Genomic DNA, 57,671 nt, shown 5'->3' on the forward strand with positions numbered 1-57,671 from the left:
CTCTCCCTACGAGGCCACCGTCGGCGACGGCGAGGCCACCGGCAAGTGCGCGACCTCCTTCTCCAGCGGGGGCGTCACGCTCAACTACGGCGCCTCGGCGAAGCACGGCGACTACGCCTGCACCTCCTCGCAGTCCGGGATCTCCTGCTGGAGCCAGGTGACCGGCAAGGGCTTCACGCTCTCGCGCGAGAGTGTCCAGAGCACCTCGAAGAACTGAGCCCGCGCGGCGCCGCCGGGGCTCGCGAGGCGCGCCCGCGTCTACCATCCACGCATGCCGTCCTACCGTCGAATCCTGCGCGAGCCCGGCGCCCTGCGCTTCTCCAGCGCCGCGCTCATCGCCCGGTTCCCCATGTCGATGCTGGGGGTCTCCCTCATCCTCACCGTCCAGGCGGTTTACGGCTCCTACTCGGCGGCCGGCGCGGTCAGCGCGGCCTTCGTCGTCGCCTCGGCGATCGGCTCGCCGGTCCTGGCGCGCCAGGTCGACGCCCGGGGCCAGGGCGCCGTCATGCGCCCGGCGCTGGCGGTCTCCGCGAGCGCGCTGGCGGCGCTCATCGCCTGCCTGTCGATGCGCGCCCCACTGCCCGTGGTCCTCGCCCTGGCGGCGGTGGCGGGCGCCTTCACCGGGTCGATGGGCTCACTGGCCCGCTCGAGGTGGACTGTCGTGCTGTCAACCCCGCAGGACCTCCACGCGGCCTTCTCCCTCGAGGCGGCACTCGATGAGGTCGCCTTCGTCATCGGCCCGCCGCTGGCCACTGCCCTGAGCACCGCACCGGCACTGCCCACCGCCTCGGGCGTCATCGTCTGCACCCTGCTGCAGACCGGTGGTGGGGCCTGGTTGCTGTCCCAGAGGGCCACGGAGCCCCCGGCGCATCCCCGCCCCCGGCGCGGGCCGGGCAAGGACCGCGAGAGCGGCGCAGCCCCATCGAGCGCGGGCGCCTCCCGGGCCCCGGTGTTGCGGCACGGGGCGGTCCTCGCGGTGATCGCCGTGTTCATGCTCACAGGCGGGCTGTTCGGGGCGAATGACGTCGCCGCCGTCGCCGTCGCCGAGGAACTCGGGCACCCCTCCGCGGCGGGCCTCGTGCTCGCCGCCTGGTCGGTGGGCTCTCTCAGCGCGGCGCTCGTCTTCGGGGCGCGCACCTGGGGGTGGCCGCTGTGGAAGCAGCTCCTGGCCGGCGTCACCGGGCTGGCCGTCGGATGCTCGGCCCTGCCGATGATGCCGGGCCTGGTGTCGATCGCCGTCGTCATGGCGCTCACCGGAATGGCGATCGCCCCCACGGTGACGATCGGCAACAACATCGTTCAGGTGACGGTGGCCCCCTCGCGACTCACCGAGGGCCTGGCCTGGATCGGCACCGCGCTCAACATGGGGGTCTCCCTGGGCTCGCTCGTGGCGGGCTACGCGATCGACCGCACCGGCTCCCATGGCGGGTATCTCCTCGTGGCGGGCTTCGCCTGGATGGGAGTCCTCGCTACCATCGTCGCCCTGCCGACGCTGCGATCAGCCAAGGTGAGAACCGATTTGGAGAAGCCCGCATGACATCAGCCCCTGACAGCGCCCCGACACGGCGAACCGCGCACGAGCGCGCGCTGGAGACCGCCCTCGGCTCACCCGCCCTCCTCATCCTGGGCTGCGCGGGCCTACTGCTCACCCCCGTCCACCAGCTGTGGGACAACCTGGTGCCCTCCTTCAAGCTCGACGCGTGGATCTACTACCACGCCGTGGCGCAGTGGCATGCCGGAGGCTCCCTCTACGACTGGTACGCGAACCCCGGGCAGAGGGCATGGCCCTTCACCTACCCGCCCTTCGCGGCCTGGGTCTTCACGCCCCTGCTGCTCATCACTGATCGTTCCGCGCAGATCCTGCTCACAGCGCTCACGCCCTGGGCGGCGGCTGTCACCGGCTGGGCGAGCCTGCGCTGCCTGGGAGCGCGCGGGAGGGCGGCCCTCACCGGCGGGGTGTGGCTCGCGCTGGCAGGCTGCCTGGTGGCCGAACCACTGGACAAAACCATGGAGTACGGGCAGATCAACGCGATCCTCATGATGCTCGTCGCGCTCGATCTGCTCGTGATGCCCGCCGGCTCGCGCTGGCGAGGGGTGGGCAGCGCCGTGGCCGCGGCCATCAAGCTCACCCCCGCGATCGCGATCCTCGTCTTCCTCGTGCGCCGCGAGTGGCGGGCGGCGACGACGATGGTCGCCACTGCCGCCGGGCTGACTGCGGCGGCGTGGGTGGCCTCGCCCCGGGAGTCGGCGCGCTTCTTCGGCCAGGCGATGCTCGACCCCTCGCGAGCGGGGCTCCCCGACTACTCGGGCAATCAGAGCCTGCGCGGGCTCGTGGCCCGGACCCTGCCGGAGGGGATGTGGGGCCCGGCGTGGGCGGGGCTCGCGCTCCTGGTGGTGATCGGCGCCGTGCTCCTGACCAGGATCCTGGGACGGGGCGCCTCCGCCTCGGACGGCCTGATCCTGCTGCTCCAGGCCGACGTGGCGATGACCTGCGGGCTGCTCATCTCCCCCATCAGCTGGTCGCACCACTGGGTGTGGTGCCTGCCGCTGCTCATGGGACTCGGCGTCGCCTCCTGGCGCTGGTGCTCGCCCGCCCTCATGACGGTGGCGGCGTCCGGCGGGCTCGTCTTCGCCCTGGCCATGCAGTGGTGGTTCCCCGAGCAGAACCATGCGGAGCAGGACTGGCCGTGGTGGGCGGGACCGCTGGGGTCCTCCTACACGCTGTGGGCGCTCGCCGCTGGGGCTGCGCTGTGGGTCTGCGCCCCGACCGGCGCCGGGACCGACCGGCATCGCCTATACGCGGCCTGACGACGTCGCCGTCGTCCCGCTCGCGACTCTCGGTGCGTGAGCGCGCGCCGGGGTGGCGGCACCCGTAAAATCAGCGGGTGCCGCTCTTCGATATCGCCCGTGCCGTGGAGGACCAGTTCCACCACGACGTCATCCCCGTGCTCAAGCGCCGCGGCTGGCGCCCACGCGTGGTCGCCTACGACGGTTACGGGACCAGCGCCGGCGAACCCGACGGCGCCGATATGGCGCGCGTGCTGGCTCGGATGGTGCTGCGGCCCGTGGACGCCCCGACCGAGGGGCCGTTGTTCCGCTCCCTGCCGGAGCGGCGCCCGGTCTCGGCGGCGGAGGTGATCGACAACGCCCGCATCTCTCTGGCGGACGCGCAGCGGGGCTGGCGCCTGTTCATCGACGCGCCGGTGCCCTTCCTCCCGGTGACGATCACGGTGGGCCGCACCCGGATCCGCACACGGGCGGATCGTGAGGGGTACATCGACGTCGTCGTGCGCGGGCACGGGCTGAGCCCGGGATGGCATGACGCGGTGATCGACGCCGCCGGCGCGGGACGATCCAGCGCGCGCGTGCTCGTGGTGGGCCCGGAGCCGACCCTGGGGATCATCTCCGACATCGATGACACGGCGATGATCTCCCACGTGCCGCGCGTCCTCGTGGCGGCGTGGAACCAGTTGGTCAAGTACTCCTCGGCGCGCGAGCCGGTGCCCGGGATGGCTCGGCTGTACCGGCGCGTTCAACGGGCCCATGAGGGGGCGCCGGTATTCTACGTGTCCACGGGCGCGTGGAATGTCATGCCGACGCTGCGCGCCTTCTTCGCCCGCCACGGCTTCCCCGAGGGGCCCGCGCTCATGACCGACTGGGGACCGACGAACACCGGATGGTTCCGCAGTGGCATCGAGCACAAGCGCACCGAGCTGCGCCGACTCATGATCGATCTTCCCCAGGTGCGCTGGCTGCTCGTGGGCGACGACGGCCAGCACGACCCCCTCATCTACGGCGAGGTGGCCCGTGAGCACGCGGATCGCGTGGCCGCGGTGGCGATTCGCCGACTGAGCACCACCGAGCAGGTGCTCGCCGGGGGCATCGCCGCTCGTCCCATGGGCATCGGGTCAGCGGCCCGCATGCTCGCGGAGGCGGATGTCCCGGTGGTCACGGGAACCAATGGCTTTGAACTGGCCTCCCGACTGCCCACTGCGATCGGTGGCGAAGGACGCTGAAGAGCGAGGACGACCGGCCTGGTGCACCCAAAGTGATGACCAACGTCACGCTGGGACCGAGGATTGAGGTCCCAGCGCCGGGCCTGCGATCCGCCCCCGAGAGGAAGCTCGGCCGCGCCTCGCCCAGGAGTCGTCGGACGGCTAGGCTGGGCATCGCGGTCCCGGCACGACGGGCCCGCCGCACGCATCTAGGAGGCACGCATGAGCAAGCTCCCCTTCGTCCTCGGCCTCGGCGCCGGGTACGTCCTGGGCACACGGGCGGGCCGCGCCCAGTACGAGCGCATCAAGGCGACCGCCCGGGGCGTCGCCGAGCAGCCCTTCGTCCGCACGAGGGTCGACGCCGCCCAGACGCGGGTCGCCCAGGCCGTGCGCCAGCAGGGCGAGGCCGTCACCGACAAGGTCGCTGACGCCGTCAAGGAGCGCCTCTTCGGCGCCCCCGCCTCCCCGGCCCCGGCGAGGGGCTCGGAGCCGGCCGCGGTTGCCGTCGAGGACGCCACGATCCGCCCCATCGAGTAGCGCCGCGCGGCACCCCCTTCTCGGCCCGGCTCCGGTGAGAGCCCCGGCCCTTAGAGGTCCTCGGGGGCGAGGGGCTTGCGGCCGCGCCGTCCTCGGGAGGACCCGCCGTCGCCCGCGCTCGCCCGCCGGGCGCCATCGCCCCTGACGCGCAGGCCCATGAGCCCGCGGCGCCATCCGATCGCGGAGCCGCTCGGGAGCGTCCACTTCGGAGGCCTCTCCCCCCGGGCGCGCCGCCGCATCTCGCGGTCCCCCACCACGGGCAACTGCCAGGAGCGCCAGTAGGCGAGCAGGCACATGCCCGCCCCCACGAGCGTGGCCGCGAGAATGCCCCAGCTCTCGTGGAAGCCGACGCGCACCATCACCACATCGGTCAGCGCCGCCAGGAGCGCCGGGATCGCGTAGAGCTTGTTGCCGCCGAAGACCGCCGGCGTCTCCCCCACCGACACGTCGCGGATCATGGAGCCGCCCACCGCCGTCAGGCAGCCCAGGAGCAGCGCCGGCATGACGCCCAGTCCGTTCGCCAGGGCCTTGGTAGCGCCCGTGGCCGCCCACACCCCCAGGACGACGGCGTCGGCCACCACGAGGAAGCGGCGGGCCGGGCGGGAGGTGAAGGGGACAAGCCAGGCGATCATCGCACCGGCGCAGGCGGCGTAGAGGTAGTAGGGGTCCGTCAGGGCGAAGGGCGGGCCGTTCTGGATCATGACGTCGCGCAGGATGCCGCCGGCGGTCGCCGTGAGGATCGCCAGGACCACGAAGCCCACGAGGTCGAAGTTCTTGCGGCGGGCAATGAGCGCCCCCAGGATCCCATTGAGCAGCACGCCGGACAGGTCGATGGCGCGGAAGGTGACGGGCAGGGCGCCGAGGGCCGTGATCTGCGCGGGATGAAGCGCGATGGGGAGGCAGACCGCTGACAGCACGGCCACACGATAGAGGATGCGCGGCGGCGCAGGCCCGCACGCGGCGAGGACTCACCGGGCAGGCGGCGAGGTCGAGCCGCGCCCGCCCGCTCCGCCCCGCGTCCAGCAGTGCCGCCCACCGCCTCAGGCTCACCGAAATCACCACTGGCGGGCGCAACCGGCCCGGGGGAAGATCGGGCACGTGCCATCACACCCCTCCCCGCCCTCCCGGTCCTCGCCGTCGGCGCCGCGGCGCTCGGCCGCGGGCTCGCGCTACGCCCCGCCCCAAGACCTGTCCAAGTACGCGTGGCTGTCCATCGGGGCGGCCCTGGCCACTATCGCCCTGAAATCGTGGGCGGCATGGGTGACCGGCTCGGCCGGGCTCCTCTCGGACGCGGCGGAGTCGCTCATCAACCTGGTGGCGGCGGTGATGGCCCTGTGGGTCCTCAAGGTCTCGATCCGCCCAGCGGACGAGGACCACCAGTTCGGCCATTCCAAGGCGGAGTACTTCTCCGCGGTGGTCGAGGGCGTCATGATCTTCGTCGCGGCGGCCCTCATCATCGTCACGGCGACCGAGCGGATCATCCACCCGGTCATGCCCGAGAAGCTGGGACTGGGCCTGGCGGTCTCCGTGATCGCCTCGCTCATCAACGGCGGGGTCGCCTGGATCATGTACCGGACGGGGCGCGCCAAACACTCGGCCACGCTCATCGCCGACGCCAAGCACCTGTCCACCGATGTCATCACCTCCGCGGCCGTGCTCATCGGCGTGGGGGTCGTGGCGCTCACCGGCTTGCCAGTGCTCGACGCCCTCGTGGCCCTGGGGGCGGGCCTCAGCATCATGTGGACGGGCTTCACGCTCATCAACGAGTCGGTGGGCGGGCTCATGGACGCCGCCCCTGCCGCCGAGGCGATCGCCCGGGTGGAGGAGGTGCTGGGCGCCCGCCGTGAGCCCGGCCGCATCGACTTCCACGCCATGCGCATCCGCGAGGCGGGCAACCGCCGCTTCATGGATCTCCACGTGCTCGTGCCCGACACCTGGACGGTCAAACAGGGGCACGACTACACCGAGGACCTCATCGACGACCTCGTCCGCTCCGATCCGGGCCTGCGGGTCTCCGCCCACCTCGAGCCGATCGGCGATCCGAAGAGCTACGAGGACCTCGACGATATCTGACCTCCCCGGACGCGCGGCCCCGAGGGCCCGGCAGGGGCGCCGATGCGGGCGGGATGGGGTGCGACCGGCCGGGCCCGGCCCTGCCCCGCCGTCGAGCCCCGTTACAGGACACCGCCCTGCGTGACAGACTCATCCCCATGAGCCCAGCAGTTCTGTCCGCGACCGCTCCGTCCCTGCGCCATCACACCGCGCCGCACCCCGCCCCCTGGCGCGACCTCGACCATATCGGGGTCGAGATCTGCCTGGAGAACGTGGCCAGCGTGCGGCTCGCGGTCCGCGCGGGAGCGGACCGCGCCGAACTGTGCGACAACCTCACCGTCGGCGGCACCACACCCTCGATCGGCGCCGTCGAGGCCGCCATCCTGGCCGCCTCCGAGGAGGTCGAGGCCAAGCGCCAGCGCATCGGCGCGCACTGGGCCTCCTCCAAGGACGGCGCCCCCTTCGGCCTGCGCATCATGATCCGCCCCCGCGGCGGCGGCTTCGTCTACGACGGCGACGGCAGGCGCGCGATGATCGCGGACGTCCGCAGGATCGCCGCTCTGTCACGCGAAATGAGCGAGTACACCCGACCGGTGCCCACATCCAACCCGGCCCGGCCGCTGCCCCCGGCCGTGGACCTGGGGATCGTCGTCGGCGGCCTGACGGACGACGGCGCCGTCGACCGCGGTCTCATCCGCCTCCTCAAGGACCTCGCCGACGGCGCCCCCCTGACCTACCACAGGGCCATCGATGCCAGCCGAGATCCCCTGGAGGCCTACCGCGACCTGCGCCGGCTCGGCGTCGACTACGTGCTCACCAGCGGGGCGGCGGACACCGCCCTCGACGGGGCGCGGACGATCGCCGCGATGGTGGCCGAGGAGGGACCGAGGGTCATCGCCACCGGCACGGTGCGCGGCCACAACGCCGCCGAGGTCATCGAGGCCACGGGCGCCGGGGAGATCCACCTGCGCTGCTCCTTCCCGGACCTGCCCCCGCACCTGCCCCAGAACACCGATGAAGAGCAGGTGCGCGAGATCGTCGAGGCGGCGCGTGCCCTGCCGGTCCCGGGCCGGCCGGGCCGCTCAGAGGGCTGAGGGACCCGGGCCGGCGCAGACCGTTCCAGCGCTCAGTCCTCCAAGCCGTCCCGCACGCGCGCCGCAGCGGCCACGAGGTTCCCCAACGAACTCGTGGTCTCCGCATAACCGCGGGTCTTGAGCCCGCAGTCGGGGTTGACCCAGACGCTGCCGGCGCCCAGGGCGTCGACGGCGCGACCGATGAGCTCGGCGCACTCCTCGGTACTGGGCACGCGCGGGGAGTGGATGTCCCACACGCCCGGGCCGAGCTGACGGGTGAAGCCGCGCGCGGCGACGGCCGGAAGGATGTCCATCCTGGAGCGGGAGGCCTCGATCGAGGTGACATCGGCATCCAAGTGATCGACGGCGTCGATGACCACGTCGAACTCCGAGTAGCACAGGTGCGTGTGGATCTGGGTAGCGCTCACCGCCCCGCCGGTGGCGAGGCGGAAGGACCCGACGGACCACTCCAGGTAGGCGGGCTGATCGGCGCGGCGCAACGGCAGGGTCTCGCGGATGGCCGGCTCATCGACCTGGATGACGCCGATGCCAGCGGCCTCCAGGTCGGCCACCTCGGCGCGCAGGGCCAGCCCCAGCTGGTCGGCCACCTCGGCGCGCGGCAGGTCGTCGCGGACGAAGGACCAGGCCATGATCGTCACGGGGCCGGTGAGCATGCCCTTGAGGGGCTTGTCGGTGAGCGACTGGGCGTAGGAGGACCAGGCGACCGTCATCGGGGCGGACCGGGCGACGTCGCCCCACAGGATCGAGGGGCGGGTGCAGCGCGAGCCGTAGGACTGGACCCAGCCGTGCTCGGTGGTGGCGAAGCCATCGAGCAGCTCGGCGAAGTACTGGACCATGTCATTGCGCTCGGCCTCGCCGTGGACGAGCACATCCAGGCCGATCTCCTCCTGGAGGCGCACCACGCGCTCGATCTCGGCCCTCATCTGGGCCTCGTAGCCGGCTGCGTCGAGCTCGCCCCTGCGGTGGGCGGCGCGGGCGTCGCGGATCTGCGGGGTCTGGGGGAAGGAGCCGATGGTCGTGGTGGGCAGGAGCGGCAGACCCAGGCGAGCGTCCTGGAGCGGCTTGCGCTCGGCGTAGGGCGGGCGCTGCCGGTCGGCAGGGGTGATGGCGCCGACGGCGTCGCGCACCTCGGCGCGCCGCACCCCGGGGTGGGTGGCCCGCTGGGCGCGCAGGCTCGCGTCACGGGCGAGCTCATCGGCGATGGCGTCCCTGCCCCCGGCCAGTCCGCGCGCGAGGGTGAGGACCTCCCCCACCTTCTGGTCGGCGAAAGCCAACCAGGAGCGGATGACAGGGTCGAGGGAGGCCTCGCGCTCGACATCGTGCGGGACGTGCTGCAGGGATGTGGAGGTGCCCACGGTCAGGGGCGTTCCCGCGGGCAGGGCGTTCCGCAGGCGCTCGAGGGCGGCCAGAGCCGCCTCGAGGTCCGTGCGCCAGATGTTGCGGCCGGAGACCACCCCGGCGACGACGCTCTTGCCGCCCAGAGCCGCCAGTTCCTCGGCCCGCGGCAGCGCCCCGGCCACGAGGTCCAGGCCCACGGCCTCGATCCCGGTCGCCCCCAGCACGGGCAGGGCGTCGCCGAGCGAGCCGTAGGCGCCGGTGACGAGGACCTGCGGACGCTCGACGATGGCGGCGATCCAGGTGCAGGCCCGGTGGACGGCGGCCAGGATCTCCTCGCGGGGCACGGCCCAGGTGTCGGCGACGAGGGCGGGCTCGTCGATCTGGACCCACTGCGCCCCGGCGGCCCACAGGTCGGCCAGGAGGTGACCATAGGCACCCAGGAGGTCGTCGAGGCGATCGATCGGCCGGAATCCGGGGGCCGCGCCGTCGGCGGGCTTGGAGGCGAGCAGGTAGGTGACCGGGCCGACGATGACCGGCCGGGGATCCGGCTCACCCGCGGCGAGGGCCTCCAGGACCTGGGCGGCGGGCCCGTCCGTGGGGTCGATGGCGCCGAATCCGGGGACGTAGTCGAGGGGGGTGGAGTCGTCGATCTCGGGGACGAGGTAGTGGTAGTTCGAGTCCATCCACTTCGTCATCTCCTGCGCCGCGAGGTCCCCCTGGCCGCGCGCCACGGTGAAATGACCCTCGAGACCCAGGCCGGGGTGCCCATGCCCGGCCCCGCCGCGCAGGTGGGCGAAGCGGGGCGGCACGGCGCCCAGGGCGCTCGTGACTTGGAGGACCTGGTCGTAGTAGGCGAAGTCGGCGGGAACGGCGGCCGGCCCCGCCAGTCCCAGGCCGCGCAGGCGCTCACGGGTGGCGCGGCGCAGCCCGGCGGCGGCGGCGCGCAGCTCATCGGCGCTGGTGGCTCCCTTCCAGTAGGACTCGACGGCGCGCTTGAGCTCGCGGTCGGGCCCGATGCGCGGATAGCCGAGGATGGTGGCGGCGGGCAGAGGCGTGGAGGGGGCGGGCGTGGTCGGCGTGGTCATGGTCGTCGCTTTCGTCGTCGAGGTTCAGGGGCGCGCGGGACCGGCGTGAGCCGGCTCGGGCATTCGACGATCACCACCGGGCGTGGCGTTGAGGTAGGCGCGACGCACGTCGCGCTGCATGGATGTCGAGACGCGCTCGCCGCCGAGGATGCCGCCCAGACGCAGCTGGCTGACGACGTCGAGGGCGGGGCGGGTGCGGTTGAAGGTGTAGAGGTGGATGCCGGGGGCACCGCCGTCGAGGACCTCGGTGGCCAGCCTGAGGGTGGCGTCGATGCCTCGCGTGACGGTCTGAGCTCCCCGGGCGGGCCCGAGGCTGGCGGCGAGCCCCTCGGGGATGGGCACGCCGGTGAGGTCGGCCAGGCGGGAGAGCCGGGCGAGGTCGGTCATCGGCAGGATGCCCGGCAGCAGGGGCATGGAGACACCGCAGTAGGTGGCGGCGCGGGCCAGCGAGAGGTAGTCCTCGGGATCGTAGAAGACCTGGGTGATGGCCAGGTCCGCGCCGGCAGCCTGCTTGGCGGCGAGGATCTCAACACCGCGCCCGTGGTCGAGCACCGCCGGATAGGCGGCGACGGCGATCGTGAGGTGGCGCTCGCCGTCGTCGAAGTAGTCGGCCTCGACCTCCCGGATGACGCGCACGAGGTCCTCGGCGTGGGCGAGCTCGCCGGGCAACTCGTCGGCGTCGTGCCCGCGGGGAGGGTCGCCGCGCAGGGCCAGGAAGCGGCGCACGCCCAGGGCCAGGAAGAGGCGGACGATCTCCACGACGTCGCGCTTGCGGTAGCCGATGCAGGTCAGGTGCGCCATGAGCGGGGTGCAGGAGCGCGCCAGCACGTGGGTGACGACGTCCTCGGCGGGGTTGTGCTCGCGGATGACCCGCACGGCGGGCTCGGCGGGGCGGGTTCCCAGGACGAAGGTCGGCCGGTAGGTGACGGAGACGAAGTCCGGGGCGGTGGCCAGCAGTCGGTCCAGGGCACTCCAGGTCTGTGAGGCTGCGGCGCCGGCGCGGGGCGGGAAGAGCTCGAGGGAGAGCGTGGGCGGCCCGTGCGGGGCGGGCGCCGAATCGTCTGGGGTGCTCGACATGTCTTCTCCATCGGTCCTGGCGGAAGCACCCTCAGGGGTTGCTGCGACGTCGTTGAGCCAGGTCTCTCGATCGCTCTGGATGGGTGCCCATATCCTGCCAGGGCCGCGCGCGGGCCGACCCTCCGGGTCCGTTCTCTGAGACGCGGTGTCACGCCGTGGGAGTCCGCGCGCGCCGCGCTGCGGCGGCAGTCACGCTTCGAGCGCAATCGGCTGATCTCCCCCTGTGGGGGGATGGTCGGGGCGACGGCGCTGCCCTACCTTGTGCTCATGGCTCATCAGCGCATCGAGGCGCGTATCGACACCGCCCGGGGCATCGGCCTCGCGGTAGAACTCGTACTACCCGCCGGCGTCCCTGACCTCGACCCTGACGATGGACGACAAGTGGCGGACACCGGCGGCGCGATGCCCGAGCGCCCCGAGGCCATCGTCATCCTCGCCCATGACTTCCTCGCCGACCGCCACGGGCCCGGCCACAGCCTCGACCGGATCGCCGCCACTTACAGGGAGGCGGGTCTGGCGACCCTCCAGTTCGACTTCTCGGGCCTGGGCGCCTCCGACGACGACATCATCACCCTTGCTGGCGAGGTCGCCGATCTCCAAGCGGTGTGCGGATGGCTCACCCACCTGGGCTACGCGCGCCAGGGGATCCATGGGCACGGCCTGGGGGCCACGGCGGCGCTCATCGCCAGGCCGGAGCAGGTGCGCACGGTGGTGGCCGTCGGCGCGATCGTCGGGCCGCAGTCGATCCTGTGGGAGGAGGTCTTCTCCTCCATCCAGCTCGACGAGCTCGCCAAGCACGGCATGACCCGCCTGCCGGATGACAACCCCAATGACCGTGCCTGGGATGTCCTGACCAAGGAGACCCTGGCGGACGTGTCGATGCAGCGCTCCGACGGCGTCATGGAGGGCCTGCCCTGGCCGATCCTCATGGTGCACGGCGCGCAGGTCGAGGAGTCCTCCGACGCCGCCGACGAGGCCGCCAAGGGATTCCCCCTCCTGCCCGACGGCTCGCGCATGCTTCAGATCCACTCCTCGGGCGAGGAGGCCGATGCCGAGCTCGCTCGCGCCGCGGTGGACTGGATGGCCCTGCGCCTGCGCTAGTGCCCGCGACGCCCGCGCTAGCCCTCTCACGAGTTCGTGACTTTCGGCGACGAGCCCGCCCCCTGGACCACCTGCGCTCTCCCGACACGTCTGGGACGGTTGGGCGCCGTGGCCTCTGGCTCGGGACGCCGAAAGCACCGTCCGGCGCTCTGAGGCATCGGTGAGCCCCGAGGGCATCGCGGGGAGCGCTGCCCACCGGCGGCCCAGTGCCGCCTCCTTGACGTCTTCCTCCCCGATGCGCCCCCTCCGGCGACTCGGGCTGGAAAGTGCTGCGCCCGCCCTGCTCGGCCCGCGCGCCCCGCCGCATGGGGGACAATAAGCGGCCTATGGATAACACCAGTGCTGCCGGCGACGCCGGTGAGGGCCACGGACACCAGCAGGGGCGCCGCGATCGCCGCGACTCGGGCGGGCACCGGGAGGACGGGGCCCGTCGGGGGCGCCGCCCCGCCCAGCAGCAGGACGGGCATGGCCGTCCGCCCCACGGGAATCGCCAGGGCAGGCGCCCCAGGCGCCCCTGGGCGGGTTTCACCGCGGATCAGCTCTCCGAGCGCACGGCTTCCGTCCCGGAGATCGTCTACCCCGATGAGCTGCCCGTCACCGCCCGCCGCGCTGAGATCGCCGAGGCCATCCAGCACAACCAGGTGGTCATCGTGGCCGGGGAGACCGGGAGCGGCAAGACCACGCAGATCCCCAAGATCTGCCTGGAGCTCGGCCGCGGCATCACCGGGATGATCGGCCATACCCAGCCCCGCCGCATCGCCGCCCGCTCCGTGGCCGAGCGCATCGCCGACGAACTGGGCACCCGCATCTCCTCCGAGGGGATCGTCGGCTACCAGGTGCGCTTCACCGAGGAGGTCGGGGCGCGCACCCTCATCAAGCTCATGACCGACGGCATCCTCCTGGCGGAGATCCAGTCCGATCCCACGCTCGCCCGCTACGACACGATCATCGTGGACGAGGCCCACGAGCGCAGCCTCAATATCGACTTCATCCTGGGTTACCTCGCCCGGCTCCTCCCGAGCCGCCCCGATCTCAAGGTCATCATCACCTCGGCCACCATCGACTCCGAGCGCTTCGCCGAGCACTTCGGCGCCGAGCCCCCACGCCCCGACGGCCTCGCCGTGCCGGATGACGGCGCCCGATCCGACGGCACCGCTCCCACCGCCGCGCGCGTGCCCGCCCCGATCATCGAGGTCACGGGCCGCACCTACCCCGTCGAGATCCGGTACCGGCCCCTCAGCGCGGACGAGCCCGACAACGGCGCGGATGCAGCCGATGACACCGACCGCGCCCCCCGGGCCGGGCGCGCCAAGCGGCCGGAGCCCGCTCCCCGGGAGGACCGCGACCAAGTCACGGGCATCCTCGACGCCGTCGACGAGCTCCTGGCCACCGGCCCCGGCGACATCCTCGTCTTCCTCGCGGGCGAGCGGGACATCCGTGACACCGAATCGGCCCTGGCCGATCACCTCGGGCCGCGCCTCGCCGTCGACGGGCGCTCACGGCTGCCCGGAGGGGTCGAGGTGGTGCCCCTGTACTCTCGTCTGAGCGCCGCCGAGCAGCACCGCGTCTTCGAGCCGCACTCGACGCGCCGGATCGTCCTGGCCACGAACGTCGCCGAGACCTCGCTGACGGTGCCCGGCATCCGCTACGTCATCGACCCGGGCCTGGCCCGCATCTCGCGCTACTCCAACCGCACGAAGGTCCAGCGCCTGCCCATCGAGCCGATCAGCCAGGCCAGCGCCAACCAGCGCTCGGGGCGCTGCGGGCGCCTGGCCGACGGCGTCGCCATCCGCCTCTACTCCGAGGCCGATTTCGACTCCCGCCCCCAGTACACCGAGCCGGAGATCCTGCGCACCTCGTTGGCCAGCGTCATCCTTCAAATGGCGGCCCTGGGGCTGGGCGCGGTGGAGGACTTCCCCTTCATCGACGCCCCGGACCGACGGGCCGTGCGCGACGGCATCGCCCTGCTCGCAGAGATCGGCGCGATCGACCCCGACGGCGCCGCGCGCGCCCAGGGGCCGCGCCTCACCACCGTCGGGCGCCGCCTGGCGCGCCTGCCGATCGACCCGCGCCTGGGGCGGATGCTCCTGGAGGCCGGCGAGCTCGGCTGCGCCGGGGAGGTGCTCGTCATCGTCGCCGCCCTGTCCATCCAGGATGTCCGCGAGCGCCCGGTGGACAAGCAGGAGGCCTCTGACGCCCTGCACCGCCGCTTCGCCGACCCCACGAGCGATTTCCTGACCTACCTCAACCTGTGGCGCTACCTGCGCACGCAGTCCCGCGAGCTGTCCGGCTCGGCGTTCCGCCGCATGTGCCGCGCCGAGTTCCTGCACTACCTGCGGATCCGCGAGTGGCAGGACGTCCACGCCCAACTGCGGCAGATGTCGCGGCAGCTGGGGCTCAACGCCTCCCCCGTCGAACTGCCGACGGCGCGCGCCATCCGGGCCGCCGGGGAGGCCCTGGAGCCCGGCTCGCACGCCGCCCAGATCGCCCACGGGGATGTGGCGGCCGCCGTCGTGGCGCTCGGGCGCAGCGCCGACACCCCCGACGCCGACGCCATCCACCGCTCCCTGCTGGTGGGGCTGCTGTCCAATGTGGGCAACTGGGATGAGCGGCGCCGCGAGTACGCCGGGGCGAGGGGCACGCGCTTCACGATCTGGCCCGGCTCGGGGCTGCGCCGCAAGACCTACGACTGGGTGATGACGGCGGAGCTGGTGGAGACGTCCCGGCTCTTCGCGCGCACCGTAGCGAAGGTCGACGAGCGGTGGATCGAGGAGGCGGCCGGGAGGGCGGGCCTGCTGCGCCGCGTCCACGGCGAGCCCTACTGGTCCACGCGACGCGGGGCCGCGATGGTCCACGAGAAGGTCATGCTCTACGGGATGACGCTCGTAGCGGACCGCCCCTCCACGCTGGCATCGGTGGGCACGGAGTCGGCGCGGCAGGTGGCCCGGGAGATGTTCATCCGCTCCGGGCTCGTCGAGGGCGGCTGGCACGCCCGGCACGGCTTCGTGGAGCGCAACCGGGAACTGCGCGAGGAGCTGGAGGATGTGGAGCGGCGGCGCCGCGAGCACGGCCTGCTGGCCAGTGACGAGGCGCTGTTCGACTTCTACGACGACCGCCTGCCCGAGAACATCCACGGTGCCGCCGACTTCGACGCCTGGTGGAAGCGGGAGCGGAGCCGCCGCCCGGACCTGCTGGACTTCACGCGAGAGCTGCTGCTGCCCGACGATGACGACGCCACGGGCTACCCGGACACCTGGACGCAGGGGGACCTGACCCTGGGCCTGGAGTACGTCTTCGAGCCGGGGCGCCATGACGACGGCGTCACCGTGCGGGTGCCGATTGAGGTGCTGGGGCGCCTGGAGCCGACCGGCTTCGACTGGCTCGTGCCGGGGATGCGCCCCGAGCTCGTGGTGGCCACGATCCGAGCACTCCCCAAGCGAGTACGCCGCCAGCTCGTCCCCGCCCCGGATGTGGGCGCGCAGGCGTGGGCGGTCCTGCAGGAGGAGTACCCGACGCCGCCCGGGGCCTCCTGCCCGGATACGCCCTTCGAGGAGGCCTTCGCCGCGGTGATGGGGCGCCTGCGCGGCGTGGAGATCAGCGACGACGACTGGGCAGAGGCCGCCGAGCGCCTGCCCGATCACCTGTCGATCGCCTTCGCGGCGCTTGACGCGCGAGGGAGGGCCCTGGGGCGCGGCAAGGATCTCGTGGCGCTGCAGAGGCGCCTGTCGGGGCGCACCGAGGAGGCTGTGCGCTCGGCGGTGCGCGGGGCGCTCGCCCAGGCGATGGAGGAGGCGCAGGCCCGCTCCGGCGGGCGCGGCGGTACGCGGGGCCCCGGGACCGGGAAGGAGGGGCAGGGTCGGCAGGGCCCCGGGCGGCGCGGCCGACGCGGGCGCAGGGCCGACGACGGCGCCGATCCCGCGGAGGCGGCGGGCCCGGTCGGCCCGGTGGCGGGCGGCGCCGGGCCGACCGGCATGAGCGCGGGGCTGGCCGAGCGGGCGGGCCTGGAGGAGTGGCCGAGCGGCCTGGCCGGACTCATCGGCCCGGATTCCTCCACGATCCCCGCCACGGTGGAGTCCACCGGCACGGCCGGGCTCGTCGTGCGAGGTTACCCGGCCCTGGTGGCCAGTGGCGGCGCGGCCCGGCTGCGCCCCGGCGGGGCCGGCGGGAGCGGGACTGCCGGCAAGCCCACGGCCCCCACCGCGGATCTGACGATCCTGTCCGACGCCGTCGCCCAGGGCCGGGAGCACCCCGCCGGCGTGATCGCGCTGGCACTGGCGCACGCGGCACTGCCGACGGGCCGGATCACGAGCCGCTGGAGCGGCAGGGAGTCGCTGACGCTCGCGGCGAGCCCTTACCGGTCCACCGAGGCGCTGGTGACCGACCTCCAGCTGGCGGCGGCGCGCGCCGTCGCCGAGCAGTGGGCGTCCGGCACCGGTCGGAGACTCGCCGAGGTGCGCGAGAAGGCCGTTTTCGATGAGCTCGCGGGGGCGATGCGCGAGGGGTTGGAGGACGGGGTCCACCGGATCGCCCTCATCGTGGTGCGCGTACTGGAGGCCCAGCGGGAGGTTCAGGACGCGGTGGACGCGCATACCTCGCTCGCGCTGCTGACCACGCTGCAGGAGGTGCGCGAGCAGGCCGCCGCGCTCATCGCCGATGGATTCATCACCGCCACGCCCGCCAGCCGGCTGCAGCACCTGCCCAGGTACCTGAAGGCGCTGGCGATGAGAGTGGAGCGGGCGGCCTCCTCGCCGTCGGCGGCATCGCAGGACGCGGCCCTGGCCCACCAGGCGCGCGAGGCCCTGGCAGGGATCGAGCGGGCGCGTGAGCGGACTGCGGCGCTCCCGCCGGATGCGGCGCGCGAGGCTGCGCTGGCCGAGGCGCGGTGGATGGTGGAGGAGCTGCGGGTGAGTCTGTTCGCCCAGACGCTGGGAACCTCCCAGAAGGTCAGCCCCCAACGCATCTCCAAACTCCTCGCCACCATCTAGCCCCACCGCCCATCGCCCCTCCCTATCAGCGAGACCGGTCGAAAATAGGAGCGAGACCGGTCCGCGGACCGGTCTCGCTCCTATTTTCGACCGGTCTCGCTGGAGGGGGGCGGGTGCCTCAGCATCAGGCCGGCCGCAGGCCCTCGGCAGCCAGCGCCGCCCGAGCCCTGCCCCAGCGGCGGTCGTCGCGGAAGGCGAGCCAGAGGGAATCGAGCCCCCGATCGGCGACGGCGGCGTAGAAGGCCTCCGGCCCGCGCTCAGCGCCGCGCCCCAGGGCCCGGGCGCTGACGATCTCCTCCTCGGTCCGACCGCCACCCACATGCGCGATGAAAGCGCGCCGATCGGACCACGCGGCGCCAGGATCGCTCTCGTCGAGGTGGAGCCAGCGGTGCCCGGGCGCGATCCCGAGCGCGTCGTCACCCTCGACGGGCGGGGCGATTGGCCCCGTCCAGTCCCGGCCGGCCCGGGTTGCGAGGATCGAGGCGGGCCAGACGACGCCGGTGTCCACGTCCAGCCAGACGCCGTCGCGCTGCCCGCCGGCGGCGATGGAGGTCACCAGTGCTCCCAGGCGCAGCGGTAGGGGCGAGCCGGCGGGGCGCTCCCCGCGCAGCCGGGCCATGATCAGCTCGGCGAGAACGTCGTCGCCGGGCCAACCGCGCAGCTCGAGCTGGGTGATGGTGGAGAGCATCGCGGCGGTCATCGGCTCGCACAGCGCGTAGCCGGGCCCGTTGCTGGCGCGCCAGGTGCCCGCCAGGCAGGCGCCGACCTGCTGGAGGACGTGGCGGCAGTCGGCGCCGGTGAGGGCGGACACGAGCGAGGGGATATCGCGCCTGGCCCAGGCCCTGCGCACCGCGCCGACGTCGACGGGCTCGGCCACGGACGCACCGAACTCCTCCAAGAACTCCAGGTGCCGGGGACGGCCCCGCTCGCCGCGCGGGCCCCGCGGGGCCCGAGGCTCCTCACGATCCGGCTGGTCCCGGCGATCCCTGGCCTCGGCGCGCTCGGCGGCCCTGCGAGCACGGCGGCTCGACCCCGGCTCGAAGGCCTCGGGCGCGGGCCGCGCCCCGCCGGCCCCATTCCCCTCATCATCGACGCGGCGGCCCCCTGCGCCCCGGTGGCGCTCGGCGTCGGGCCGAATCCGGCCGTACTGATCCGGCAGGTCGCCCCAGCCGCGGATCGGCTGCGGACCGGTGATCCGCGGGCCGATGAGCTGATCGACACCGATCTTGTCGGTGACGGTGCAGCGGTAGACCCACCGATCGGACAGGTCGAAGACGTAGCGCATCGTGTCCCCGCGCCCCAGGAGCGGCTTGACCGCGGTGGTGCCGGGCAGGACGCGGTCGAGGATGGGACCGCCGGTGGCGGCCCGGGTCGCGAGGTCGCGCTGGGGGGCGTCGTCGATGATGCGGGTGCCATCCGCGAGGGCGAACTCGTGGTGGTGGGCCCGGTCCCAGCGGGCGAAGGCGAGATCGATGGCGCGGGCGAGCTCGGCGAAGGTGGTCGACGGCGGAGCGATGAGGTCACGCCCAGGGGGCGGGTCGAGGTCAATGCCGCGACCGCCCAGGAGCTCCACGGTGATGACCTGCCAGCGTCTCGCCATGGTCCCGATGCTGCCATAGCCTCGCGGGGCGCGCATGGGCCCCAACCTGGGAAAATCCTGGGGCTGCGCCGTACGGCCCGCTCATGCCCCACCCACCTGCGGCAAGATGCGGACAACCGGCGGACGTGGCACTGAGCACGATCCCGCGGGGCACGATGCGCGGTCGGGGAGCGCACGGCTCCACCACTTAGCGGCTCACAGCACCGAGGACATGAGTCGGCAGACATTGTCGATGTAGCGCAGGTAGCGGGGCTCGGCGGCCCACTGCTCAGCGGTCAGCTCCTCGGAGACGGCCCGGTAGGCATCATCGTTGGCGCGCAGGAGATCGTCGAGGTCCCCGCCGAAGGCCAGCAGCATGACCTCGTAGTTGAGGGTGAAGCTGCGGAAGTCCATGTTGGACGAGCCGATGACCGCCACCTCGCCGTCCACCGTCATGTACTTGGAGTGCAGGACGGTGGGCGGGGGGTAGCGGAAGATCCGCACCCCGGCGGCCAGCAGCGCCGGGTAGTAGGAGCGCTGGGCGTGGTTGACGATGAACTGGTCGGACTCCTTGCCGACGAACAGCTCCACCCGCACGCCCCGGTAGGCGGCCGAGGTGATCGCGGCCAGCAGCGCCTCGTCGGGGATGAAGTAGGGGCTGGTGATGGACACCCGCCGGGTCGCCCCCTGGATGAGGGACAGGAACATCCTCAGGTTCGGCTCCAGGGGGTAGCCGGGCCCGGACGGCACGAGCTGCATGGCGTTGACGACGGCGTCGGGCCGCCCGGGACGGGGCGCGGCGGAGCCCACGGTGGGCGCGGGCTCCTGGCCCACCTCGGGAATGGCCTCGGGCAGGGCCTCGGCGATGGTGGAGGTGGAGCGCTTGTGAACGGGCCGGGAGACGCCGGGCTTGCGCTTGCGAGCGGGACTCAGGGCGAAGACGTCGAGGAGCTCGTCGGCCTCGAAGAGCCAGTCCATGGCGAAGACGGCCTGCGCCTCGGCGACGATCGCTCCTGTGACCTCCACGGTGAGGTCCTTCCAGACGCGCCCCGCCCGGCGGTTGCGGCGCAGCAGATAGGTGGGGTCGATGATGTTGTGGGAGCCGATGAAGGCCCGCTCATTGTCGATGATGAGGAGCTTGCGGTGATTGCGCAGGTCGGGGCGGCGCCAGCGCAGCCGGAAGGGCAGGAGGGGCATCATGAGCCACCACTCGATGCCCGCCGCGCTCAGGCGCTTGCCCAGGGTCTTCCAGCCGGGGTACTTGCGGCTGCCCAGGTGGTCGAGCAGGAGGCGCACCTTGACGCCCCGAGCGGCGGCGCGCTCCAGCGCGCTGTAGAAGACGTCGGTGACGTCATCCCAGGACTGGATGTAGCACTCGACGCTCACCGAGGTGGTGGCCCCGTCGATGGCGCGGGCCATGGCGGCGTAGGTGGCCGCGGAGTCATCGTGCAGGGCGATGACCTCCCCGGTGAGGCAGGGCAGCCCGGTCAGGCGCCGGTTCATGCGCAGGATCGACTCGAGGTGCCTGGACTCGCTGGCCCCGGGCGGGGCGTCGGGCAGGTGCGCGGTGTAGCGCAGCGCCATCTCGTTGACCTCGACCTGCTGGCGGTAGCGCTTGCCGGTCACGCGCGGGCTGCCCAGGAGCAGGTAGAGGGGGAGCCCGACGACGGGCAGGAGGAAGATGAGGATGAGCCAGGCCGTCGACGACGACGGACGGCGGTTCTCGGGGATGGTCCCCAGGGCGATGATCTTGATGACATACTCGATGACGACCCACGCGGTGGCGAGGGAGGAGGGGAGCGTCATCAGCCTCATGGGCGCATGATGCCACGTGGCGGGCATTGTCAGGGGCAGGCCCGCGAGCACCGCCGGCCCGGACCGATCAGCCAGTGACGAGCGGGGAGCCGAAGAAGGCGCGGTAGTAGCCGTAGAAGTTCCAGTTCCCCCAGGTCGTGCAGTCATCCCCGCCGGAGGCAGCGGCGTCGTTGGTCAGATAGGGGGTGTAGTTGTAGAGCCCAGCGGTGGCCTGGTTGGCGGCCGTCACCTCCCCGGACCCGCAGGAGCCGTCCGGGGAGTATGCGATCGTCGTCGGCGTCCCGGCGACGAAGGCGTAGCCGCCGGGGTCGAGGCGGTAGCGCTGGAACTGCCCGGCGGCGCCGTAGAGCTGGGCGAAGAACCCGGCGAAAGCCGGGTCGCACTGGCCACCGTCGGGGCAGGCGTAGCCGGTGGCGGCCTCGTAGTCGTGGGCCGTGAGACGGCTGCCGGAGGCGGTGAGGAGGCCCTGCTCCTTCTGGATGAGCACGAGGAGGACCCGGGGGTTGATGCCGCAGGCCGAGGCGACGCGGGAGATGATGCGGGCGGCGCTCTGCCCGCCGGCGGCGATGTAGCCGCCGGGGCAGGTATCACTGACCTCGCGGGTCTGGGTCTCGAAGACGGCGTCGGCGAGGCAGGGCGTGCCGTCGCGCCCCGGGACGCAGCCCTCGTTGACCTCGGCGATGAAGGCGGCGATCTCCTCCTCGCTCATGGCCTCGGACTCGTAGAAGACCTCGTCGTCGATGATGCGGGAGGCGGTGTAGCCGGTCATGTCCGGGAAGACGGGCGCCGGCCCCGCGGCCTCGGGCGTGGCGGTCGCCCCGTCGCCGAGCGCTATGATCCGGCCCCGGAGGGACAGGGCCAGGACGGCGACGAGCACCGTGATGAGGAACGACAGGATGAGGACGGTGAGCGGGCCGAACCGGCGACGGCGCCGCGCGGGGGCACGCGAATGGGCACGGGCCGAGGCGCTCGGGCGCTGGCCCGCGCCGCTGGGTTGGTCACGGCGGGAACCGGAGGGTGGAGGGGGCACTGGTGCCATGCTGCCATACTCGGGGCGGGGCCTCACGTCCACGGGGCGTCAGGCCTGCGCCCTGGGGACCGTGGGGGCCGGCCGTACCCTTGATCCGTGGATCCTCACGACGCCTCGGCCCTCGCCCGCGACCTCATGGACGCGCACGGCCTGCACGATTGGGAGCTGGCTCTGGACCGCGCCCGGCGCCGCGCGGGCCAGACCGATCACGCCCGGCGCCGCATCAGCCTGTCGCGCGCGCTGATGACCCTCTACTCGCCCTCCGAGGCGCGCGAGACGATCCTGCACGAGATCGCCCACGCACGGGTGGGGCCGGGCCATGGTCACGACGCCGTGTGGGTGGCGGAGGCCCGGCGCCTGGGCGCGAGCGGCAAGCGGCTGGTCGCCTCGGACGCGCCGAGCCTGCCCGGCCGGTGGGTGGGCATCTGCCCGGTGGGCCACGCGGTCGACCGGATGCGCCGCCCTCGTCGGCCGATGTCCTGCGCGCGCTGCAGCGGGCGCTTCGATCCCGCGCACCTGCTGCGCTGGGAGTTCGACGGCGCCCCCGTGGCGCCCGAGCGGATCAGCGCCGAGTACGAGCGGGCGCTGCGGTGCCGGCATACGTCGTTGTAAAGCGAGTGAATCCGTGCGATAGAGGCATGAGCAAAGAACCGACCATTGAAGAATGCGATCGAGCTCGCCAAGCGCGCACGAGAGGAGCGGATCAACGCGATCCGCAGTGTCGGTGAAGCGCGCCAGAACCTCGCGGATGTCCGCGAGGTCACCGAGCGCGAGCTGGCCGAGCTACGGGCGAAGATCACCGAGCGCGTTCGTGAGGCTGAGCAAGCTGATGTGAAGGCGTACCAACGCGGCGCTGAGCGCCGGTTGGTCTGTCGACGAACTGCGCAAGATCGGGTGCTCGGAGCCCGACAAGAAGAAGCGCATGCGCCGCCGCTCCTCGGGGCGGACGGCGTCTTCCCCCTCCGAGAGCGGTCCAAGTGATGCCACCGTGAACGATGGGGAGGGTCCGTCTTTAGGTGCGTAGCGTCACCCTCTGTCCACACGCAGCTGAGCGAACACCGCCACGATACCGAACAGGGCACGCCCCATCGGCGTTGTGGTGTCGATGTCCGGCTCACTCAGACTGCGGATGTTCACGCCGCGCTCGGCCAGGTCGTTGATCGTCTCAATGGCCATCTTCTCGCTGCCCGCGATGCGATCTAGCCGGCGCACGACGAGCGTGTCGCCCTCACGCAGGTAGTCCAGGCACGCGATCCACTGCGGACGGTCCCTGACCCTGCTCGACTCGCCACGATCAACGAACACCCGCATCGCTCCCGCAGCGCGCAGCTCAGCCTCCTGAGCAGCTGGATTCTGCTCGCGAGTCGACACTCGCGCATAACCCACGATGCTCGTCACCGCTCTACTCCCCCGGGCCCCGCCCCATAGCCGGTGCGGTAGGCACCACGCGGCTGGTTCGTGCCGGCGGCAAGCCGCCCGATCGCCTTCGAGGGCGACTGCGGATAACTCGCACTCAGCGACGACCGCGTGCGGCTGACGCCGCGAGTACTCTCCCGCCGGTCTAGGCCACGAATACTTGCCGCCCACACCTTGGTACGTGCCTTAACGGCGTCGAGCTGGCTGGCTGTCAGACCGTAGACCTGCACCTCCTCGGGCTGGATGCGTTCCACGTTGTCGAGGTTCTGGGTGAACCATCCCAAGTCGAAGCCGGCATCCTCGCCGGCGACCTCCAACGCCAGACGCGTGATGTGCCGCTGCTCCTCCTGGTCACCGCTCATACGACCACTCGAAGCTGGGGGAACCGTCCCTCCCACAGGCTGCGCACGCGTGGATCCATGTTCAGGATCGGCCACGCCTCAATGAGCCGATCCCGGTTCATCAAGCGGCACTGCTGGTCGGCAGTCCCCTCGGCGAGCAGCGCCTGATAAGCCATACGACGCCAGCCCGGGTTCGACACGTCCACACCGAGCCGATCAGCCTGCCAGCGCACCCAGTGAGGCAGGTCGATAAGCCCGTCGTAGGGCCCGCGCAGTCCGTCGAGCGACGTGGGTACGTCATAGGGCTTGACGTCGCGGAACCGTACGCGAGTCGCTGTTACCTCAGCCATGAGGCACCCCCTCTCAATGCTCGAGCCTCCATTCCCGTCGTGCTCAAAAACGGTCTAGCAACAGTTTTGGGCAGCATTGGTTTCGGCCCTGAGTTTCGGACCGGCGTGCCGACCTTCATCAGCTCCCGGCCGGTGTCGGCTCAGAAACGATCGTTATCGGGCCAGGGGCACAGCACGGGCACTCGCGAGAAGCCTCGCGGGTGCCGTCCTCGCTGAACTGCATCTCTGAGTGCTCATACGAGCCGTTGGCGTGAGTGATCGCGGCAAGTACCAGGGCAGTCATCTAACGCTCGAGGCCGGGCACGTCCTCGGACAGGTCGACGGCAGGGCCGCTCAGCAGCGACGCGGCGATGCGCGCCAGGCGTTGCTCTCCTCCCAACCAGGCGCCGGTCTCGCGCAGCAGTTCGTCAACGTCGATCCATGCAATGTCGCCGTCTCGGGTGATCCAGGGCGCGCCGTCGTAGACGGCTCGGCCGGATCGGATCAGCGCCGAGTACGAGCGGGCGCTGCGGATGCTGCCCGGGACACTCTTCCCCGAGAGCGCTATCGCACTGACCCGCTGGGCAGTGACTCGGGCGGCCCCGGTCAGGAGAGATGCTGGAGATGGCCGTCAGGACCCTTGACCCCGGCCATGAGGACGAGCCCGGCGATGAGCACCGTCATGATGCCGAGGATCCCCCAGTGGCCGGCGCCCTGCCCCACGAAGCACGCCCCCACCCAGATCGCCGCCCCGTACAGGGCGGGGGCGAGGAAGGAAGCGGCGCGCCCCGTCGTCGCGTACAGCCCGAAGATCTCGCCCTCGCGTCCGTCCGGGATGAGACGGGCGAGGAAGGTGCGCGAGGCCGACTGGGCGGGTCCGACGCAAGCGGACAGTGCCAGGCCGAGCGCCCAGAACACGGCCTTCCCGCCGTCATGGAGGAGGAAGAGGGCGTTGCCGGCCACGACGAGGATGACCAGTGAGCCCATGATGACCCGCCGCGGCCCGATGAGGTCGTCGAGGCGACCGCAGGCGATCGTGGCGATGCCGGCCACCACGTTGGCGGCGACGGCGAACTGGATGACCTGGGCGTCGGAGAAGTCGAAGATGGTGCGGGCGATGATGCCGCCGTAGGCGAAGACCCCGGCGAGCCCGTCCCGGAAGATCGCCGAGGCCAGGAGGAACCGCAGGACGTTCGGGTGGGAGCGGTACAGCGAGCGCAGGGTGCGCCACAGGTGCCGGTAGGACGCGAGGATCGACTCGTGGCGCCCGGCACCGATCACGCCCCCGGTGCTGGGGATATCCCCGGGCTCCGCCGGCTCCGTCCCCATCTCGGGGATCCGCCTGGCGCTATCCGCCCCGGGATCGCCCGCCGCGGGCTCTTCGAGCCGACGGCGCCGCTTGGCGGCGCTGGACTGGGTGAGCAGGACCGGGATCGCCGAGATCCCGAACCAGGCGGCGGCCATGAGCATGGCCACGCGGACGTTGAGGCCGTTGGCGCTGGTCACGCCAAACCAGCCGACCTCGGGGCTGATCAAGCCCGCGTAGACCACGAGCAGCAGGACGATCCCGCCCAGGTATCCCATGCCCCAGCCGATCCCGGAGACCGCGCCGATCCGCTCCTTGGCGGTCACATGGGACAGGAGCCCGTTGTAGTTGACGGAGGCGAGCTCGAAGAAGAGATTGCCCACGCCCATGAGCACGATCCCCAGCCACAGGTAACCGGGAGCGGGCTTGACGAGGAACAGCGCGGCGGAGACGGCCACAACCAGCGCAGTGTAGATCCCCAGGGAGACGACGGCCCGCCCGTCGCGATCGGCCCTCTGCCCCGTGATGGGGGCGAATAGGGCGATGAGCAGGCCGGCGACCGCCATGCCGGCGGACAGCTGCGACTGGTTGGAGGTGGGATCGCCGAAGGACGAGGAGACCAGGTAGGTCGCGAAGACGAAGGTCGTGATAACGGCGTTGAAGGCGGCCGAACCCCAGTCCCACAGCCCCCAGGCGAGAACGGGCCAGGTCAGGAGGCGGGGCTTGGTCTGCCCCCCAGAGGCGATGGTCGCCCCCAGGGATGGATCAGGGGAGGGCATGCCCCGAGCCTACGGTGTGAGCCCTCCGCTCTGCTCGCCCCTGGGGCACAGATGAGACACGGTCCTGTTGGTCATTCCCGCACCTGCCCGTGCCCTCCCGCGCGAGGCGGACGCGCCCTCGCCTACCCGCGCTGGGCGGACGCGCTCTCCTCGGCGGCGAGCAGGGCCTCGACGAGGAGCAGGTCGAACCTTGTGGTCACCTTGAGGGCGCGCGCGTCCCCGGCGACGGCGACGACGTCCACGCCCATCGCCTCGACCAGTCCGGCGTCGTCGGAGGCGGCGAGGCCCTCGCCGACGGCGCGCTGAGCGCCGGCGCGGTGGGCGGCCAGCAGGGTCTCACGCGTGAAGCCCTGGGGCGTCTGGACGGCGCGCAGCCGGGCGCGGTCCGCAGTGGCGACGATCGGCTCGATCGCCTCACCGGGCCGGACCTCCTTGATGGTGTCGGTCACCGGCATAACGGGGATGACGGCCTTGTGCCCCTCGCGCAGGGCGGCGACGACGCGTCGGATGACATCGGGGGGCGTGAGCGCGCGGGCAGCGTCGTGGACGAGTATGAGGGCGGCGTCGGGCTGGGCGCGCAGGGCCGCCTCAAGACCGAGGGCGACACTCGCCTGCCGGGAGGCGGCCGATCCCGCAACCACCTCGACGGCACCGAGATCGGCCACCTCGCGGCGGAATTCCTCGATCCGGCCCTCCGGCGCCGTGACGACGACGCGCTCGAGGGCGCCGGAGGCCAGCAGGCCGTGCACCGCGCGCCGCACGAGCGACTGCCCGGCAAGAGGAACGAGGGCCTTGGGGAGCTCGGCGCCGAGGCGACTGCCCGATCCAGCGGCGGTGACCACGGCGATCACCGGGCAGAGGGCCTCAGGGGCTGCGGCGGTCATGGCGGGGCTCGCTCGGACGGAGCGTGGTAGCCCGGGCGCCGTCAGGCGGCGGCGCCCGAGGCGAGGACCTCGTCGAGGCGGCTCTCGGCCTCGTCCTCGGGGGTCTTCTGCGCCAGGGCGAGCTCGGAGACGAGGATCTGGCGGGCCTTGGAGAGCATGCGCTTCTCACCGGCCGACAGGCCGCGATCGGTGTCCCGGCGGGATAGGTCCCGCACGACCTCGGCGACCTTGATGACGTCGCCCGAGGCGATCTTCTCCTGGTTGGCCTTGAAGCGGCGCGACCAGTTGGAGGGCTCCTCGGTGAACGGGGCGCGCAGGACCTCGAAGACCTTCTCCAGGCCCTTCTCGTCGACGACGTCGCGGACCCCGATGAGCTCGACGGACTCGGCGGGGACGAGGATGGTCAGGTCGCCCTGGGCGACCTCGAGCTGGAGGTAGGTCTTCTCCTCCCCCTTCACCTTGCGCTGGCGAATATCGATGATCCGGGCCGCGCCGTGGTGGGGGTAGACGACGGTCTCTCCGACTTCAAGGGTCATGGGTGAGGTCTCCTCAAGCAAAACAGGAGCCTCAGTTTACCAGTGCGATGCGGCGCGATACCGGGGGAGGTTGCTCACAGCGCGCGATGGCGCCGTGCCCACGGGGCCCGGCGCCATCATCGACGAGCGCGCCCGAGTGCGGGCGCGGGACTCACTTGCCCTGGTTGGCCACGGCCGCGATCTTCGCCTCGGCCTCCGGGTCGAGGTAACGGCCGCCCTTCTTGAGCGGCTGGAGGGTCTCCTCGTCGAGCTCGTAGACCAGCGGGATGCCCGTGGGGATGTTGACGGCGGCGATGTCGTCATCGGAGATGCCATCGAGGTGCTTGACGATCGCGCGCAGGGAGTTCCCGTGAGCGGCGATCATGACGGTCCTGCCGGTCTTGATCTCGGGGACGATCGTGGACTCCCAGTAGGGCAGGAGGCGGGCGAGAACGTCCTTGAGGCACTCGGTGGCGGGAATCGGCTCACCGGCGTAGCGCGGGTCGGCGTCCTGGGAGAACTCACTGCCGAGCTCGATGGCCGGCGGCGGGACGTCGTAGGAGCGGCGCCAGAGCATGAACTGCTCCTCGCCGTACTCGTCGCGGATCTCCTTCTTGTTCTTGCCCTGGAGGGCGCCGTAGTGGCGCTCGTTGAGGCGCCAGTCGCGCTCGACGGGGATCCAGTGACGGTCGGCCGCGTCCAGGGCGAGGTTCGCCGTCATGATCGCGCGGCGCAGCATCGAGGTGAACAGCTTCTCGGGGAGGACGCCAGCCTCCTTGAGGAGCTCGCCGCCGTGGACCGCCTCGGCGCGGCCCTTCTCGGACAGGGGGACGTCGACCCAACCGGTGAACAGGTTCTTCGCATTCCATTCGCTCTCGCCGTGGCGGAGCAGCACAAGGGTGTAAGCCATGGGCTTATCCTGCCAGGCGCGCGCGCCGCGCGCGAGGCCCCAGGTCCCATCCGGGATCATCCGGAACGGGGACCAGGGGCCTGCGGTCAGCGGCGCCCGGGAGCGAGGGCCCTCCCGGGCGGCGCGGCACGGGGCCTCGCGCCTTCGACGGGGCGCGAGGGGCCTCAGTGGGCCTGGTTGTAGGCCTCGCGGATCGGGGCGGGAATGCGCCCGCGGTCCGAGACCTCCATGCCCTGGCTGCGGGCCCACTCACGGATCTTCTGGGTCTCAGCCGAGGAGCTGGAGCCCCGACGGCGGACATTGCGGCGACCGGAGACGCGACGGGCCTTGGAGGACCACTCCTCAATGGACTCGCGCAGCGCGGCGGCGTGCTCGTCATTGAGGTCGATCTCATAGGTCACCCCATCCAGGCCGAAGGTGACTGTCTGCGACGCGGCGGACTGGTCGATATCGTCGACGAGGATGATCTGGGTCTTCTGGGCCATGGTTCACTCTTCTCTTCGTGACGTCGGAGGATTGCCGAGATGAATCCTCTTGCGAGTACCCTGAAGGATAATGGAGGAATACGGGTCGCGCAATATTGCTCCATGATTCGCCGCTTCGGACTCTATACATTTCCTCTGCAAGAACCCTGAGAGCAGCGCTCTTCTGATCGCGGAGGAGGGCCGCGCAGCACGGGATTCGATGAGCGGGCGGCCGATGAGCGCGTCCCCCTTATGCGCCGCAGTCCGCCGAGGAGACCGCGGAGCGGCGCGAGTTCCGGGCGGGCCGATAGGGCGCGCAAGGCGCGGTCGGAGGGAATGGAGGAAGGCCCGCAAGAGGTGCGGACGGGTCGAATTCGCGCACCTCGAGCCCCTGATCGCGGGCCCGCCAAGGAGAGAGGACCCGGGACGGCTGATCCCAGGGCCCTGGTCGAGCCACCTGTGGGAATCGAACCCACGACCTATTCATTACGAGTGAATCGCTCTGCCGACTGAGCTAAGGTGGCGCGCCGCTAACGACGGCGTGAGGACTCTACAGTGCGCAGCGCGCCGGGCGCAACGCGGGAGCCACCGCCGCCCCGTGGCGCTGAGCACAGCCTCGGACCACCTCGGACCATCTCGGACTGCCTTAGACTGCCTCGCACGTGAATCGGCGCGCGATGGCCCGGACGACGGCGAGATACCGGGCATGACGCGCATCGGCGCACGCCATGGCACCTGTCGGCGCACGCTGGCGCACGCCGGCACAGCCACGCACACCGCACCCGATCGGGCTCCGCCGCATTCGCGGCGCCCCCCAGGCCACGTCCTCCCCTGGAAAGGACCAGCAGCATGTCACAGCAGACAGATCCCCTCGCCAGCACGGCGTTCCCCGTGGCGCATGACAAGGGGGACGCCGGTTACAGCAAGGAGTTGAAGAACCGCCACCTTCAGATGATCGCCATTGGCGGCTCGATCGGCACCGGCCTGTTCCTGGGGGCCGGCGGGCGCCTGGCCCAGGGCGGAGCGATCCTCATCGTCGCCTACGCGATCTGCGGCGCCTTCGCCTTCCTCATGGTGCGCGCCCTGGGCGAACTCGCGATCCGCCGTCCCTCCTCGGGCGCCTTCGTGTCCTACGCGCGCGAGTTCCTCGGGGAGAAGGGCGCCTACATCACCGGCTGGTTCTTCTTCCTCGACTGGGCGGTGACGGTCATGGCGGACATCACCGCCGTCGCCCTATACCTGCACTACTGGGGCGCTTTCAGGAGCGTTCCCCAGTGGGTTCTCGCGCTCATCGCGCTCGCCCTGGTCTTCGTGCTCAACATGCTCAATGTCAAGATGTTCGGCGAGGCCGAGTTCTGGTTCGCCCTCATCAAGGTGGCGGCGATCATCTCCTTCATGCTCGTGGCCATCTGGGCGATCATCAGCGGCGCGGAGGTGGGCGGCCACACGGCGGGCCTGGACAACATCACGCAGCACGGTGGTTTCGCCCCCGCGGGAATCGGGGTCGTCCTCACCCTCACCCTCGGCGTCGTCTTCGCATTCGGGGGCACGGAGATGGTGGGCGTGGCCGCCGGCGAGGCCGAGGACGCGATCGCCGTGCTGCCCAAAGCGATCAACTCGATGATCCTGAGGATCTTCGTCTTCTATGTCGGTTCCGTGCTCCTCATGGCCTTCGTCCTGCCCTACACCTCCTACTCCAAGAATGAGTCGCCCTTCGTCACCTTCTTCTCCGGGATCGGCGTCCCCCATGCCGGGGACATCATCCAGGTGGTCGTCCTGACCGCGGCGCTGTCCAGCCTCAACGCAGGGCTTTACGCCACCGGCCGCACGCTGCGCTCCATGGCCGTGGCGGGCGAGGCGCCCGGCCTCGCGGCCGGCCTCAACAAGCACCAGGTGCCCGCGGGCGCCATCGCCATCACCTCCGCGCTGGGCCTCGTGGGCGTCGCCCTCAACGCCTTCCTCGCGGAGGACGCCTTCAACATCGTCATGAACCTGGCGGGCATCGGCATCGCCGGCACCTGGGTGGCGATCCTCGTGACGCACCTGGCCTTCCTCAAGCGGGTCGATCAGGGGCTGGAGGAGCGCCCGGCCTACCGGATGCCCGGCGCCCCCTACTCCAACTACGTCGCGATCGCCTTCTTCGCCCTCATCGTCATCGCCAATGTCCAGCAGCCCGAGGGCCGGTGGACCCTCGCCCTGTTCGGCCTCGTCATCGTCATGATGGTGGCAGGCTGGTACCGGGTGCGGGGCCGGATCCGCAGCGATCTCCTCGACCACGTCCTCGACGAGGCGACCACCGGCCCCGACGACGAGCAGAAGCCGCAGTAGCCGCCCGCGGCGGAGCGGGCGGGAAGGAGCAGGAGGGCCCCATGGGGAGCGTCCACATCATCTACACCGGCGGAACCATCGGCATGGTGGACTCGCCCCAGGGCCTCGTCCCGGGGGCCGATCTCGCCGGTTGGCTCGCCGGTCTCCTCCCCCCGAGCCGCCCGCCGGCCCCCGGCCTCGAGGCACTGGAGTCGACGTCGCTGGCGGCCCTGGAGCCGCTCATCGACTCCTCGAACGCCACGCCGGAGTCCTGGCAGTCGATCGTCGAGGCGGTCCGCGCGCACGCGGCCGACCATCCCGGAGAGCCGATCGTCATCCTCCACGGCACGGACACCATGGCCTACACCTCGGCCGCCCTGTCCTACGCCCTGGCGGGCATGGAGGCGCCCGTCGTCATCACCGGCTCCCAACTGCCGCTCGGGGCCGAGGGCAGCGACGCCGAGGCAAACGTCCTGGGGGCGGTGCGGGCGGCCGTCAGCGGGCGGGTGATCGGCGTCGCCCTGTTCTTCGGCGGCCTGCTGCTGGCAGGCGGCCGCGCCACGAAGTCCTCCTCCTGGGACTTCGCGGGCTTCGCCTCGCCCATGGCCCCGCCGCTGGCCCGCACGGGCTCCGACGGCGCCCCCTGGGAGTGGTCCGAGAACCACGGGGCCTCCGGGGCCTCCACCTCCCCCACCGCCTGGACGGAGCCCAGGCCCTACGCCCGGCACGACGTCGTCGTCCTCGATATGGCACCCGGCATCACCGGGGCGCGCCTGTCGGCGCTGCTCGACCCCCTGCCCGAGGCGGTCATCCTGCGGGCCTTCGGAGTGGGCAACGTGCCCAGCGACGAGCCCGGGCTGACCGAGGCGATCGCGCGGGCGATCCGGGCTGGGACCGCGGTCTTCGTCGCCTCCCAGTGCCACCAGGCCGAGGTGCTCCTCGGGCACTACGCCACCGGGGACGCCATCGCGCGGGCGGGCGCCGTCGGCACCGCCGACATGACCCTGGAGGCGGCCTACGCCAAGGCGCAATTCCTCCTGGCCCAGGGCCTGGCCGGCACGGCCCTCGCCGAGGCGATGGGGCGCCCGATCGCGGGCGAGCTCAGCCCTCGCAGGTAAGGCCCTCGACGGGCATCGTGCCCTTGAGCAGGTAGTCATCCACGGCTGTGGTCACGCACGTGCCCGCGCGGCCGTAGGCCGTGTGCCCATTGCCCTTCCAGGTCAGCAACTGGCCCGAGTCGAGCTGATCAGCCAGCGACTGGGACCACTCGTACGGCGTGGCCGGGTCCCCCGTCGTCCCGATCACCAGGATGGGGTTGGCCCCCGAGGCGTGAATCGCCTTGCGCTCATTGCCCGACGAGTGCCCCCAGGCCCGACAGGAGACATCGGTGTACTGCAGGCTGTCGCCGAAGGTCGGGGAGGCCTCCTTGATCTCCGCCGCCTCCTCATCCCAGGAGGCGGCGTCCCCCGAAACGGGGAAGTCCGCGCAGTTGATGGCGCTGATGGCCTCATCGCCGTTGCCGGAGTATGTGCCATCGTTGCCGCGCTGCGCAGCGGCATCGGCGAAGTACAGGAGCATGGCGCCGTCGGGCTGCCCGTCATCCGTCGTCTTGCCCATCGCCCGGGACAGGGCGATGCTCAGCTGGGGCCAGACCTCCGACTGGTAGAGGGGAACCATGATCCCGGAGATGGCCAGGGAGCGGGTCAGGGGGCGCTTCTCATCCGAGGTCCCGATCGGGGCGGCCTTCAGGGAGGCCAGGAAGTCCTGGATCTGCTTGATCCCGTCATCCACCGAGCCCGTCAACGGGCAGTCCGACCCCGACTGGCAGCTCTCCACATAGGCCCGCAGCGCGCTCTCGAAGCCCTTCGCCTGGCCCAGCGCCATCCGGCCGCCGCCGATCGCGGGGTCGACGGCGCCGTCGAGGACGAAGCGGCCCACGTTGCCCGGGAAGAGGTCGGCGTAGGTCGCCCCCAGGAAGGTCCCATAGGAGTAGCCGAAATAGGTGAGGGCGGAGTTGCCCGTGACGGCGCGCAGGATATCGAGGTCTTTGGCGGCCGAGACCGTGTCCACGTGGTCGAGCAGGGCAACGGGCCGGGTCCTGGCCCGGCACTTGGCCTCGCGCTCGGCGGTCTCCTCGGCCACAGCAGCGCGCTTCTGCTCCCCCGTGGCGTCATCGGGAAGGCTGGAGGACTCCGTCCCGGAGCGCTCGGCATCCAGCTCGGCATCGGTCAGGCAGTCGATCGCCGTGGACGCGCCCACCCCGCGAGGGTCGAAACCGATCACGTCGTAAGCGGTGACGACATCTTTGGAGAATTGGATCGATGTGACCTGGGGGAGGATGTCGACGCCGGAGCCGCCGGGGCCGCCGGGGTTGATGAACAGCGTGCCCGTGGCCGCATCGGCCGAGGCCGAGCGCTTCTTCATCGCGATCTGGATCGTCTCGCCGCCAGGGTTGTTGTAATCCAGAGGCACCGTCACGCGCGCGCAGCTCATCGTCCCAGGCCCCATATCGCCACTGCGCTCAGTCATACCGGCATCCTTCTTACACGGGTACCACTCCACGCTCTGGCTGTAGAACGACTCCAGACCAGCAGGGATGGAGGCAGCGGCAGCGCCGGTGGCCCGGGTGGCGCCAGGGACTGACGGGTTGCCGCAGGCCGACAGCGCCGCTGCGGCGGTGAGAGCGGACAGGGCGGCCAGGATCTTGATCCGGCGGGGACGGGAAGAGGCGTCGAGAGTGCTCACGCCGTCAGCTTAAACGCCCCACTCCGGGAACCCCTCCTCCCCGAGGGGGGAGAACGCCCCGGGGATGTCCTTGCCGAGGAGGACAAGGGCCGCACCGCGCGATCGCTGGGGTCGTCACGGACGCCCGTGTGGTTGTGGACGCGCTTCGGGGTTGCGGACGCGTCCCCGGAGCGCGTCGGCAACCCCAGCGCACGTCCACGACCCCGCCGTGGGCGGCACCCGGCACTGGCGCGCCCCGCCCACGCGTAGCCTGTCCGCATGAGCCGATCCGACGACGTCGCGCCGCCCACCGCTGATCCGCGCGCGCAGATCAAGGAGTTCCTCACCTCCCGCCGCGCACGGGTGACCCCGGACAAGGTGGGGCTGCCCGTCGTCGGGGCGGGCAGGCGCGTGCCCGGCCTGCGGCGCGAGGAGGTCGCCATGCTCGCCGGCGTGAGCGTCGACTACTACACGCGCCTGGAGCGCGGATCGCTGGCGGGCGCCTCCGCCGAGGTCCTGGAGTCCCTGGCCTCCGCCCTCCTGCTCGACGACGCCGAGCGCGAGCACCTCCTCGACCTCGCCCGCGCGGTCTCCCCCGCCGGCAGGCAGCGCCGCCGAGCACGCCCCGGGCGGCGGTCCGCGCTCCGCCCGGGAACCCGCTGGATCCTCGACGCCATGCATGTCCCCGCGATCGTCCGCGACGGCCTGGGCCGCTGCCTGGCCGCCAACACATTGGCCCGGGCCCTCTACGCCCCGCTCTTCATCGACCCGATCCCCGAGATCGCCGACGACACCCCCTCCCTCACGCGCTTCATGTTCCTCGATCCGCGCGCCCACGACTTCTTCCCCCACTGGGACATCGGCGCGGAGGACAGCGTGGCGATGCTGCGCCTGACCAGCGGGGCCGATCCCACGGAGCCGGATCTGACGGCGCTGGTCGGCGAGCTGTCCACCCGCAGCCGTGAATTCGCCGGGCTGTGGGCGCGCCACGATGTGCGCTACATCTGCCGGGATTCCAAGGTCATCCACCATCCGCTGGTCGGGGAGATCACTCTCGCCTGCGAGCCCGCGGCGATGGCCTCGAGCCCGGGGCTCACCCTCGTGTCCTACGCGGCCGAGCCGGGCAGCCCGAGCGAGGAGGCGCTGCGCCTGCTCAGCTCCTGGGCAGCCACCGAGTCGGCCGCGCCGGTCGGGCAGCGCGACGCTCTCAGCGCGCCTGGGGGCGCAACTGGATCATGAGGGCCTCGACGGCAAGCAGCGGCGCGGCGTTGGAGCGCAGCCTCCCGCGGCACTCCTCGATGGCGGCGATGCGCGCCAGTGACTGCTCAGGCCCGGTGGAGGCGGCCGCCCGATCGATCTGCTCGGCCAGGTCGATGTTGACGCGTTCGACATCACTGCCCATCTGCGCGGCCAGGACGTCGCGGTAGAAGGAGAGCAGGTCGATCATGGCCCGGTCGAGCACATCGGTTCGGGCCCGCTTGGCCCGGCGCTTCTGGTCCTCCTCCAGGGCGCGGATCTGGGCGCGCAGGGCGGGTGGGACGCGCCCCTCCCCCTCCAGGCCGAGGGCGCGCATGAGATCGGCGCGCTCGGCGGCGTCACGCTCAGCGGTGCGGGTCTGGGCCTCGGACTCGGCGCTCTCGACGAGGTCGGCGGCGGCGAGCACGGCGTCGCCCACGCTTCGCAGGGACACCGGGGCGTGCAGGAGGCGGCGACGGCGCTCCCAGGCGTCGGGGTCGGTGGCCAGGTGGCGGGCGAGGCCGATATGCGACTGGCTGGCGCGGGCAGCACGGGCGGCGAGAGCGGGGTCGGCGCCGTCACGGCGCACGAGGAGGTCGGCGACGGCGCCCGCGGGTGGGATGCGCAGCGTGATGAGTCGGCAGCGCGAGCGGATGGTGGGCAGGACGTCGTCGGCGCTGGGGGTGCACAGGAGCCACACGGTCTGGGGCGGCGGCTCCTCGATGGACTTGAGCAGGACGTTCGTGGTGCGCTCGGCCATGCGATCGGCGTCCTCGACGAGGATGACGCGCCACCTGCCCGTCCAGGGGCGGCGCTGCGCCTCACCGATGAGCTCCTTGACCTCGTCGAGGGTGATGATGAGCTTCTCGGTGGCCAGGCGGACGACGTCGGGGTGGGCACCGCTCATGACGTCTCGGCAGGGCTTGCACTGGCCGCACCCGGGGACGGGCCCGGTGCACTGCAGGGCGGCGGCGAAGGCGAGCGCGGCGTTGGAGCGGCCCGAGCCCGGCGGGCCGGTGATGAGCCAGGCGTGGGTCATGGCGGACCCGGAACCGGTGGCGCTCGGGGGAGCCTCAACCCCGCTGCCGGCCCGGGCCTCCCGCTGCTCGGCGAGACCCCTCGCGGCCGCGGCCGCCCCGCACAGGACGGAGATGACCGCCTCCTGCCCGACGACGTCGTCCCAGACGCTCATGCCCTCTCCCCCCCGGGGCCGCTCAGGCGCGCCGCGGCCCGGAGGAAGGCGGCATGGGCGTCCGGAACCGCTCCCCGCGATGGCGCTCCCACGCTCACCGCGCCGGGGCGGGCCATCAGGAGCGCAGCAATGCGCCGGTTGACATCCTCGGCGACCTCCTCGATGGTCCGCCGGGCGTCGAGGACGGCGAAGCGCTCGGGCTCGGCGTCGGCCAGGGCGAGGAACTGCTCGCGCAGGGCGGCGCGGAAGGCTGCGCCCTCGCTCTCCATGCGGTCCTTGGCGCCCCTGGCCCCGGTGCGGCGGTCGGCCACGGACGGGTCGGCGTCGAGGAGGATCGTCAAGTCCGGGAGCAGGGAGCCGGTAGCCCATTCGGACAGGGACCGGACCTCGGCGGCCCCCAGGGAGCGGGCGGCGCCCTGGTAGGCGATGGAGGAGTCGAGGTAGCGGTCGGTGAGGACCACCTCGGAGCGCCCCAGGGCGGGGCGGATGAGCTCGGCGACGTGCTGGGCGCGGTCGGCGGCGTAGAGCAGGGCCTCGGCGCGCGGGTCCACCGCTCCCCCGTGCAGCAGGAGGCGGCGGATCCGGGCCCCCAGCTCGGTGCCGCCGGGCTCGCGGGTGAGGCGGTAGTCGATCCTGGCGGCTGCGAACACGGTGGCCAGGCGCTTGATCTGCGTGGTCTTGCCGACGCCGTCGCCCCCCTCGAAGGAGATGAGCAGGCCGGGGAGGGGCGGGGCCGCGGGCAAGGGGGCGTCGGTCACGGATCCAGGGTAGCGGCGCGCGGTCGGGGCCGCGCGCCGCCTCCGCCCCCCTCCTCAACCCTCTACAGCGCCGCGCGACTCCGGAGCGGCGCTGTCCTGCGCCGTCGGAGCGACGCTCGCCGCGAGCGCCCCCGTCCGGGCGGGAGGGGGCGGGGCGCTCAGCGGGCGCCGACGATCGAGTGACTTCCCTCACTCCAGTTGTAGACGCGCATCACGATTGGTACGATTGTACCAATGGTACGCACGTACCAAACAGGAGGGCGATGCCGCCCTCCGGAAGCACTCGGGGCCCCGAGCCCCGCACCATTGACACCCCTGAGACCACACCCTGAATCCATCACCGCATCAGCCCAGGGCGACGCCGCCCCGGGCCACCCCGCGCGCGCCCTCGCCGGGCGCCGCGCCAGATTCCAGAGGAATAGGACGCGATGCTCACGCCATCCATCGACTCAGAGATCGGTCGCCTCCAGACCGTCATCATCCACCGGCCCGGCAAGGAGATGCTGAGGCTGACCCCTGAGAACAAGGACGAGCTCCTCTTCGACGACGTCCTATGGCTCGAGAGGGCCCAGCAGGAGCATGACGAGTTCGCGCGAGTGCTGCGCAGCCGCGGCGCCCAGGTGCTCTACCTGCAGGACCTGCTCGCCGAGACCCTGGAGATCCCCGAGGCGCGCGCCTTCCTGCTGGGCGCCGTCCTGTCCGAGGACTCCACGGGGCTGGCGGCCTCCCCCGCCATCCGCCAATGGGCCGAGAGCGTGGAGGCGCCCGCACTCGCCGAGACCCTCATCGCGGGGATCACCAAGGAGGAGCTCCTCGAGCGCATCCCGGGTGTCTCCTCGATGGTCCTGGCCTCGATGGACCCCGAGGACCTTCTCATCGGCCCCCTGCCCAACCACCTGTTCACCCGGGACACCTCCTCCTGGATCTACAACGGCGTGTCGATCAACTCCATGTCGCGCCAGGCCCGGCGCCGCGAGTCGCTCAACTACCGGGCCATCTACACCTGGCACCCGCTCTTCGCCGCCGGAGGCTTCCCCATCTGGTCCGATGGCACGGTCAGCCCCGCGCTGTCCACCGAGGGCGGGGACATCCAGATCATCGGCAACGGCGCCGTGCTCATCGGCGTCTCCGAGCGCACCTGCCCCCAGGGCGTGGAGCGCTTGGCCACCCAGCTCTTCGCCGGGGGCGTGCGCGAGATCGTCGCCGTCAAGATGAGGAAGACGCGCGCCCAGATGCACCTGGACACCATCATGACGATGGTCGACCACGGCACCTTCACCAAGTACGCCGGCGCGGGGATGCTCCCCACTTTCACCCTGCGCCCCGGTGAGCGCGAGGGCGCGGTGGACGTCATCGAGAATCCCGCCGAGGCCATGCACGACGCCATCGCCGCCGCCCTGGGCATCGATGAGCTCATCGTGCTCACGACTCCCCAGGACAGCCGCGCGGCCGCCCGTGAGCAGTGGGACGACGGCGCCAACTCACTGGCCGTCGCGCCCGGTGTGATCATCACCTACGAGCGCAACGTCAACACCAACGAATACCTCACCTCCATGGGCATGGAGGTGCTGACCATCCCCGGTAGCGAGCTCGGCCGGGGCCGCGGCGGCCCGCACTGCATGAGCTGCCCCGTGATCCGCGAGCCCCTCGACTCGTGACTACTCTTCCTCCCATCGCCCACATTCACCTCAATTCCGATGAAGGACGGATCGACATGACCCACCCTCTGCACAACCGCCACTTCCTCAAGGAGACGGACTTCACCACCGCCGAGTGGATGAGCCTGCTGGACCTCGCCGCCCAACTCAAGGCGGACAAGAAGGCCGGCAAGGAGGTCCAGCGCCTCAAGGGCAAGAACATCGCCCTCATCTTCGAGAAGACCTCCACGCGCACCCGCTGCTCCTTCGAGGTCGGCGCCGCCGATCAGGGCGCCCACACCACCTACCTCGACCCCTCCGGCTCGCAGCTGGGCCACAAGGAGTCCGTGGCGGACACCGCCCGCGTGCTCGGGCGCATGTACGACGGCATCGAGTACCGCGGTGACGATCAGGCGAAGGTCGAGACCCTGGCCGAGCTGTCCGGCGTGCCCGTGTGGAACGGCTTGACCGACGCCTGGCACCCCACCCAGATGCTCGCCGACCAGCTGACCATGATCGAGCTGGTGGACAAGCCGATCACCGAGATCTCCCTGGCCTACCTGGGCGACGCCCGCAACAACGTCGCCAATTCCCTGCTGGTCTCCGGCGCGCTGGTCGGCATGGACATCCGCCTGGTGGCGCCCGAGGAGCTCCAGCCCGAGGCCGAGGTCGTGGCCATCGCCGAGGAGCTCGCCGCCACCTCCGGGGCCCGCATCACGATCACCGACGACGTCGACGAGGGCGTCAAGGGCGTCGACTACCTCTACACCGACGTGTGGGTCTCCATGGGCGAGCCCAAGGAGGTCTGGAACGAGCGCATCGCCCTGCTCAAGGACTACCAGGTCAACGGCGAGCTCGTGAAGCGCACCGGCAATGACGACGTCAAGTTCCTCCACTGCCTGCCGGCCTTCCACGACCGCAACACGAAGGTCGGCCAGCAGCTCTTCGAGGCCACCGGAATGGACGGCCTGGAGGTCACCGACGACGTCTTCGAGACCGAGCGCAACGTCTCCTTCCAGCAGGCCGAGAACCGCATGCACACCATCAAGGCCGTCATGGTCGCCACCCTGGGCGACTGGGAGGACTGACCCATGCGCATTGTCGCTGCCCTGGGCGGCAACGCCCTCATGCGCCGGGGGGACAAGCCCGACGCCCGCACCCAGATCGCCAACGTGCGGTCAGCAGCCAAGCAGCTGGCCCTGCTGGCCGAGAAGCACGAGCTCATCATCACCCACGGCAACGGCCCGCAGGTCGGCGTGCTCGCCCTGGAGTCCGCCAATGATGACCGCCTGAGCGAGTGCTACCCCTTCGACACCCTGGGCGCGGAGACCCAGGGGATGATCGGCTACTGGCTCCTCCAGGCCATGCAGAACGCCCTGCCGGGCAGGCAGGTCGCCTCCCTGGTGAGCCAGACCCTCGTCCTGGCGGGCGACCCGGCCTTCGCCAACCCGACGAAGTTCGTCGGCGAGGTCTACGACGAGGCCACCGCCAACCGACTGGCCTCCGAGAAGGGCTGGACGGTCAAGAAGGACGGCGAGCACTACCGCCGCGTCGTCGGCTCGCCCAGGCCCCAGCGCGTCATCGAGACCCGGATGGCCCGGGCCCTCCTCCACGCGGGCGCCGTCGTCATCTGCGCCGGGGGCGGGGGCGTGCCGGTCATCCGCAATGAGCACGGCAAGCTCCAGGGCGTCGAGGCGGTCATCGACAAGGATCTGACCGCCGCGGTCCTCGCCGAGCACCTCGACGCCGACGCCCTGCTCATTCTCACCGACGTCGACGGCGTCCAGGAGGGATTCGGGACGCCCGAGGCCAAGCGCGTCGACCGCGCGACCCCGGCCTCGCTGCGCGCCATGGACCTGCCCGCGGGCTCCATGGGCCCCAAGGTGGAGGCCGTGTGCCGCTTCGTGGAGCTCACGGGCGACATGGCCGCCATCGGCCGCCTCGAGGACGCCATCGGGATCATCGAGGGCACCTCCGGGACGATCGTGACCCCGGGCGGGAACTACGGCGGGCCGGACGACATCCGGCCGCCGGTCCCCGACCGCACGACCAACTGACCGGGCGCCGATCGGCCGTCAGCGCCCGGCACGCCCACGAGCCCCAGGAAGGAGGTCTCCCTTCCGCTAAGCGGATACGTCAACCATCCATTCGATGCATCGATACCCGCGGCGAACCGCCGCACTCACAAAGGAGTGATTCTTCCATGACGAAGATCGTGAACTCGTGGAACGACTTCGACCCCCTCAAGCACGTCATCGTCGGACGCGCCGACTTCTCCGTCATCCCGCCCGAGGAGCCCGCCACCAGCGAGAAGGTGCCGATCGACTCCGAGATGCGCGGCATGTGGGGCCCCCGCCCCACGGAGACCGTCGAGAAGGCCAACGCCCAGCTCGACTACCTCGCCAAGGTCTGCGAGGACCACGGCGTCATCGTCGACCGCCCGACCCCGCTGCAGTGGAACCAGCCCGTCATCACCCCGGACTTCCGCACCGACTCGATGATGACCTGCATGCCGCCCCGCGACATCCTGCTGACCATCGGCAACGAGATCATGGCCTCGGCCAACTCCTTCCGCTGCCGCTACTTCGAGTACCTGGCCTACTGGCCCCTCATGAAGAAGTACTTCGACGAGGACCCGGAGTTCAAGTGGACGCAGGCCCCCCGCCCGCGCCTGACCGACGCCTCCTACAAGCACAACTACTACGACGAGAAGATCTCTCTGGAGGAGCGCCTCGAGCGCACCGCCGCGAAGGACTTCGTCACCACCGAGGCCGAGCCCATGTGGGACGCGGCCGACGTCCTGCGGCTGGGCAAGGACCTGTTCATCCAGCACGGCCTGACCACCAACCGCACCGCGATGGAGTGGTTCAAGCGGTACTACCCGGACCTGCGCATCCACGCCGTCAACTTCCCGGGTGACCCCTACCCGATCCACATCGACGCCACCTTCGTGCCGCTGCGGCCGGGGCTCATCATCAACAACCCCCACCGTCGCCTGCCCGAGGAGCAGAGGAAGATCTTCGAGGCCAACGACTGGCAGATCGTCGACGCCGCCATGCCGGCGCACGAGACCCCGCCGCCGCTGTGCTACTCCTCGGTGTGGCTGTCCATGAACTGCCTGGTCCTGGACCACAAGACCGTCATCTGCGAGGCCAGCGAGGTCCACCAGATGGAGCAGATGGACAAGCTCGGCATGAACGTCATCCCCGTCCCGTTCCGCGACGCCTACCCGTTCGGCGGTGCCCTGCACTGCGCGACGGCGGACGTCTACCGCGAGGGCGGCTGCGAGGACTACTTCCCGAACCAGGTCGAGGACCCCACCCTCGTCTGACGCACCGAGTCCCCGGGGGCCGGTCCTCCCACCGGCCCCCGGGGGCCACCCACCTGACCAGGCGATCGCGCCCGGTCCCTGTGCCCGCCGGGGCCTTCCAGGCAAAGACGCCTGAACCGGATCCACCACGTGCAAGGACGCATAGGACGCACCCCCATGAACGACACCTCGACCACCCCTGACCTCAAGGCCGCCGATTCCACCTACGTCATGGACAAGAGGCTCGGCGCCATCGCCATGATCATCTCCGCCACAGGCATGGGCCTGGTGGGAACGTTCAGCCGGGGCGCCACCGATGGCCTCATCCCTGACGACAAGGCCGTCATCGGCTCCTTCCTCGCCTCGGGCCGTATGCTCACGGGACTGGTGGGCTTCACCGTCCTGCTCCTCGTGACCCGCAAGACCGCACTGTTCCGCGCCACGCGCCTCAGTCCCGCCATCGTCATGGGAGGGATCTCCATCGGCCTGTCCCTGGGCTGCTACATCTCCTCCACGCTGCTGACCACGATCGCCAACGCCGTCTTCCTCATCTACACCGGACCGCTGTTCTGCACGATCCTGGCGAGGATCTTCCGCAAGGAGAGGATCAGCCCGCTCAGCGGCCTCTTCCTGCTCATCGTGTTCATCGGCATGCTGATGACGATCGGGATCATCGACTACACGGACGGATCGTTCTCTTTCGGGCTGGACCTGTCAGTGAGCTCCTCCGACTACCCGAAGAAGACCCTGGGGGACCTCCTGGGCCTGCTCTCCGGCGTCTTCTACGGCATGGCCCTGTTCTTCAACGGGTACCGCAAGGACGTGGACTCCATCGTCCGCGGCGCATGGAACTTCGTGTGGGCCTCCGTCGCGGCGCTGGGCATGGCGCTCATCCTGCGCCCCTGGCACGGGGTGAGCGCATTCACCGGCTCCAACTGGGGCTCGGCCGCACTGCTGTTCATCTTCAGCGGACTGGTCGCACTCGGGTTCCTCGTGGTCGCCGGGAGGAACCTGCCCGCCGTGGAGATGTCCACGATCTCCTACTGGGAGTGCCCGGTAGCGGTCATCTGCGGCATGCTGATCTTCCACGAGCAGCTGACCCCTATCGGTATGATCGGTGGAGCCCTGATCGTGGGCGGAGGCTTCGCCCCGATCATCGTCGATGCCCTCGCTCGCGCCGGTAAACGCTCTGTCGCTACCGCCTGAACTCATCGACGGCCGCTCCCGCCCTCCCATGGCACGAGGAGCGGCCGTCGCCACTGAACAAGCCTGACAGTCCACGAACCCGGAAGAGGCACCCCATGACCACCGACGGCAGTACCGCTCCTCCCCCCTCGACAGCGATCAGCAGCAGCACCCGGGGGGCGACGGTGCGCCGAGCGGCGGCGGCGTCCTTCATCGGCAATTTCATCGAGTGGTTCGACTACGCCTCGTACGGGTACCTCGCCGTCGTCATCGGCAAGGTCTTCTTCCCCGAGAGCGACTCCTCCGTCCAGCTCATGTCCACCTTCGCCGTCTTCGCGATGTCCTTCCTCCTGCGGCCCGTCGGCGCCGTCGTCTGGGGGGCCTGGGGGGACAGGTTCGGACGGCGCTGGGCGCTATCGTGGTCGATCCTCATCATGTCTGGCTCCACCTTCCTCATCGCCTTCCTGCCCGGGTACTCGATGATCGGCCTGGGCGCCGCCGTCCTCCTGCTGCTCCTGCGCCTCGTCCAGGGATTCTCCGCCTCGGGCGAGTACGCGGGCGCGGGCACCTTCCTGGCCGAGTACGCCCCCGCGGGCAGGCGCGGCCTGTATACCTGCCTCGTGCCCGCCTCCACGGCGACCGGGCTGCTCGCGGGCTCGACCCTGGTGGCTCTGCTCCACTGGCTCCTCGACGATGCCTCCATGGATTCCTGGGGCTGGCGCATCCCGTTCCTGCTTGCCGGCCCCCTGGGCATCATCGGGCGCTACATCCGGGTGCACTTGGAGGACTCCCCCGCCTTCCAGGAGATGAACGCGCAGCTCGAGGCCGCTTCCGGACCGTCGCGGCGCACGCCCGTGCTCGATGTGCTGAGCAGGCACGGCCGGACGGTAGCCATCGCCTTCGGAGTCTCCTGCCTCAACGCCGTCGGCTTCTACCTGCTGCTGAGCTACATGCCCACCTACCTGCAGGAGGAGATCGGCATCGGGGAGGGCATCTCCAACCTGCTGACCTCGACCATGCTCTGCGGCTATATCTCCTCGGTCTTCCTCATGGGGCACTTCTCGGACACCGTGGGGCGACGCACGATGCTCATCGGCGCCTGCGTGGCCTTCATCGCCCTGTCGGTGCCGCTGTTCTGGATCATGGAGGGCGGGAACATCTGGGTCATCCTCGCCTGCGAGCTGCTCTTCGCGGTCATCCTGACCGCCAACGACGGAACCCTGGCCACCTTCCTCGCCGAGTCCTTCCCCACCGAGGTGCGCTACTCCGGCTTCGCCCTGTCCTTCAACACGGCGAACGCCCTCCTCGGCGGCACGGCACCCTTCCTCGCCACCTGGCTCATATCCGTCACCGGCTCCCCCCTGGCACCCGCGGTCTACCTCAGCGTCGTCGCGCTGGCCGCGCTGGGCGCGATGATCGTTGCACCGGAGCGCTCCGACGCCGACCTCACCGCCTTCACCCAGGAGGGCCCGAAGTCCCCGGCCTGCACGTCATCCCACTGAGCGGCCTCGCCCCGTGCCGACGGCGGGCGGCCGACAGGCACGAGATCTCGCAGGTCCCGGGGGTCTTCTCACACGCCGTCATCTCGATTCACATCCCAACGGCGCCGTTTTGGCCTTATCGTGTCAGCATGTGCAGCGCCGTGGACGTGACCAGTGACCGGCGGGAGAAGGCGTCGACCGCCAAGGGGGAGGCCCGCAAGCAGGCGATCATCGACGCCGCGGCCGCCATCATCCGCGAATCCGGCCCGAAGGAGGTCACTCATCGAGCCGTGGCCCAGCGCGCCGGGTGCTCGTTGTCGGCCACCACGTACTACTTCGACGGCCTCGATGACCTCCTCCACCAGGCCGGCACGCTCAACATCAGCCTGTGGGCCGCGCGCGCGGAGCGGGTGGCCGACGCCGTCGAGGCCCTGGAGCACCGGCCCGACCCCGATGAGCGGATCGAGTACCTGCTGCGCGCCACCCTGCCGAAGAGCGGCCCGTACCTCGGCCACTACCTCCAGCTGATCTCCGCCGGCGCCTCGGCGCCTGTCGGATCGGCCTACCGCGAGGGGCGCCAGCGGCTCAACGCCGCCATCAGCCGCATTGCGGAAAGCTTCTCGCTGCGCTACTCGGCCGAGATCATCATCGCGGTCGTCGACGGCGCCGCCGTCACCGCGCTGTCCGAGTGCCGCGACGTGCGCGAGACCGCGGCCGCCCTCGTTCGCGCCCTCGCCGAGACCGGTCGAAAATAGGAGCGAGACCGGTCCGCGGACCGGTCTCGCTCCTATTTTCGACCGGTCTCGGCGGAGGTGGACTTCTTCTTCGCCGTCGTCTTCTTCGTGGCGGTCTTGCGGGTGGTGCGCTTCTTGGCCGGGCCCTTGGCGCGCTTCTCGGCGAGGAGCTCGTAGGCGCGCTCCGGGGTCACGGTGGCCGGGTCGTCGCCACGGCGCAGCGTCACGTTCGTCTCGCCGTCCGTGAAATAGGGGCCGAAGCGGCCGTCCTTGATGACCACGGGCTTGCCGGTGGCCGGGTCCGTGCCCAGCTCGCGCAGGGGCCCGCGCGCGGCGGCCTGACCACGGCGGGTCTTGGGCTGGGCGAAGAGCGCGAGCGCCTCCTCCAGGGTCACCGTGAAGATCTGCTCCTCACTGGCCAGGGAGCGCGAGTCCGTCCCCCTCTTCAGGTAGGGCCCGAAGCGCCCGTTCTGCGCGGTGATGTCCACGCCCTCAGCGTCCTGGCCCACCACGCGCGGCAGGCTCAGCAGGTCGAGCGCCTGCTCCAGGGTGACGGTGGACAGGTCCATGGACTTCAGCAGGCTCGCCGTGCGCGGCTTGGGCCCGGCGGCCTTCTTCGCGCCCCGCTTCCTCTTCGCCCCCGACGCCGTCGCCTCCTGCGCGTCGGCCCCGCCCTCCGGGGCGGGCAGCACCTCCGTGACATAGGGCCCGTAACGACCATCCTTAGCGATAATCGTGTGCCCTGTAGAGGGGTCCGTGCCCAGCTCACGGCCATCATCGGCAGCCCGCTCGAACAGCTCACGCGCCTTGACGACCGTCAGCTCATCCGGGGCAAGGTCGGCGGGCACGTTAGCGCGCTTGCCCTCCTCATCCTCCAGGTAGGGGCCGTAGCGCCCCACCCGCAGGGTCATGCCCTCACCAATCGGCACGGAATTAACAGCCCGAGCATCGATCTCCCCAAGGCTGTCAAGCATGGCGCGCAAGCTGCGCTCGCCATCCTGGCCCCCTCCCCCAACACTCCCAGCATCCTCCACGGACCCCACAGCATCCGACAAACCCGCCCCATCAGCCCCGAAATAGAAACGGGCCAACCAAGCACCCCGATCCGCCTCCCCAGCAGCAATACGGTCGAGGTCGGCCTCCATGGAGGCGGTGAAGTCGTAGTCCACCAGCTCGGCGAAGTTCTCCTCCAGCAGGCGGGTGACGGCGAAGGCCAGCCAGGTGGGCACGAGGGCTTGGCCGCGGTGATCCACGTAGCCGCGGTCAGAGATGGTGGACATGGTGGCTGCGTAGGTGGAGGGGCGACCGATCTCGCGCTCCTCCAGGGCCTTGACCAAGGAGGCCTCGGTGTAGCGCGGCGGCGGCGTGGTCTCATGCCCGGCGGCCTCGGCGCCGAGGGCGGCGAGCGCCTGCCCGGCGATCATGGCGGGCAAGCGCGTCTCGCGCGGCTTCGCGCCCCCACCTCCGGCGCCACTGCCCGTGGTGCCCGCCCCAGCAGCGCCGCCGGCCTCACCGCTGCCGCCGGCCTCACCGGCACTGCCCGCCACGGCCTCGGAATAGCGCTCGGCATCGCGCCCCTCCTCGTAGGCGGCCAGGAATCCGCGGAAGGTGATGACGGTGCCCGAGGCGGTGAAGGAGGCTGTGGAGAAGGTCTGCCCGGAGTCTCGCGAGCCGCCATCGGCGGGCGCCAGGGGCACCTCCACGCGGACGGTCGCGGTGGAGCCGACGGCGTCGGCCATCTGGGAGGCGACGGTCCGCTTCCAGATGAGCTCGTAGAGGCGGAACTGCGCGCCACTGAGTTCTCCACTGACCTGCGCAGGGGTGCGGAAGTGGTCGCCGGCGGGCCGGATGGCCTCGTGGGCCTCCTGGGCGCCCTTGGTCTTCGTGGCGTAGACGCGCGGCTTGGCGGGCACGTACTCGGGCCCGTAGAGCTCGGCGACCTGCGCGCGGGCGGCGGCCACGGCCTGGCCGGAGAGCACCGTGGAGTCGGTGCGCATGTAGGTGATGAAGCCGTTCTCGTACAGGCCCTGCGCCACGCGCATGGTCTCACGCGGGTTCATGCGGAGCTTGCGGGAGGCCTCCTGCTGGAGGGTGGAGGTGGTGAAGGGAGCAGCAGGACGCCGCTTGTAGGGCTTCTCCTCAACCTCGGCCACGCGCGGGACGGCGCGCATAACGGCCTCGGCGATGGCCTTGGCCGCGCCCTCGTGGAGGTGGACGGTGCTCGCCTTGCGGGCCGACGCCGTCAACTCGCCGCCGTCGGTGAAGTCGCGCCCGGTCGCCACGCGGCGCCCGTCGAGAGCGGCCAGACGGGCAGTGAAGGAGCCCTCAGCGCGGGCGGCCGCATCGAGCCCGCTCAGGCCCGTGCTCAGGCGGGCCTCAACGCCCCAGTAGCCGGCGGGCACGAAGGCCATGCGCTCGCGCTCGCGCTCCACCACGAGGCGGGTGGCCACGGACTGCACGCGCCCGGCGGACAGGCCCGCGCGGACCTTGCGCCACAGAACGGGGCTGACCTCGTAGCCGACGAGCCGGTCGAGGATGCGGCGGGTCTCCTGGGCGTCCACGCGGTGGGAGTCGATGTCCCGCGTGGAGTCCAGGGCGCGGGTGACCGCCTCCCTGGTGATCTCGGTGAAGGTCATGCGCTTGACCGGCACCTTGGGCTTGAGGACCTCCAGGAGGTGCCAGGCGATGGCCTCGCCCTCACGGTCGTCGTCGGTGGCCAGATAGAGCTCGTCGGCCTCCTTGAGGGCCTTCTTGAGCTGGGTGACGGTCTTCTTCTTGTCGGGGTTGACGACGTAATACGGCTTGAACCCGTCCTCGACGTCGACGGCGAAGCGCCCGTAGGGGCCCTTCTTCTCCTCGGCGGGCAGCTCTGAGGGTTGGGCGAGGTCGCGGATATGGCCCACGGAGGCCTCGACATCGTAATCGGGGCCCAGGTATCCGGCGATCGAGCGGACCTTGTTGGGGGACTCGACGATGACGAGCTTGCGGGGCACGGGGAACCTTCCTGCGACGTTGGAAAACCGCCGTGCGCGCATCAGCGGACGGCACAACCTCGACGCCCCTTGCGGGCGCCCGAACCGACTCTAACCCATCGGCGCCCGACGATCCCCGCCCTGCCGGGGGGATCTTCCGGAGTCAGGACAGTTGGCCGAGCGCGGTGACGATGGAACCGATGAGCCGGTGAGCGGCGGCGGAGTCGAAGGGCAGGTCGATCGTGCGGCACTCGGCGGCCAGCGCCGCCATCGGCCGCACCTCGGGCGCACCCTGCTGGGCGAAGGAGCGGACCTCCCGCATATCCCGGTCGATGGTGCCGGCCGGGTCGACGGCGCGCGTCGCGGCTCTGTCATCCACCCACTGACGGGTGCGCCGGGTGATCCGGTCGATCTGCGGGGTGACGGCGCGCAGATCGGCGTCGAGGGCCTCCGCGGCCTGGCGGGCGCGGGCGCAGACGGCGTCCATAGCGCCGACGACAGAGTCCAGGGACTCGCACAGGTCGGAGATGGAACCGACCGGGTCCTCCTCACTGCCGTCGAGGATCGAGCGGGAGAAGCGCCCGACCATGAGGGTCATGAGCCGCATGAGGGCCACTGAGAAGCGCAGGTCGAGGACGCCGTCACGCGCCGCGCTCATCCGTTGCGGCAGCGCCCGCAGGGCGGGGGCGGCCCGGCCGGACAACTCGACGACGCGCTCGGCGATCTCGTCACTGCGCATGCGCTGCCAGGAGGTGCGGTCCTGGGCGCCCAGGACCCGACCGGTGAGCTCGACGCGCTCGGCGACCTGGAGCATCGATTCCCTCGTTGCCTCCAGGGAGCCCAGGAGCCTGAAGTACTCCTCGAGCTGGAAGACGAGGCGGTTGGTGGAGCGCTCGAGGTCCGCAGCGGCGCGCAGGATGTCCGCGACGGGCCCGCTCACGCCGGCGGCGTCCGGCACGCGCACACCCGCGGAGACCAGGGCGCTGACCTCCGCGGGCAGGAGAGCGCGGGTGGCGTCGATGAGCGCGGGATAGCCCAGGCCGGCCAGCTCGATGGCGAGCTCGACGGCACCCATCTCACCGATCTGGGAACGGGAGGCCCCCCGGCCGGCGAACTCGCGCTCACGGGCCCGCACGCGGCGGTAGGCCTCCTCGATGGCGCGCCGGGCGTCCTCGCGCAGAGGCTTGGTGCGCACGGAGAGGAAGCCGCCGCGGATCGGGACGACGGTTGCGAAGACGCGGTAGTCGACGCCGTCGGCGGCGCGGTTGAGGACGTAGGCGCTCACGGGCCGCCCGGCGCCCAGATCGTCCCACATGAGCTTGAACAGGCCGGCGGGCATATCCAGGTGGCGGACGATGCTGTGCGGCGCGCGCTGGAGGCGCTCCCGCGAATAGCGCGACAGGGAGTCGAAGGTCCGATTCGTACGACGGATGACGCCCTTGGGGCCGGTGGTCGAGAAGAAGATGTCCTCAGGGTCGAAAAATCTCTCGTAGCCGATCTGCGATTCCATCGTAGATGTCCTTTTCTGCTGCACCAGGGAAGAAGCCGACGAGCGCGGGGAGACGTCGGCATGACAGGAACCTACCAACGAAGGTCGCTTTTCGGACACGACTTCCTGCAAAACCCCTCAATACTGCTACCGAATCGTTATCCAGACGGTGCGGGAGCTGTCGTGAAGAGCAGCGCGGCGACGGCGCAGCGCTTAGCCGAGTGCCGCGAGAGCGGCCCGGATCCGCTCGACGGCGCCGCCCAGGGCCTCGTCGTCGATGCTCAGGTCGAGGCCCCGGTAGCGCCCGGCGAGGTTCGCCAGGTCGGTCATCTCCGGGTAGCCCTGCTCGGAGAGGGACCCGGCCTCCTCCATGAGAGCGGCCACGTCCCCCTCGGCGCCCTCACTGAGGACGGCGCCCTCGTCAGTGAGCGCGCGCAGCCAGCGGTCGTAGGGGCGGCGCGTCCGATCGAGGTCGGACACGACGGAGGCCATGGCCGATTCGAGCTCGCCGACCCGGGTCTCGACGACGTCCCGCACCGGGCCCAGAGAGCCCAGGTCCGCCTCGAGGCCCTGCACGAGCTCGCGCATGGCGCAGGGGGCGTCGGCCTCGGCCCCGTCGACGACGGAGGCGGCGTAGGCGCCCAGCACGAGGGTGTGCAGGCGGATGAGCGCCATACTGAAGGCCATCGACGCCATGGCGTCGGCGAAGGAGGCCACGGAGTCCTTCAGCCCGGTCACGGCGGTGGCGGCCCGCTCGGAGCGCTCGATGATCCGCTCGGCCAGCCCAGGCGCGGAGGACTCCGGATCCTTGCTGGTCAGAGTCCGCATGAGCACGGCGATGCGCTGGGCGCGGTCTCGGATGGACCCTGCGCCGTCGAGCCAGGAGCCCAGCGCGGAGACGACCTCGCGGAAGTCCCCGATGCGGTCCACGAGGCTGTCGCTGGAGACTTCGACGCGGCGGGCCGCGCCCAGGATCTCGACCGCGGGGCCCTCGGCCCCCTCGCGCGCGGGAACCCTCACGCCCTCGGCCAGCAGGCGCTGGGCCTCCGAGGCGAGGGCGGCCCGTCCGAAGGCGGCGAGGGAGTCGTAGCCGAGGGAGGCCAGCTCCTCCGCCAGCAGCTCGGCGCCGCGCTCAGCGGCCTCGCGGCGGTTGGCGCCCGAGTCCATGCACTCGCGCTCAGCAGCGCGCACCCGGCCGTATGCCTCGCCGATCGTGGCGAAGACGGCATCGTCCAGGGGCTTGGTGCGCACGGAGACGTAGCCGCCGGAGGTCGGGGTCACGGTGGCGAACACCCAGTAGTCGAGCCCGTCCTTGGCGCGGTTGAGCACATAGGCGCCCACGGGGCGGCCCGCGGTGAGATCGTCCCACATGAGCTTGAACAGGCCGCCCGGCATGTCGTCGTGGCGGATGATGCTGTGCGGGGCGCCGATCATCTCCTCGCGCGGGTAGCGCGCCAGTTGTAAGAATGTCTCGTTCGCGCTGCGAACGACGCCTTTGTCGTCCGTCGAGGAGAAGAACACGTCCTCGGCGTCGAAATGGCGGCGGTTCCCGATGATCGTTTCCACTGCAGTTGCTTCCTTCAGGGCATATGAGGGATCGGCCCCATCTTGCCCCATCCCCTCCGAGTGAGGACAGCCTGAGCCCTCCCGGAAATGGTCACAGTTTCACAGCGCCGACACAGGCTCGGAGTGTTGGATAGGGGCATGAGTACTCTCGCCGATCCCTTGACCCGAGCCGACGGCTCCCCGGTGCGCGTCCTCGTCGTCGACGATGAGCGAATGCTCGCCGATCTCCTGGCGTCCGCCCTCCGCTACGAGGGCTGGGAGGTGACGACCGCCTCCACGGGCGTATCCGCGGTGCGCACCGCCAAGGAGATCCAGCCGGACGTCGTGGTCCTGGACATCATGCTGCCCGACTTCGACGGGCTGGAGGTCATGCGCCGCATCCACGACCACACCCCGGGTGTCCCCGTGCTGTTCCTGACCGCTAAGGACGCGGTCGAGGACCGCGTGGCAGGCCTGACCGCCGGGGGTGACGACTACGTCACCAAGCCCTTCTCCCTGGAGGAGGTGGTGGCCCGGCTGCGCGCCCTGCTGCGCCGCTCCGGGGCCTCGGCCGCCGAGCCGGCCAACGTCCTGACGGTCGGCGACCTGCGCATGGACGAGGACTCCCACGAGGTCTGGCGCGGCAGCACCGAGATCCGCCTGACCGCCACCGAGTTCGAGCTGCTGCGCTTCCTCATGCGCAATCCCCGCCGCGTGCTGTCCAAGTCCCAGATCCTGGACCGGGTGTGGAACTACGACTTCGGGGGCCAGGCGAATATCGTTGAGCTCTACATCTCCTACCTGCGCCGCAAGATCGACAAGGGTCGCGAGCCGATGATCCACACGATGCGCGGCGTGGGCTACGTCCTCAAGCCCGCCGAGGCCCAGGAGCACTCCGACGGCGCGGTGAGCTCAGCGGCCCCGGGCGGCGCGAGCGCCGGGGCCCGGGGGTGAGCGGGCCCCGCAGCCTGCGCGCGCGCCTGGTCGCGGGCGTCCTGGGCATCGTCCTCGTCATGGCCGCCGTCATCGGCACCATCTCCACGCTTTCCCTGCGCAACGGCCTGATCGAGCGCCTCGACAGCCAGGTGCGGGCGGCCGCGAGCCGCGTCGAGTTCCGGCGCCACGGGGACGTCCCCAAGCAGGCCTTGGAGGAGCGGTCCGATGAGGACGAGGCGGATAACGGGATGCGCCCCGCGCCCCCCGATGATGACGACGACCCCCCGGTGCCCAAGGGCCTGGACGCGGCGGGGCAGCGGGTGGGAACGCTGACCGTCGTCGTCGCCGGCGAGAAGGCGGATGGCAGCGCCCCGGCCGCGTCCCGTGCGATCACGGCCGGCTATATCCGCGAGGACGGGAGCTATCGCGCGCTGAGCGCCGCGGAGGTCTCCTCCCTGCTGGACCTGGAGGAGACCGGCGAGCCGGTGAGTGCGCGCATCGACTCGCTCGGCGACTACAGGGTGCTCGTGGGCCACGACAGCCGCACCGGGGACAAGGTGATCACGGGCCTGTCCATGGAGGAGGACAACGACCTGGTGCGCGACCAGATCCTCTTCCTCGGGCTCATCGCCCTGGCGGGTGCGGCGATCGCGGCGTTCAGCGGCCGCGCCCTCGTGCGCTCCTCGCTGGCGCCCCTGGAGCGGGTGGCGTCCACGGCCCAGCGCGTCGCCTCCTTGCCCCTGGCCCACGGCGAGGTGAGCATCAACGAGCGGGTCGACGACGCCGACCTGGCGACTTCGCAGGAGGTCAGCCAGGTCGGCGGGGCCCTCAACACGCTCCTGGGGCATGTCGAGGCCGCCCTGGCGGCCCGCCAGCGCTCGGAGACGCAGGTGCGCCAGTTCGTCGCCGACGCCTCCCACGAGCTGCGCACCCCCCTGGCCTCGATTCGCGGCTACACCGAGCTCATCCGACGCGGGAGCGGGGAGCGGCAGGACCCTGGCGGAACCGGCGCGCCTGAAGCCGCGGGCCGGACGGCGGGCCCGCTCGGGCTCTCGGAGGAGGCCTCCTACGCGCTGGACCGGGTCCACTCGGAGTCCCTGCGGATGACAGCACTCGTCGAGGACCTCCTCCTGCTGGCCAGGCTCGACTCCGGACGCCCCGTGGCCCGCGAGGAGGTGGATCTGGTGGGGATCCTCGTCGACGCCGTCGCCGACGCCCGGGCGGCCGGCCCTGATCACGAGTGGTCCCTCGACCTGGCGATCCTGACCCCCCCGGAGGGCATGAGCGAGGAGGAGGCCGAGGACTTCGAACCCGCTCCCGCGATCGTGGGGGGCGAGGAGGCGCGCCTGCGCCAGGTGATCGTCAACCTGCTGGCCAATGCCCGGGTGCACACGCCCGCGAGGACGCGCGTGACCACCACTCTGAAGCGGGAGGGCAAGCGCCTGGTGATCCGGGTGGCGGATAACGGCCCGGGGATCGAGGAGTCCGTGCGGGATCGCATCTTCGTTCGATTCGCCCGCGGGGACGCCTCCAGGGAGCGCTCGACGGGCTCAACGGGCCTGGGCATGTCGATCGCACTGGCGATCGTCGTCTCGCACGGAGGCGCCCTCACGGTGGAGTCGAGCACGGATGAGGCCGACCACGGGACGGTGTTCACCGTGGAGCTGCCCGCCGCCGACGTCGAGTAGGCCCGAACCAGGCGAGCGATCGCGTCAACCATGTCCGCTCACCCGCCGAGCCGTTTCCCCTTCCCCGCGGACTCGCGCGCCTGCCTCTCGGCCTGGTCACTCGGCCTGGCCACGGCCCCGACCTCCTCCCTTGCACCTTCGACGACGTGGCCGGGGGTTGTGGACGCGGGTTGCCGACGCGCCTCCCGGGCACGTCTGCGGCCTTCTCAGCGGCGCGGCGACGACGGCGCCACAGAGCGGTGGCGATGGACAGGACGAGGATCGTCAGGATGATGGCGACCGCCCAGATGATGATGACCTGCCAGGTCTGCATGGGGGCCGGTGTAGCGGCGGCGATCTCGGAGTCGGCGGTGGCGGGGTCCATGGGGACGCGCTCGCCGGTGACGAGGAGGCGGTGGGTATTGACACCGTAGGGGGTGCAGGTGATGAGGGTGACGAGGTCGCGGCCCGGCACCTGGTTGAGCGACTCGGTCTCGCTGGGGAGGACGACTTGGATGTCGGTGACCTCGTACTTGAGGGTCTTTCCGAGCACGGAGATGTAGAAGGAGTCGCCCTTCTTGAGGTCTGTGAGGCGGTCGAAGAGGGTGGCGGTGCCCAGGCCGGTGTGGCCGGTGAGCACGGAGTGGGTGGAGGTGCCGCCGATGGGCAGGGAGGTCCCGAAGAGGTGCCCGATGCCCTTGGTGAGGGTGTCGGTCTGCGTACCGTGGTAGATCGGCAGGTCGGAGTGGATGGAGGGAATGACGATGCGGCCCATGACCTCATCGATGTTGAGCTGGTTGAGGTACTCCTGGTACTGGGGGGTGTCCGGGCGCTGGGACTCGAGCCAGGGGTCGAGGATCGGGGAGGACTCGAGATGGGCGTTGTACTCCTCGGCCGCGGCCTGCTGCTGGGCGACGACGTTCTCGCCGGCCTCCTCGACATGCGAGGTGTACATGTCCGCGAGGCGCTGCTGATCGGCGTTGTTGTGCTGGGTCGCGACGACGGGGTAGATGAGCACGCCGACGCCGATGAGGACGAGGACGACGGGCAGGATCGTCATGAGGCGCCGGCGGGAGCCCCAGCGCTTGCCGTGGCGGCGACGGGAGTGGGAGGCGACCTCGGCGGCGTTGGCGGTATCAGAGGTCCCAGCGGCGCCAGCAATCTCGGTGGCCTCGAGGCTCTTGGCGGGGCCGTTGTCCGGGGCACCGCCGGTCATCTGCTCTTTGAGGGGCAGTCCGGGCCAGCGTGACGGCCGCGATGCCTCGGAGTCGGCTGACCGCAGCGCGGTGGGGGCGTCGAGGTCGGTGCTCATCTGCTGCTCCTGGACGGGTGGGGGCGGGTCGAAAGCGCCCCGGTGCCGGGGAGGCGATCCCTCGCCTCCCCGGCACCGGGTTGCTCAGGCGGTGTCAGTGCCTGTTGTCAGTGGTGATCAGTGGTTCTGACGGCGCTTGTTCACGTAGGCGATGCCGGCGCCGGCCAGGACGAGGAGCCCGCCGACGACCGTGAGGAAGACGACGCCGGAGGCACCGGTGAGCGGAAGGTGGAAGCCCGCGTTCTTCGGGACATCGGTGATCTCCACTGCCATCATCTCATCCTTGTTATCCGCGGAGGCGGCGAGGATCCGGAAGGGAACCGGCTCGGCCTGGAGGGTGTAGCCCTCGGGGGCCTTGGTCTCGACGAAGCAGTAGTAGTCGTCGTTGGTCAGCTGCTTAGTGGCGCCGTTCTCCCAGTCGTTGGCGCGGAGAGCGTCGACGACGACCTTACCGTTGTCCTGGGTGATGAAGGTGCTGGCGTTCTTGACCGTGAGCGGCGTGAGGGCGGTCGCGTCAGTGGCGTCGGAGTCCCTCAGCTGTGGAGTGGTGTCTTTGTTGCCATCCCACGTGCACTGGTAGATCTGGAACTCGGCGCCCGGGAGCAGGTTGTCGGTGTCCGAGCCCTTCTTGCTCAGCTCGACCTTGCCGTACTTGCTCACGACGGGGTCGGTGCCCGGAATGTTCGTTCCAGGAGTGGTCGGGCGGTCCTTGTCCCAGTTGAACTCAGGGGAGTCCGAGGGGATGAGGAACGCTGTGTTGGAGATACCGCCGTCGAGGCTCGTGTCCGCGGCGAAGGTGGCGGTGAGGATCACCTGGACCTTCGTGGTGTTGTCTCCGTTAGCGCGGGCTGTCGCGATCTTCTTCAGACCCTCAGCGGTGAAATCGACCGTGAGGTAGTTCTTGTCGTCGTTGCCCGCAGCGACGGTGACGGTGTAGTCCGTGTCGGCAGTGAGCGCCTGCGCGTTCGTCCCGACAATCGCGACGCGCGGGTTGAGCTGATCAACTCCCGTCCCCTTCTGAACGCGGGGGTCGAGTTGATCGATGACATTGAACCGCTTGATCGTCTCACCGCCGGCGACATTCACCTTCGGGATAGCGGCATCAATGGTGTACTCGAGGCTGTTCCCGGAACCAGAGGCCTTTCCGGTGTCCACAACCTTCTTCTCGATTCCGGAGAGGGTGTTCTTCGGGTAGACGTGGACGTCGTAGTTCCAAGCATTGGTGTTGCCCGGGCTCGTCATCGGCAGGGTGACGATGAAGTCGGCGCCGGGAATAGCGCCTTTGGCATCGTCGGTCGCACCACCGCGGTGGACCTTGGCGCCAGCGGTGCTGATCTCCTGGACGAGATAGGCTCCGACATCGGTCTTATTGGCGTCGAAGGTGAGGGTGCCATCCGCAGCGGTCTTGCCCTCAAAGGTGGTACTGGTCTTGTGAGCAGCGCTCGCCGTGTTGACATCGCCTTTCGCGGCCGCGAGCTGGGTCCAGCCCTCCTGAGTACTCAAGTTGTAGTCGAGTTTGGTGATCTTGTATGTCACGCCCTCCATCGCGTTGCAGTCGGCCGGAGCCTGCTGCAAGCCTGTGCCAGCAGCAGTGCCGTTGGTATCCGTCTGCTCGCACTTGTGAATGGTGAGAGTCGTGTCAGCATCCTTCTGAACAGTCGCTGCGGCGGGTTGATTCGGGTCGGCAGGGGCCGCCAGCGCACTTGGAATGACAAGCGCACTCGCCGCGCAGGCGGCGGCGAAGAATCCCGCGCCTCGGCGCATCCTCTGGGAACTCATGGTATCTCCAATATCTCGTGGATGAAGGGATGGATGGGGAACTCAGACCCAGGAAGGCCGAGCCATTGCCCTCACCGAGACGCGTTCCGACGCCTGATGAAGGAGAACAGGGCGAGTGTACAAGCAGCACCAATAGCGAGGACGACCACAAGCACATTCGGAATGATCCCGTGACCACCAGACAGGGGCAGCGCGGCCGCCTCGATATCCTTGATCGCCAAGGTATTAGTGATCCCGGAGGCGGCATCCGAGACGGATGCCACAGCGGCGGGCGCACCGAGCTCATTTCCGTTGAGCACGGTGACATCCGTGTCAGTCACGCGAATGCGCACGGGCCTGGCCAGGAATTGGTGCCCGGATGGGGCCCTCGTCTCCACGAGCCGGTACTCGCGGTTGATCGTCAGAGCCGCCGTGGTGAAGATTCCGTCCTTGGAGCAGACCATGGCGCCCATATTCACCACGGAGATCCGGTAGGACACGCTGAGCGCGCTCCCCTGGCCGCTCGCCTCGCTCGCCACGATCGCGGAGAAGGCGCGCTGCTCCTTGGCGGTGACGCAGCCGGTGTTGCTGTTCCCGCCGTCGGTGTCGCCCGTCATGGACACGACGTTGACTGGGCCGAAGGGCTTGCCATCGGCGCGCGCGGCGCCACAGATGTAATCAGTGGCGGTATCACCCTGAGCATTGGGATCCACCTTGAAGGCGACCTGAGCGGTGAGGACGCGGCTGCCGCCCTTGCCACCAGGCGCCGGGGCCGCAGCGAGCTCGGTCTCATCGA

The 57,671-nt window shown here is 70.9% G+C and carries 46 protein-coding genes and 1 tRNA gene (2 of these 47 running past the window's edge); 23 read left to right on the plus strand and 24 right to left on the minus strand.

Going from position 1 to position 57,671, the window contains the following annotated elements:
• The 5 genes from B6G06_RS08610 to B6G06_RS08630 form a co-directional block, all read left to right on the plus strand.
• On the plus strand, nucleotides 1-217 hold the 3' portion of the coding sequence (locus tag B6G06_RS08610; protein WP_080462170.1) for a variant leucine-rich repeat-containing protein. Its footprint begins 839 nt before the window's first position; only the last 217 of its 1,056 coding nucleotides appear in the window; the start codon falls outside the window, past its left edge; the stop codon is at nucleotides 215-217.
• 54 nt (nucleotides 218-271) lie between these two features.
• Nucleotides 272-1,537: an MFS transporter gene (locus tag B6G06_RS08615; protein WP_080462171.1), complete on the plus strand. Its 1,266-nt coding sequence runs from the start codon at nucleotides 272-274 to the stop codon at nucleotides 1,535-1,537.
• Nucleotides 1,534-2,808, plus strand: coding sequence for a glycosyltransferase 87 family protein (locus tag B6G06_RS08620; RefSeq protein ID WP_081171888.1), 1,275 nt, complete (start codon nucleotides 1,534-1,536; stop codon nucleotides 2,806-2,808). Before B6G06_RS08615 ends, B6G06_RS08620 begins: the two co-directional genes overlap by 4 nt.
• Before the next feature lie 77 nt (nucleotides 2,809-2,885).
• On the plus strand, nucleotides 2,886-4,016 hold the full coding sequence (locus tag B6G06_RS08625; protein WP_080462173.1) for an App1 family protein: 1,131 nt from the start codon (nucleotides 2,886-2,888) through the stop codon (nucleotides 4,014-4,016).
• 201 nt (nucleotides 4,017-4,217) lie between these two features.
• Complete coding sequence (locus tag B6G06_RS08630) at nucleotides 4,218-4,532, plus strand: protoporphyrinogen oxidase (protein ID WP_080462174.1); 315 nt, start codon at nucleotides 4,218-4,220, stop codon at nucleotides 4,530-4,532.
• A gap of 50 nt (nucleotides 4,533-4,582) precedes the next feature.
• Here B6G06_RS08630 and B6G06_RS08635 read toward each other — a convergent pair whose 3' ends face one another.
• Complete coding sequence (locus B6G06_RS08635; protein ID WP_373284809.1) at nucleotides 4,583-5,449, minus strand: trimeric intracellular cation channel family protein; 867 nt, start codon at nucleotides 5,447-5,449, stop codon at nucleotides 4,583-4,585.
• A gap of 271 nt (nucleotides 5,450-5,720) precedes the next feature.
• On the opposite strand from B6G06_RS08635, the gene B6G06_RS08640 reads away from it, so the two are divergent.
• Together B6G06_RS08640 and B6G06_RS08645 are read left to right on the plus strand one after the other, a co-directional pair.
• Nucleotides 5,721-6,605, plus strand: coding sequence for a cation diffusion facilitator family transporter (locus tag B6G06_RS08640; RefSeq protein ID WP_240494132.1), 885 nt, complete (start codon nucleotides 5,721-5,723; stop codon nucleotides 6,603-6,605).
• A gap of 137 nt (nucleotides 6,606-6,742) precedes the next feature.
• On the plus strand, nucleotides 6,743-7,678 hold the full coding sequence (locus B6G06_RS08645) for a copper homeostasis protein CutC (protein WP_188640666.1): 936 nt from the start codon (nucleotides 6,743-6,745) through the stop codon (nucleotides 7,676-7,678).
• Between the two features lie 32 nt (nucleotides 7,679-7,710).
• Here the strand turns inward: B6G06_RS08645 and metE are convergent, their stop codons facing one another.
• Together metE and B6G06_RS08655 are read right to left on the minus strand one after the other, a co-directional pair.
• Complete coding sequence (gene metE / locus B6G06_RS08650) at nucleotides 7,711-10,101, minus strand: 5-methyltetrahydropteroyltriglutamate--homocysteine S-methyltransferase (RefSeq protein WP_081171890.1); 2,391 nt, start codon at nucleotides 10,099-10,101, stop codon at nucleotides 7,711-7,713.
• Nucleotides 10,102-10,125: 24 nt separating this feature from the next.
• On the minus strand, nucleotides 10,126-11,178 hold the full coding sequence (locus tag B6G06_RS08655; protein WP_081171891.1) for a methylenetetrahydrofolate reductase: 1,053 nt from the start codon (nucleotides 11,176-11,178) through the stop codon (nucleotides 10,126-10,128).
• Between the two features lie 267 nt (nucleotides 11,179-11,445).
• On the opposite strand from B6G06_RS08655, the gene B6G06_RS08660 reads away from it, so the two are divergent.
• Nucleotides 11,446-12,279, plus strand: coding sequence for an alpha/beta hydrolase family protein (locus B6G06_RS08660; protein WP_081172297.1), 834 nt, complete (start codon nucleotides 11,446-11,448; stop codon nucleotides 12,277-12,279).
• Between the two features lie 326 nt (nucleotides 12,280-12,605).
• On the plus strand, nucleotides 12,606-17,264 hold the full coding sequence (gene hrpA / locus B6G06_RS08665) for an ATP-dependent RNA helicase HrpA (RefSeq protein WP_081171892.1): 4,659 nt from the start codon (nucleotides 12,606-12,608) through the stop codon (nucleotides 17,262-17,264).
• A 124-nt stretch (nucleotides 17,265-17,388) separates the two neighbouring features.
• Here the strand turns inward: hrpA and B6G06_RS08670 are convergent, their stop codons facing one another.
• The 3 genes from B6G06_RS08670 to B6G06_RS08680 all read right to left on the minus strand — a co-directional run bounded on the left by B6G06_RS08670 (nucleotide 17,389) and on the right by B6G06_RS08680 (nucleotide 21,688).
• Nucleotides 17,389-18,864 carry a plasmid pRiA4b ORF-3 family protein gene (locus tag B6G06_RS08670; RefSeq protein ID WP_164505213.1) on the minus strand — a complete coding sequence of 492 codons (1,476 nt, stop codon included), beginning with the start codon at nucleotides 18,862-18,864 and terminating at the stop codon, nucleotides 17,389-17,391.
• A 195-nt stretch (nucleotides 18,865-19,059) separates the two neighbouring features.
• Nucleotides 19,060-20,649: a phospholipase D-like domain-containing protein gene (locus B6G06_RS08675; protein WP_080462180.1), complete on the minus strand. Its 1,590-nt coding sequence runs from the start codon at nucleotides 20,647-20,649 to the stop codon at nucleotides 19,060-19,062.
• Between the two features lie 76 nt (nucleotides 20,650-20,725).
• A complete protein-coding gene (locus tag B6G06_RS08680; protein ID WP_081171894.1) occupies nucleotides 20,726-21,688 on the minus strand; it encodes a hypothetical protein in 963 nt (320 codons plus the stop codon).
• A gap of 96 nt (nucleotides 21,689-21,784) precedes the next feature.
• Here B6G06_RS08680 and B6G06_RS08685 point away from each other — a divergent pair, with 96 nt between their 5' ends.
• Both B6G06_RS08685 and B6G06_RS08690 read left to right on the plus strand, forming a co-directional pair.
• The gene (locus B6G06_RS08685) at nucleotides 21,785-22,300 is read left to right on the plus strand and encodes a SprT-like domain-containing protein (RefSeq protein ID WP_081171895.1); all 516 of its coding nucleotides are present in this window, start codon (nucleotides 21,785-21,787) and stop codon (nucleotides 22,298-22,300) included.
• A gap of 45 nt (nucleotides 22,301-22,345) precedes the next feature.
• Nucleotides 22,346-22,669, plus strand: a complete 324-nt coding sequence (locus B6G06_RS08690; RefSeq protein ID WP_205635453.1) for a hypothetical protein — start codon at nucleotides 22,346-22,348, stop codon at nucleotides 22,667-22,669.
• Between the two features lie 45 nt (nucleotides 22,670-22,714).
• Here the strand turns inward: B6G06_RS08690 and B6G06_RS08695 are convergent, their stop codons facing one another.
• From B6G06_RS08695 to B6G06_RS08740, 9 genes are all read right to left on the minus strand, one after another.
• Nucleotides 22,715-23,086 carry a recombinase family protein gene (locus B6G06_RS08695; RefSeq protein WP_198939966.1) on the minus strand — a complete coding sequence of 124 codons (372 nt, stop codon included), beginning with the start codon at nucleotides 23,084-23,086 and terminating at the stop codon, nucleotides 22,715-22,717.
• Entirely contained in the window at nucleotides 23,083-23,466 is a 384-nt protein-coding gene (locus B6G06_RS10330; RefSeq protein WP_205635454.1) for a hypothetical protein, read from the minus strand. The genes B6G06_RS08695 and B6G06_RS10330 overlap by 4 nt, the downstream gene beginning before the upstream one ends.
• The gene (locus B6G06_RS08705; protein ID WP_081171896.1) at nucleotides 23,463-23,795 is read right to left on the minus strand and encodes a transcriptional regulator; all 333 of its coding nucleotides are present in this window, start codon (nucleotides 23,793-23,795) and stop codon (nucleotides 23,463-23,465) included. The genes B6G06_RS10330 and B6G06_RS08705 overlap by 4 nt, the downstream gene beginning before the upstream one ends.
• 585 nt (nucleotides 23,796-24,380) lie before the next feature.
• The gene (locus tag B6G06_RS08715) at nucleotides 24,381-25,859 is read right to left on the minus strand and encodes an MFS transporter (protein ID WP_081171897.1); all 1,479 of its coding nucleotides are present in this window, start codon (nucleotides 25,857-25,859) and stop codon (nucleotides 24,381-24,383) included.
• Between the two features lie 122 nt (nucleotides 25,860-25,981).
• Complete coding sequence (ispD, locus tag B6G06_RS08720) at nucleotides 25,982-26,743, minus strand: 2-C-methyl-D-erythritol 4-phosphate cytidylyltransferase (RefSeq protein ID WP_125898908.1); 762 nt, start codon at nucleotides 26,741-26,743, stop codon at nucleotides 25,982-25,984.
• A 41-nt stretch (nucleotides 26,744-26,784) separates the two neighbouring features.
• Nucleotides 26,785-27,279 carry a CarD family transcriptional regulator gene (locus B6G06_RS08725; RefSeq protein WP_080462185.1) on the minus strand — a complete coding sequence of 165 codons (495 nt, stop codon included), beginning with the start codon at nucleotides 27,277-27,279 and terminating at the stop codon, nucleotides 26,785-26,787.
• A gap of 151 nt (nucleotides 27,280-27,430) precedes the next feature.
• The gene (locus B6G06_RS08730) at nucleotides 27,431-28,168 is read right to left on the minus strand and encodes a phosphoglyceromutase (protein WP_077240613.1); all 738 of its coding nucleotides are present in this window, start codon (nucleotides 28,166-28,168) and stop codon (nucleotides 27,431-27,433) included.
• Nucleotides 28,169-28,332: 164 nt separating this feature from the next.
• Complete coding sequence (locus B6G06_RS08735) at nucleotides 28,333-28,653, minus strand: histone-like nucleoid-structuring protein Lsr2 (RefSeq protein ID WP_080462186.1); 321 nt, start codon at nucleotides 28,651-28,653, stop codon at nucleotides 28,333-28,335.
• A 430-nt stretch (nucleotides 28,654-29,083) separates the two neighbouring features.
• A tRNA-Thr gene (locus tag B6G06_RS08740) sits at nucleotides 29,084-29,156 on the minus strand.
• Nucleotides 29,157-29,481: 325 nt separating this feature from the next.
• Here B6G06_RS08740 and B6G06_RS08745 point away from each other — a divergent pair.
• Together B6G06_RS08745 and B6G06_RS08750 are read left to right on the plus strand one after the other, a co-directional pair.
• Nucleotides 29,482-30,960, plus strand: coding sequence for an amino acid permease (locus B6G06_RS08745; RefSeq protein ID WP_080462187.1), 1,479 nt, complete (start codon nucleotides 29,482-29,484; stop codon nucleotides 30,958-30,960).
• Between the two features lie 41 nt (nucleotides 30,961-31,001).
• A complete protein-coding gene (locus B6G06_RS08750) occupies nucleotides 31,002-32,057 on the plus strand; it encodes an asparaginase (RefSeq protein ID WP_080462188.1) in 1,056 nt (351 codons plus the stop codon).
• Here B6G06_RS08750 and B6G06_RS08755 read toward each other — a convergent pair.
• On the minus strand, nucleotides 32,041-33,684 hold the full coding sequence (locus tag B6G06_RS08755) for an alpha/beta hydrolase (protein ID WP_081171898.1): 1,644 nt from the start codon (nucleotides 33,682-33,684) through the stop codon (nucleotides 32,041-32,043). The two genes, B6G06_RS08750 and B6G06_RS08755, sit on opposite strands and share 17 nt — an antisense overlap.
• Nucleotides 33,685-33,942: 258 nt before the next feature.
• Between B6G06_RS08755 and B6G06_RS08760 the strand changes: the two genes are divergently transcribed.
• Complete coding sequence (locus B6G06_RS08760) at nucleotides 33,943-34,902, plus strand: helix-turn-helix domain-containing protein (RefSeq protein ID WP_081171899.1); 960 nt, start codon at nucleotides 33,943-33,945, stop codon at nucleotides 34,900-34,902.
• Here the strand turns inward: B6G06_RS08760 and B6G06_RS08765 are convergent.
• Both B6G06_RS08765 and tmk read right to left on the minus strand, forming a co-directional pair.
• Nucleotides 34,871-36,091, minus strand: coding sequence for a DNA polymerase III subunit delta' (locus B6G06_RS08765; protein ID WP_080462191.1), 1,221 nt, complete (start codon nucleotides 36,089-36,091; stop codon nucleotides 34,871-34,873). The two genes, B6G06_RS08760 and B6G06_RS08765, sit on opposite strands and share 32 nt — an antisense overlap.
• Nucleotides 36,088-36,849 carry a dTMP kinase gene (tmk, locus tag B6G06_RS08770; RefSeq protein ID WP_081171900.1) on the minus strand — a complete coding sequence of 254 codons (762 nt, stop codon included), beginning with the start codon at nucleotides 36,847-36,849 and terminating at the stop codon, nucleotides 36,088-36,090. The genes B6G06_RS08765 and tmk overlap by 4 nt, the downstream gene beginning before the upstream one ends.
• A gap of 428 nt (nucleotides 36,850-37,277) precedes the next feature.
• Between tmk and B6G06_RS08775 the strand changes: the two genes are divergently transcribed.
• The 7 genes from B6G06_RS08775 to B6G06_RS08805 all read left to right on the plus strand — a co-directional run bounded on the left by B6G06_RS08775 (nucleotide 37,278) and on the right by B6G06_RS08805 (nucleotide 45,217).
• Nucleotides 37,278-38,507: an arginine deiminase gene (locus tag B6G06_RS08775; RefSeq protein ID WP_080462193.1), complete on the plus strand. Its 1,230-nt coding sequence runs from the start codon at nucleotides 37,278-37,280 to the stop codon at nucleotides 38,505-38,507.
• A 56-nt stretch (nucleotides 38,508-38,563) separates the two neighbouring features.
• Nucleotides 38,564-39,574, plus strand: a complete 1,011-nt coding sequence (gene argF, locus B6G06_RS08780; RefSeq protein ID WP_080462194.1) for an ornithine carbamoyltransferase — start codon at nucleotides 38,564-38,566, stop codon at nucleotides 39,572-39,574.
• Between the two features lie 3 nt (nucleotides 39,575-39,577).
• On the plus strand, nucleotides 39,578-40,543 hold the full coding sequence (locus B6G06_RS08785; RefSeq protein WP_080462195.1) for a carbamate kinase: 966 nt from the start codon (nucleotides 39,578-39,580) through the stop codon (nucleotides 40,541-40,543).
• Nucleotides 40,544-40,689: 146 nt separating this feature from the next.
• Entirely contained in the window at nucleotides 40,690-41,817 is a 1,128-nt protein-coding gene (locus tag B6G06_RS08790; RefSeq protein ID WP_080462196.1) for a serine/threonine protein kinase, read from the plus strand.
• Nucleotides 41,818-41,973: 156 nt separating this feature from the next.
• Nucleotides 41,974-43,002, plus strand: a complete 1,029-nt coding sequence (locus tag B6G06_RS08795; RefSeq protein ID WP_229657837.1) for a DMT family transporter — start codon at nucleotides 41,974-41,976, stop codon at nucleotides 43,000-43,002.
• A 95-nt stretch (nucleotides 43,003-43,097) separates the two neighbouring features.
• Nucleotides 43,098-44,483, plus strand: coding sequence for an MFS transporter (locus B6G06_RS08800; protein ID WP_081171901.1), 1,386 nt, complete (start codon nucleotides 43,098-43,100; stop codon nucleotides 44,481-44,483).
• A 128-nt stretch (nucleotides 44,484-44,611) separates the two neighbouring features.
• Nucleotides 44,612-45,217 (plus strand): TetR/AcrR family transcriptional regulator, encoded by a 606-nt coding sequence (locus tag B6G06_RS08805; protein ID WP_080462198.1) that lies wholly within the window; start codon nucleotides 44,612-44,614, stop codon nucleotides 45,215-45,217.
• A 32-nt stretch (nucleotides 45,218-45,249) separates the two neighbouring features.
• On the opposite strand, the gene topA is transcribed toward B6G06_RS08805, so the two are convergent.
• The 3 genes from topA to B6G06_RS08820 all read right to left on the minus strand — a co-directional run bounded on the left by topA (nucleotide 45,250) and on the right by B6G06_RS08820 (nucleotide 51,223).
• Nucleotides 45,250-48,189 (minus strand): type I DNA topoisomerase, encoded by a 2,940-nt coding sequence (gene topA, locus B6G06_RS08810; protein ID WP_125898909.1) that lies wholly within the window; start codon nucleotides 48,187-48,189, stop codon nucleotides 45,250-45,252.
• 142 nt (nucleotides 48,190-48,331) lie between these two features.
• The gene (locus B6G06_RS08815) at nucleotides 48,332-49,678 is read right to left on the minus strand and encodes a diguanylate cyclase (RefSeq protein ID WP_080462200.1); all 1,347 of its coding nucleotides are present in this window, start codon (nucleotides 49,676-49,678) and stop codon (nucleotides 48,332-48,334) included.
• Nucleotides 49,679-49,870: 192 nt separating this feature from the next.
• Nucleotides 49,871-51,223, minus strand: coding sequence for a PAS domain-containing protein (locus B6G06_RS08820; RefSeq protein ID WP_080462201.1), 1,353 nt, complete (start codon nucleotides 51,221-51,223; stop codon nucleotides 49,871-49,873).
• A 138-nt stretch (nucleotides 51,224-51,361) separates the two neighbouring features.
• Between B6G06_RS08820 and B6G06_RS08825 the strand changes: the two genes are divergently transcribed.
• Both B6G06_RS08825 and B6G06_RS08830 read left to right on the plus strand, forming a co-directional pair.
• Nucleotides 51,362-52,156 (plus strand): response regulator transcription factor, encoded by a 795-nt coding sequence (locus B6G06_RS08825; protein ID WP_081171903.1) that lies wholly within the window; start codon nucleotides 51,362-51,364, stop codon nucleotides 52,154-52,156.
• On the plus strand, nucleotides 52,153-53,826 hold the full coding sequence (locus B6G06_RS08830) for a sensor histidine kinase (RefSeq protein ID WP_420807192.1): 1,674 nt from the start codon (nucleotides 52,153-52,155) through the stop codon (nucleotides 53,824-53,826). Before B6G06_RS08825 ends, B6G06_RS08830 begins: the two co-directional genes overlap by 4 nt.
• Here the strand turns inward: B6G06_RS08830 and B6G06_RS08835 are convergent.
• The 3 genes from B6G06_RS08835 to B6G06_RS08845 form a co-directional block, all read right to left on the minus strand.
• Nucleotides 53,792-55,117 carry a class C sortase gene (locus B6G06_RS08835; protein ID WP_240494053.1) on the minus strand — a complete coding sequence of 442 codons (1,326 nt, stop codon included), beginning with the start codon at nucleotides 55,115-55,117 and terminating at the stop codon, nucleotides 53,792-53,794. The genes B6G06_RS08830 and B6G06_RS08835 overlap by 35 nt on opposite strands.
• Nucleotides 55,118-55,234: 117 nt before the next feature.
• Nucleotides 55,235-56,896: a SpaH/EbpB family LPXTG-anchored major pilin gene (locus tag B6G06_RS08840; protein ID WP_081171904.1), complete on the minus strand. Its 1,662-nt coding sequence runs from the start codon at nucleotides 56,894-56,896 to the stop codon at nucleotides 55,235-55,237.
• A 71-nt stretch (nucleotides 56,897-56,967) separates the two neighbouring features.
• Nucleotides 56,968-57,671 carry the 3' portion of a hypothetical protein gene (locus tag B6G06_RS08845; protein WP_125898910.1) on the minus strand. 661 nt of this gene lie beyond the right edge of the window, so only the last 704 of its 1,365 coding nucleotides appear in the window; its start codon lies beyond the right edge, outside the window; its stop codon occupies nucleotides 56,968-56,970.

The organism is Actinomyces gaoshouyii, assembly GCF_002076915.1.
In the GTDB taxonomy this organism is placed as follows: Bacteria; Actinomycetota; Actinomycetes; order Actinomycetales; family Actinomycetaceae; genus Actinomyces; species Actinomyces gaoshouyii.

Bases quoted from the DNA above. Each gene is read 5' to 3' on its own strand.
- B6G06_RS08615 (WP_080462171.1), top strand. From the start codon at position 272: ATGCCGTCCTACCGTCGAATCCTGCGCGAGCCCGGCGCCCTGCGCTTC.
- B6G06_RS08620 (WP_081171888.1), top strand. From the start codon at position 1,534: ATGACATCAGCCCCTGACAGCGCCCCGACACGGCGAACCGCGCACGAG.
- B6G06_RS08630 (WP_080462174.1), top strand. From the start codon at position 4,218: ATGAGCAAGCTCCCCTTCGTCCTCGGCCTCGGCGCCGGGTACGTCCTG.
- B6G06_RS08645 (WP_188640666.1), top strand. From the start codon at position 6,743: ATGAGCCCAGCAGTTCTGTCCGCGACCGCTCCGTCCCTGCGCCATCAC.
- metE (WP_081171890.1), bottom strand. From the start codon at position 10,101: ATGACCACGCCGACCACGCCCGCCCCCTCCACGCCTCTGCCCGCCGCC.
- B6G06_RS08655 (WP_081171891.1), bottom strand. From the start codon at position 11,178: ATGTCGAGCACCCCAGACGATTCGGCGCCCGCCCCGCACGGGCCGCCC.
- B6G06_RS08660 (WP_081172297.1), top strand. From the start codon at position 11,446: ATGGCTCATCAGCGCATCGAGGCGCGTATCGACACCGCCCGGGGCATC.
- hrpA (WP_081171892.1), top strand. From the start codon at position 12,606: ATGGATAACACCAGTGCTGCCGGCGACGCCGGTGAGGGCCACGGACAC.
- B6G06_RS08670 (WP_164505213.1), bottom strand. From the start codon at position 18,864: ATGGCGAGACGCTGGCAGGTCATCACCGTGGAGCTCCTGGGCGGTCGC.
- B6G06_RS08675 (WP_080462180.1), bottom strand. From the start codon at position 20,649: ATGACGCTCCCCTCCTCCCTCGCCACCGCGTGGGTCGTCATCGAGTAT.
- B6G06_RS10330 (WP_205635454.1), bottom strand. From the start codon at position 23,466: ATGAGCGGTGACCAGGAGGAGCAGCGGCACATCACGCGTCTGGCGTTG.
- B6G06_RS08705 (WP_081171896.1), bottom strand. From the start codon at position 23,795: ATGGCTGAGGTAACAGCGACTCGCGTACGGTTCCGCGACGTCAAGCCC.
- B6G06_RS08715 (WP_081171897.1), bottom strand. From the start codon at position 25,859: ATGCCCTCCCCTGATCCATCCCTGGGGGCGACCATCGCCTCTGGGGGG.
- ispD (WP_125898908.1), bottom strand. From the start codon at position 26,743: ATGACCGCCGCAGCCCCTGAGGCCCTCTGCCCGGTGATCGCCGTGGTC.
- B6G06_RS08725 (WP_080462185.1), bottom strand. From the start codon at position 27,279: ATGACCCTTGAAGTCGGAGAGACCGTCGTCTACCCCCACCACGGCGCG.
- B6G06_RS08730 (WP_077240613.1), bottom strand. From the start codon at position 28,168: ATGGCTTACACCCTTGTGCTGCTCCGCCACGGCGAGAGCGAATGGAAT.
- B6G06_RS08735 (WP_080462186.1), bottom strand. From the start codon at position 28,653: ATGGCCCAGAAGACCCAGATCATCCTCGTCGACGATATCGACCAGTCC.
- B6G06_RS08745 (WP_080462187.1), top strand. From the start codon at position 29,482: ATGTCACAGCAGACAGATCCCCTCGCCAGCACGGCGTTCCCCGTGGCG.
- B6G06_RS08750 (WP_080462188.1), top strand. From the start codon at position 31,002: ATGGGGAGCGTCCACATCATCTACACCGGCGGAACCATCGGCATGGTG.
- B6G06_RS08760 (WP_081171899.1), top strand. From the start codon at position 33,943: ATGAGCCGATCCGACGACGTCGCGCCGCCCACCGCTGATCCGCGCGCG.
- B6G06_RS08765 (WP_080462191.1), bottom strand. From the start codon at position 36,091: ATGAGCGTCTGGGACGACGTCGTCGGGCAGGAGGCGGTCATCTCCGTC.
- B6G06_RS08775 (WP_080462193.1), top strand. From the start codon at position 37,278: ATGCTCACGCCATCCATCGACTCAGAGATCGGTCGCCTCCAGACCGTC.
- argF (WP_080462194.1), top strand. From the start codon at position 38,564: ATGACCCACCCTCTGCACAACCGCCACTTCCTCAAGGAGACGGACTTC.
- B6G06_RS08785 (WP_080462195.1), top strand. From the start codon at position 39,578: ATGCGCATTGTCGCTGCCCTGGGCGGCAACGCCCTCATGCGCCGGGGG.
- B6G06_RS08790 (WP_080462196.1), top strand. From the start codon at position 40,690: ATGACGAAGATCGTGAACTCGTGGAACGACTTCGACCCCCTCAAGCAC.
- B6G06_RS08795 (WP_229657837.1), top strand. From the start codon at position 41,974: ATGAACGACACCTCGACCACCCCTGACCTCAAGGCCGCCGATTCCACC.
- B6G06_RS08800 (WP_081171901.1), top strand. From the start codon at position 43,098: ATGACCACCGACGGCAGTACCGCTCCTCCCCCCTCGACAGCGATCAGC.
- B6G06_RS08805 (WP_080462198.1), top strand. From the start codon at position 44,612: ATGTGCAGCGCCGTGGACGTGACCAGTGACCGGCGGGAGAAGGCGTCG.
- B6G06_RS08815 (WP_080462200.1), bottom strand. From the start codon at position 49,678: ATGGAATCGCAGATCGGCTACGAGAGATTTTTCGACCCTGAGGACATC.
- B6G06_RS08825 (WP_081171903.1), top strand. From the start codon at position 51,362: ATGAGTACTCTCGCCGATCCCTTGACCCGAGCCGACGGCTCCCCGGTG.
- B6G06_RS08835 (WP_240494053.1), bottom strand. From the start codon at position 55,117: ATGAGCACCGACCTCGACGCCCCCACCGCGCTGCGGTCAGCCGACTCC.
- B6G06_RS08840 (WP_081171904.1), bottom strand. From the start codon at position 56,896: ATGAGTTCCCAGAGGATGCGCCGAGGCGCGGGATTCTTCGCCGCCGCC.